This is a genomic window from Acidocella sp. (assembly GCF_035535915.1).
Lineage (GTDB): Bacteria > Pseudomonadota > Alphaproteobacteria > Acetobacterales > Acetobacteraceae > Acidocella.
Genome location: NZ_DATLPB010000080.1, coordinates 1 through 55,549 on the forward strand (window position 1 = coordinate 1; position 55,549 = coordinate 55,549).

General features: G+C 62.2%; 57 protein-coding genes and 1 pseudogene (1 of these 58 cut by a window edge). 23 read left to right on the forward strand and 35 right to left on the reverse strand.

The genetic code is table 11. The features are described 5' to 3' along the window. Positions 1 to 165: 165 nt before the first annotated feature. The 12 genes from VNC39_RS09420 to VNC39_RS09470 all read right to left on the reverse strand — a co-directional run bounded on the left by VNC39_RS09420 (position 166) and on the right by VNC39_RS09470 (position 11,301). Positions 166 to 486 carry a hypothetical protein gene (locus VNC39_RS09420; RefSeq protein ID WP_325398503.1) on the reverse strand — a complete coding sequence of 107 codons (321 nt, stop codon included), beginning with the start codon at positions 484 to 486 and terminating at the stop codon, positions 166 to 168. Positions 487 to 976: 490 nt separating this feature from the next. Continuing rightward, the gene (locus tag VNC39_RS17450) at positions 977 to 1,168 is read right to left on the reverse strand and encodes a ribbon-helix-helix protein, CopG family (protein WP_408840475.1); all 192 of its coding nucleotides are present in this window, start codon (positions 1,166 to 1,168) and stop codon (positions 977 to 979) included. A gap of 211 nt (positions 1,169 to 1,379) precedes the next feature. Next, a complete protein-coding gene (locus tag VNC39_RS09425) occupies positions 1,380 to 3,335 on the reverse strand; it encodes a hypothetical protein (protein ID WP_325398505.1) in 1,956 nt (651 codons plus the stop codon). Further along, positions 3,335 to 3,622 (reverse strand): hypothetical protein, encoded by a 288-nt coding sequence (locus tag VNC39_RS09430; protein ID WP_325398507.1) that lies wholly within the window; start codon positions 3,620 to 3,622, stop codon positions 3,335 to 3,337. Before VNC39_RS09430 ends, VNC39_RS09425 begins: the two co-directional genes overlap by 1 nt. A 407-nt stretch (positions 3,623 to 4,029) precedes the next feature. Next, entirely contained in the window at positions 4,030 to 5,550 is a 1,521-nt protein-coding gene (locus tag VNC39_RS09435; protein WP_325398509.1) for a phage/plasmid primase, P4 family, read from the reverse strand. Beyond that, on the reverse strand, positions 5,550 to 6,488 hold the full coding sequence (locus tag VNC39_RS09440) for a hypothetical protein (protein ID WP_325398511.1): 939 nt from the start codon (positions 6,486 to 6,488) through the stop codon (positions 5,550 to 5,552). Before VNC39_RS09440 ends, VNC39_RS09435 begins: the two co-directional genes overlap by 1 nt. A gap of 56 nt (positions 6,489 to 6,544) precedes the next feature. Continuing rightward, on the reverse strand, positions 6,545 to 7,024 hold the full coding sequence (locus tag VNC39_RS09445; RefSeq protein ID WP_325398513.1) for a hypothetical protein: 480 nt from the start codon (positions 7,022 to 7,024) through the stop codon (positions 6,545 to 6,547). A gap of 125 nt (positions 7,025 to 7,149) precedes the next feature. After that, on the reverse strand, positions 7,150 to 7,404 hold the full coding sequence (locus VNC39_RS09450; protein WP_325398515.1) for a hypothetical protein: 255 nt from the start codon (positions 7,402 to 7,404) through the stop codon (positions 7,150 to 7,152). A gap of 78 nt (positions 7,405 to 7,482) precedes the next feature. Further along, the gene (locus tag VNC39_RS09455; RefSeq protein ID WP_325398517.1) at positions 7,483 to 8,172 is read right to left on the reverse strand and encodes a hypothetical protein; all 690 of its coding nucleotides are present in this window, start codon (positions 8,170 to 8,172) and stop codon (positions 7,483 to 7,485) included. Continuing rightward, positions 8,169 to 9,398, reverse strand: a complete 1,230-nt coding sequence (locus VNC39_RS09460) for a tyrosine-type recombinase/integrase (protein WP_325398519.1) — start codon at positions 9,396 to 9,398, stop codon at positions 8,169 to 8,171. The genes VNC39_RS09455 and VNC39_RS09460 overlap by 4 nt, the downstream gene beginning before the upstream one ends. Before the next feature lie 262 nt (positions 9,399 to 9,660). Next, the gene (locus tag VNC39_RS09465; protein WP_325398521.1) at positions 9,661 to 9,996 is read right to left on the reverse strand and encodes a tyrosine-type recombinase/integrase; all 336 of its coding nucleotides are present in this window, start codon (positions 9,994 to 9,996) and stop codon (positions 9,661 to 9,663) included. Between the two features lie 117 nt (positions 9,997 to 10,113). Beyond that, complete coding sequence (locus VNC39_RS09470) at positions 10,114 to 11,301, reverse strand: acyltransferase family protein (RefSeq protein WP_325398523.1); 1,188 nt, start codon at positions 11,299 to 11,301, stop codon at positions 10,114 to 10,116. 218 nt (positions 11,302 to 11,519) lie between these two features. Between VNC39_RS09470 and VNC39_RS09475 the strand changes: the two genes are divergently transcribed. Further along, a complete protein-coding gene (locus VNC39_RS09475; protein ID WP_325398525.1) occupies positions 11,520 to 11,726 on the forward strand; it encodes a hypothetical protein in 207 nt (68 codons plus the stop codon). A gap of 43 nt (positions 11,727 to 11,769) precedes the next feature. On the opposite strand, the gene VNC39_RS09480 is transcribed toward VNC39_RS09475, so the two are convergent. The 3 genes from VNC39_RS09480 to VNC39_RS09490 all read right to left on the reverse strand — a co-directional run bounded on the left by VNC39_RS09480 (position 11,770) and on the right by VNC39_RS09490 (position 12,716). Further along, on the reverse strand, positions 11,770 to 11,982 hold the full coding sequence (locus tag VNC39_RS09480) for a hypothetical protein (protein WP_325398527.1): 213 nt from the start codon (positions 11,980 to 11,982) through the stop codon (positions 11,770 to 11,772). Positions 11,983 to 12,058: 76 nt separating this feature from the next. Continuing rightward, positions 12,059 to 12,217: a hypothetical protein gene (locus tag VNC39_RS09485; protein ID WP_325398529.1), complete on the reverse strand. Its 159-nt coding sequence runs from the start codon at positions 12,215 to 12,217 to the stop codon at positions 12,059 to 12,061. Between the two features lie 112 nt (positions 12,218 to 12,329). Further along, positions 12,330 to 12,716, reverse strand: a complete 387-nt coding sequence (locus tag VNC39_RS09490) for a hypothetical protein (RefSeq protein ID WP_325398531.1) — start codon at positions 12,714 to 12,716, stop codon at positions 12,330 to 12,332. A 39-nt stretch (positions 12,717 to 12,755) separates the two neighbouring features. Here VNC39_RS09490 and VNC39_RS09495 point away from each other — a divergent pair, with 39 nt between their 5' ends. Further along, positions 12,756 to 13,475, forward strand: coding sequence for an SDR family NAD(P)-dependent oxidoreductase (locus tag VNC39_RS09495; protein ID WP_325398532.1), 720 nt, complete (start codon positions 12,756 to 12,758; stop codon positions 13,473 to 13,475). Here the strand turns inward: VNC39_RS09495 and VNC39_RS09500 are convergent. Beyond that, entirely contained in the window at positions 13,450 to 14,556 is a 1,107-nt protein-coding gene (locus VNC39_RS09500; RefSeq protein WP_325398534.1) for a glycosyltransferase family 87 protein, read from the reverse strand. The genes VNC39_RS09495 and VNC39_RS09500 overlap by 26 nt on opposite strands. 203 nt (positions 14,557 to 14,759) lie before the next feature. After that, the gene (locus VNC39_RS09505; RefSeq protein ID WP_325398536.1) at positions 14,760 to 15,269 is read right to left on the reverse strand and encodes a MarR family winged helix-turn-helix transcriptional regulator; all 510 of its coding nucleotides are present in this window, start codon (positions 15,267 to 15,269) and stop codon (positions 14,760 to 14,762) included. A 235-nt stretch (positions 15,270 to 15,504) separates the two neighbouring features. Between VNC39_RS09505 and VNC39_RS09510 the strand changes: the two genes are divergently transcribed. From VNC39_RS09510 to VNC39_RS09525, 4 genes are all read left to right on the forward strand, one after another. After that, positions 15,505 to 16,332 (forward strand): alpha/beta fold hydrolase, encoded by an 828-nt coding sequence (locus VNC39_RS09510; RefSeq protein ID WP_349255472.1) that lies wholly within the window; start codon positions 15,505 to 15,507, stop codon positions 16,330 to 16,332. A 106-nt stretch (positions 16,333 to 16,438) separates the two neighbouring features. After that, on the forward strand, positions 16,439 to 16,864 hold the full coding sequence (locus VNC39_RS09515; protein ID WP_325398540.1) for an organic hydroperoxide resistance protein: 426 nt from the start codon (positions 16,439 to 16,441) through the stop codon (positions 16,862 to 16,864). A gap of 261 nt (positions 16,865 to 17,125) precedes the next feature. Continuing rightward, positions 17,126 to 17,800 carry an RraA family protein gene (locus tag VNC39_RS09520; protein WP_325398542.1) on the forward strand — a complete coding sequence of 225 codons (675 nt, stop codon included), beginning with the start codon at positions 17,126 to 17,128 and terminating at the stop codon, positions 17,798 to 17,800. After that, positions 17,797 to 19,125 carry an MFS transporter gene (locus VNC39_RS09525; protein WP_325398544.1) on the forward strand — a complete coding sequence of 443 codons (1,329 nt, stop codon included), beginning with the start codon at positions 17,797 to 17,799 and terminating at the stop codon, positions 19,123 to 19,125. The genes VNC39_RS09520 and VNC39_RS09525 overlap by 4 nt, the downstream gene beginning before the upstream one ends. Here VNC39_RS09525 and VNC39_RS09530 read toward each other — a convergent pair whose 3' ends face one another. Together VNC39_RS09530 and VNC39_RS09535 are read right to left on the reverse strand one after the other, a co-directional pair. After that, positions 19,126 to 20,889 carry an MOSC and FAD-binding oxidoreductase domain-containing protein gene (locus VNC39_RS09530; protein WP_325398546.1) on the reverse strand — a complete coding sequence of 588 codons (1,764 nt, stop codon included), beginning with the start codon at positions 20,887 to 20,889 and terminating at the stop codon, positions 19,126 to 19,128. It abuts the gene before it with no gap. 203 nt (positions 20,890 to 21,092) lie between these two features. After that, the gene (locus tag VNC39_RS09535) at positions 21,093 to 21,707 is read right to left on the reverse strand and encodes a TetR/AcrR family transcriptional regulator (RefSeq protein WP_325398548.1); all 615 of its coding nucleotides are present in this window, start codon (positions 21,705 to 21,707) and stop codon (positions 21,093 to 21,095) included. Between the two features lie 147 nt (positions 21,708 to 21,854). Between VNC39_RS09535 and VNC39_RS09540 the strand changes: the two genes are divergently transcribed. Genes VNC39_RS09540 through VNC39_RS09550 form a run of 3 tightly spaced genes read left to right on the forward strand, consistent with a single transcriptional unit; the run spans position 21,855 to position 24,263 of the window. Next, entirely contained in the window at positions 21,855 to 22,805 is a 951-nt protein-coding gene (locus VNC39_RS09540) for an alpha/beta hydrolase (RefSeq protein ID WP_325398550.1), read from the forward strand. A 14-nt stretch (positions 22,806 to 22,819) separates the two neighbouring features. Continuing rightward, the gene (locus VNC39_RS09545; RefSeq protein WP_325398552.1) at positions 22,820 to 23,686 is read left to right on the forward strand and encodes an MBL fold metallo-hydrolase; all 867 of its coding nucleotides are present in this window, start codon (positions 22,820 to 22,822) and stop codon (positions 23,684 to 23,686) included. 46 nt (positions 23,687 to 23,732) lie between these two features. After that, positions 23,733 to 24,263: a hypothetical protein gene (locus VNC39_RS09550; RefSeq protein ID WP_325398554.1), complete on the forward strand. Its 531-nt coding sequence runs from the start codon at positions 23,733 to 23,735 to the stop codon at positions 24,261 to 24,263. A 91-nt stretch (positions 24,264 to 24,354) separates the two neighbouring features. Here VNC39_RS09550 and VNC39_RS09555 read toward each other — a convergent pair whose 3' ends face one another. The 4 genes from VNC39_RS09555 to VNC39_RS09570 form a co-directional block, all read right to left on the reverse strand. Continuing rightward, on the reverse strand, positions 24,355 to 25,974 hold the full coding sequence (locus VNC39_RS09555; protein WP_325398556.1) for a DHA2 family efflux MFS transporter permease subunit: 1,620 nt from the start codon (positions 25,972 to 25,974) through the stop codon (positions 24,355 to 24,357). Then, complete coding sequence (locus tag VNC39_RS09560) at positions 25,971 to 27,482, reverse strand: HlyD family secretion protein (RefSeq protein WP_325398557.1); 1,512 nt, start codon at positions 27,480 to 27,482, stop codon at positions 25,971 to 25,973. The genes VNC39_RS09555 and VNC39_RS09560 overlap by 4 nt, the downstream gene beginning before the upstream one ends. Positions 27,483 to 27,560: 78 nt before the next feature. Continuing rightward, entirely contained in the window at positions 27,561 to 28,022 is a 462-nt protein-coding gene (locus tag VNC39_RS09565) for a DUF5996 family protein (RefSeq protein WP_325398559.1), read from the reverse strand. Beyond that, the gene (locus VNC39_RS09570) at positions 27,979 to 28,515 is read right to left on the reverse strand and encodes a DUF5996 family protein (protein ID WP_325398561.1); all 537 of its coding nucleotides are present in this window, start codon (positions 28,513 to 28,515) and stop codon (positions 27,979 to 27,981) included. The genes VNC39_RS09565 and VNC39_RS09570 overlap by 44 nt, the downstream gene beginning before the upstream one ends. Before the next feature lie 439 nt (positions 28,516 to 28,954). On the opposite strand from VNC39_RS09570, the gene VNC39_RS09575 reads away from it, so the two are divergent. The 5 genes from VNC39_RS09575 (at position 28,955) to VNC39_RS09595 (ending at position 34,195) form a co-directional block, all read left to right on the forward strand. After that, the gene (locus tag VNC39_RS09575) at positions 28,955 to 30,337 is read left to right on the forward strand and encodes an FAD-containing oxidoreductase (RefSeq protein ID WP_325398563.1); all 1,383 of its coding nucleotides are present in this window, start codon (positions 28,955 to 28,957) and stop codon (positions 30,335 to 30,337) included. Positions 30,338 to 30,497: 160 nt separating this feature from the next. Further along, positions 30,498 to 31,772 (forward strand): MFS transporter, encoded by a 1,275-nt coding sequence (locus VNC39_RS09580; RefSeq protein WP_325398565.1) that lies wholly within the window; start codon positions 30,498 to 30,500, stop codon positions 31,770 to 31,772. A 618-nt stretch (positions 31,773 to 32,390) separates the two neighbouring features. Further along, on the forward strand, positions 32,391 to 32,846 hold the full coding sequence (locus VNC39_RS09585; RefSeq protein WP_325398567.1) for a cupin domain-containing protein: 456 nt from the start codon (positions 32,391 to 32,393) through the stop codon (positions 32,844 to 32,846). 83 nt (positions 32,847 to 32,929) lie between these two features. Further along, positions 32,930 to 33,616: a type 1 glutamine amidotransferase domain-containing protein gene (locus VNC39_RS09590; protein ID WP_325398569.1), complete on the forward strand. Its 687-nt coding sequence runs from the start codon at positions 32,930 to 32,932 to the stop codon at positions 33,614 to 33,616. 36 nt (positions 33,617 to 33,652) lie between these two features. Beyond that, positions 33,653 to 34,195 carry a cytochrome P460 family protein gene (locus tag VNC39_RS09595; RefSeq protein ID WP_325398571.1) on the forward strand — a complete coding sequence of 181 codons (543 nt, stop codon included), beginning with the start codon at positions 33,653 to 33,655 and terminating at the stop codon, positions 34,193 to 34,195. A 352-nt stretch (positions 34,196 to 34,547) separates the two neighbouring features. Here VNC39_RS09595 and VNC39_RS09600 read toward each other — a convergent pair whose 3' ends face one another. Then, complete coding sequence (locus tag VNC39_RS09600) at positions 34,548 to 34,730, reverse strand: hypothetical protein (protein ID WP_325398573.1); 183 nt, start codon at positions 34,728 to 34,730, stop codon at positions 34,548 to 34,550. 25 nt (positions 34,731 to 34,755) lie between these two features. Here VNC39_RS09600 and VNC39_RS09605 point away from each other — a divergent pair, with 25 nt between their 5' ends. Beyond that, entirely contained in the window at positions 34,756 to 35,253 is a 498-nt protein-coding gene (locus VNC39_RS09605; protein WP_325398575.1) for a hypothetical protein, read from the forward strand. 139 nt (positions 35,254 to 35,392) lie between these two features. On the opposite strand, the gene VNC39_RS09610 is transcribed toward VNC39_RS09605, so the two are convergent. Further along, entirely contained in the window at positions 35,393 to 36,310 is a 918-nt protein-coding gene (locus tag VNC39_RS09610) for a LysR family transcriptional regulator (RefSeq protein WP_325398577.1), read from the reverse strand. Between the two features lie 93 nt (positions 36,311 to 36,403). Between VNC39_RS09610 and VNC39_RS09615 the strand changes: the two genes are divergently transcribed. Continuing rightward, positions 36,404 to 37,273 carry an aldo/keto reductase family oxidoreductase gene (locus VNC39_RS09615; RefSeq protein ID WP_325398579.1) on the forward strand — a complete coding sequence of 290 codons (870 nt, stop codon included), beginning with the start codon at positions 36,404 to 36,406 and terminating at the stop codon, positions 37,271 to 37,273. A 76-nt stretch (positions 37,274 to 37,349) separates the two neighbouring features. Here VNC39_RS09615 and VNC39_RS09620 read toward each other — a convergent pair whose 3' ends face one another. Next, a complete protein-coding gene (locus tag VNC39_RS09620) occupies positions 37,350 to 37,721 on the reverse strand; it encodes a DUF4260 domain-containing protein (protein ID WP_325398581.1) in 372 nt (123 codons plus the stop codon). Between the two features lie 235 nt (positions 37,722 to 37,956). On the opposite strand from VNC39_RS09620, the gene VNC39_RS09625 reads away from it, so the two are divergent. Further along, the gene (locus VNC39_RS09625; RefSeq protein WP_325398583.1) at positions 37,957 to 38,097 is read left to right on the forward strand and encodes a hypothetical protein; all 141 of its coding nucleotides are present in this window, start codon (positions 37,957 to 37,959) and stop codon (positions 38,095 to 38,097) included. A gap of 1 nt (position 38,098) precedes the next feature. Further along, a complete protein-coding gene (locus VNC39_RS09630; protein ID WP_325398585.1) occupies positions 38,099 to 38,692 on the forward strand; it encodes a DUF2867 domain-containing protein in 594 nt (197 codons plus the stop codon). A gap of 55 nt (positions 38,693 to 38,747) precedes the next feature. Here VNC39_RS09630 and VNC39_RS09635 read toward each other — a convergent pair whose 3' ends face one another. After that, positions 38,748 to 39,407 (reverse strand): DUF1345 domain-containing protein, encoded by a 660-nt coding sequence (locus tag VNC39_RS09635; protein ID WP_325398587.1) that lies wholly within the window; start codon positions 39,405 to 39,407, stop codon positions 38,748 to 38,750. A gap of 369 nt (positions 39,408 to 39,776) precedes the next feature. Between VNC39_RS09635 and VNC39_RS09640 the strand changes: the two genes are divergently transcribed. From VNC39_RS09640 to VNC39_RS09660, 5 genes are all read left to right on the forward strand, one after another. Next, the gene (locus tag VNC39_RS09640; protein WP_325398589.1) at positions 39,777 to 40,244 is read left to right on the forward strand and encodes an MEKHLA domain-containing protein; all 468 of its coding nucleotides are present in this window, start codon (positions 39,777 to 39,779) and stop codon (positions 40,242 to 40,244) included. Positions 40,245 to 40,570: 326 nt separating this feature from the next. Next, complete coding sequence (locus VNC39_RS09645; protein WP_325398591.1) at positions 40,571 to 42,298, forward strand: thiamine pyrophosphate-dependent enzyme; 1,728 nt, start codon at positions 40,571 to 40,573, stop codon at positions 42,296 to 42,298. Between the two features lie 44 nt (positions 42,299 to 42,342). After that, complete coding sequence (locus VNC39_RS09650; protein WP_325398593.1) at positions 42,343 to 43,029, forward strand: acyl-homoserine-lactone synthase; 687 nt, start codon at positions 42,343 to 42,345, stop codon at positions 43,027 to 43,029. Positions 43,030 to 43,359: 330 nt separating this feature from the next. Next, a complete protein-coding gene (locus VNC39_RS09655) occupies positions 43,360 to 44,430 on the forward strand; it encodes an acetamidase/formamidase family protein (protein WP_325398595.1) in 1,071 nt (356 codons plus the stop codon). Positions 44,431 to 44,496: 66 nt separating this feature from the next. After that, on the forward strand, positions 44,497 to 46,779 hold the full coding sequence (locus tag VNC39_RS09660; protein ID WP_325398597.1) for an acetamidase/formamidase family protein: 2,283 nt from the start codon (positions 44,497 to 44,499) through the stop codon (positions 46,777 to 46,779). 10 nt (positions 46,780 to 46,789) lie between these two features. On the opposite strand, the gene VNC39_RS09665 is transcribed toward VNC39_RS09660, so the two are convergent. The 8 genes and pseudogenes from VNC39_RS09665 to VNC39_RS09695 form a co-directional block, all read right to left on the reverse strand. After that, on the reverse strand, positions 46,790 to 47,197 hold the full coding sequence (locus VNC39_RS09665; protein WP_325398599.1) for a RidA family protein: 408 nt from the start codon (positions 47,195 to 47,197) through the stop codon (positions 46,790 to 46,792). Further along, positions 47,194 to 47,991: an amino acid ABC transporter ATP-binding protein gene (locus VNC39_RS17515; protein WP_413788787.1), complete on the reverse strand. Its 798-nt coding sequence runs from the start codon at positions 47,989 to 47,991 to the stop codon at positions 47,194 to 47,196. The genes VNC39_RS09665 and VNC39_RS17515 overlap by 4 nt, the downstream gene beginning before the upstream one ends. Positions 47,992 to 48,216: 225 nt before the next feature. After that, positions 48,217 to 48,867 (reverse strand): annotated as a pseudogene (locus VNC39_RS17520) (amino acid ABC transporter permease); the annotation flags it as partial. Then, positions 48,816 to 49,760 (reverse strand): ABC transporter substrate-binding protein, encoded by a 945-nt coding sequence (locus VNC39_RS09675; protein WP_325398602.1) that lies wholly within the window; start codon positions 49,758 to 49,760, stop codon positions 48,816 to 48,818. The pseudogene VNC39_RS17520 and the gene VNC39_RS09675, both read right to left, overlap by 52 nt. Positions 49,761 to 50,338: 578 nt before the next feature. Next, positions 50,339 to 51,145, reverse strand: coding sequence for an ethanolamine ammonia-lyase subunit EutC (eutC, locus tag VNC39_RS09680; RefSeq protein WP_325398603.1), 807 nt, complete (start codon positions 51,143 to 51,145; stop codon positions 50,339 to 50,341). Between the two features lie 10 nt (positions 51,146 to 51,155). Further along, positions 51,156 to 52,544 (reverse strand): ethanolamine ammonia-lyase subunit EutB, encoded by a 1,389-nt coding sequence (locus VNC39_RS09685; protein ID WP_325398605.1) that lies wholly within the window; start codon positions 52,542 to 52,544, stop codon positions 51,156 to 51,158. Positions 52,545 to 52,556: 12 nt separating this feature from the next. Then, positions 52,557 to 54,020, reverse strand: coding sequence for an ethanolamine permease (eat, locus tag VNC39_RS09690; protein WP_325398607.1), 1,464 nt, complete (start codon positions 54,018 to 54,020; stop codon positions 52,557 to 52,559). Positions 54,021 to 54,463: 443 nt separating this feature from the next. Then, positions 54,464 to 55,549, reverse strand: the 3' portion of a protein-coding gene (locus VNC39_RS09695) for a UxaA family hydrolase (protein ID WP_325398608.1). The gene runs 468 nt beyond the window's last position; the window shows 1,086 of its 1,554 coding nt (coding positions 469–1,554); the start codon falls outside the window, past its right edge; the stop codon is at positions 54,464 to 54,466.

Below are 55,549 nucleotides of genomic sequence, written 5' to 3' on the forward strand. Positions count from 1 at the left end.
CGTCGCACCCGCATGATCGAAACGGTGCTGAATGTCGCGCAATTCATCGGCCTCCTGGCCGGTGATCTGGCGGGTGGAGCGGGCCATCTGTTGTTCGAGATCTCGGATCTGGGCGCGGAGGCGTTCGGCCTCTTGATATGCGGCTAGGCTCATGTGTCTGTTTCCTTAGTTATAGCTGATTTGTACGGTCGGGGAGGTGACGCCAGAGGCGACTGCAACAAGGCCGGCGATAAAGCTCTGATTCGGGCATCCGACGCGGCCGGCGATGCCGCCCGTAAATGTCGCGATCAGTTGGCCAGAAGCTGCGCCGTCAACAACGGTGCCGTCGTAAAGCTGTACGATGCTGGTTGCATCGCCCGCGGTCAGCACGACGGGGCTGCCGTTCAAGCAGCCGCCGCCGGTCTTGATTGCGAATGTGCCCAGCTCGGTGAGCGTGTAAGGCGGGGAGGGGTTTTGCGCCGTTGCGCCGTCGAAGTATTGAGGCATTGGGTTTCTTTCAAAATGGGTTGGTTATGCGAAGCAGACAGAGATTGTCGCGCCGGTCGGAACTGAAAAACACAGGCTGGCGGACTGAAACACCAGCCCGCGCCCGCAGGAATCAGCCCACCGGCAAAAGCGGCTGAACCTGCGCCGCGGCGTGTCGGGTGACGACACTGCCCCGCGATGGGCAATAGCAACGGGGGAAACACAAGGAACAAGGAAGCCCCCGCGCCCGAGACAGATCGACCTAGGGGAAAGGACTAAAGACCCAGGGATCACGCCTCGCCGCGGCGCTCTGGATCGGCAGAGCGGCCCCGCGTTTGGGCAAACTTTGGAAAGTGCGCGCCGCGGGGATACGGAAATAGCTCCCCCGCGCGCTGTCGTCGTTTTTCTATCCGGCACACTGTACGACTTGCGCCGACGCCCCAGAGAAGGGGGCATGGCGGGAGAAACTGCTAACCCGCCGATCTGGTGAATTGGGTGCCCGTCTCTAAAACTAGTCATACAGCGCGGCCCCAAGACTTGAGAAACGTTCCGCCGCCCGCCTCTGCAATTCGCCACGATCTGCAAGCGCGTCCTGCAGGATACGACGCACCACCGCGGATCTTGAGCGGTCGTCAGCAGCGGCGACCGCGTCCAATCGGGAGACCAAATCGTCAGGAAGATGAAGGCAGACAGGCGAGTTCATGTCGTGAATATACACGGATAGGCGTGTATATAACAGGAGAAATAAATTTTGTTGTTTAAAAGTATCCTGTATAATTCAGTATCTATTGAAAACTATACTCGACAATATGGTGTTTGTTTGGCGCTTTCTAGTTCAATCGATTGCGTTTGGTAGCGGTGCATAATTTGATGGAAACAGTCCCGTGTGATCACAAGTTTGTTATTCCGCGCGATCATGCAGCCGACCGATTTCTCTCGTTTCCAAGCGTCATCTCGATTGCCAGCAACACGGCCAATCGGAGCGGATCTCTATCCATCTTCTCGCCTGCTCGGAAGTTCAGCGCGCCACCCAGGGGATGAGTCTTGGCCTTTTCCATTGCCACGTCACATATCTTCACTTGTCCGCTGGCCACGCTTCCAGCCGAGGACAATGCAAGGCCGGGGGTATCGCGCAACAGATGGTCCGGGAAAGCATCAGCCGGCACACCGCCCATGCGCGCCTGATACACAAGTTCCGGAGGAAGAAATATCATGGGGACTGGGAAGTTACATCTGATTTCTCGGCGAAGGGCGTCGAGACGATCGGATACCCCCCTGATGGTCGTGCCCGTAAGAGGGGCGGCATCAAAGTCGAGGATGTTCGTAGGGGGGAGGCCACATGCAAACAGCCATGAAGCGTATGAGAAGTACACAACGGCCGCCATGCCATCGTCCGACACGCATAGCACCGCGCCAACAACTTCTGCCGCCTTGGGGTAGGGAACTGCCTCGCTGCCGTTACGCAAGTCATCCGCACGGATCAGCGACGGGCGACGGTCGCCGAGGATGTTGACCAGAACGCCGCAGACGGCATTCGCCACGTCATCATTGGACCCCGGGGCGTGATCAATACTGTCTCGGCCTCCTCGGGCCACTCGGCGCTCAAGGCCCACAAGCTGACCAGCAAGCCGGGGAATATCAAGCAGGCGCACACGCTTGCCGTTCAAGGCGGGCAGGAACTCGGCGTAGATGGTCGACTTGTTTTTGTCCGATACATCGTAGGTTATGCCGTTCATGGCGAAGCGCTCTCGGGGCCAATGTCCGGCGTAAGCATCTCCGGTGACACGTGAGATGCCGTATGACTTCAAAAGCTCGGAGAACTCAGCCACGGCGGCATCCGGTGAAAATGGCGGCTTCACCTCACGCACCACGTCAAGGACCGCCAGACCGTCGCCCTCGATGTGCCCGATTGCAAGCGTCATCGAGTCAGCACTGCCGCCGCTGGGGTCTACAAAGGCCGCATACGAGATGCCGGAGCTCGACGGCAATTCGCGGATGCCGCGGGCGGTGACATCTTCGACCGCCTCGCGTGTGATGAACGCCACGATATCCGATCTGAATTGGGCGCCAAACTCCGCTGATGCGCGCTCCGGATCTTCCTCGTACATCTCGTCAATCAGCGGGTCGTCGATCAGAGATGAATTCATCTCCCTGGTCGTTCCTTGCCAAACCAGCACGGGCGCGTTGTCCTTGCCGAAATACTTGCTGTAGTTCTGGTACAAAACGCCGCGCTTCGCGTATGGCGATGAGGCAATTAGCAGCAGGGAATAGGGGATCGTACTGAGGCCAGGGCGGATTGCGTTGACCACTTCGATATCGGGATTCGCCCCATCGCCCGTTTGCCAAAACGCCACCTCATCGAGCAAGCAGGCCAGGAACGTGCGACCACGTGGGGCGCCGATGGAGGCGGTGTGAACTTCGATCGTGACGCCATTGGTCAGCCTGACCGATTCCGCCAGTTCGTCCGCGATCATATCGGCGAACAGCGGGATCTCGCGTAGGAAGCCGGCGATGTAGTTGAGGATCACCTTTGCCTGGCGCCGATCGGCCGCGATGACAGCGATAACGGGCGTTTCTCCTGGCACGATGAACGGCCCATGGTCAGGCACACAGGCGAGGTAAGAGGCGATGAGAGCGAGGCAGCGCGACTTACCACCACGGCGACCGACAACCAGCTCAGCATACCGCGCCGGCTTGTCAGGAAGGGCTGTGCGGCCCGTGTGGCGGCATGCCGTCGCTATCTGGTCCTCATCCATGGGGAGAGCGAACAGGGTGCCCAGAAAGGCTCTCCAGGGCTTCCAGGATGGTGCATCGAACATGCCGCCGAAGAGGTTCTGGTCGTCCAGTGCGTCGAGGATATTGGCGGCCATTACTTCGCTGCCTCCTTGGAGTTGAGATATTCTCGCAGGGTCACCTTTTGGGGCACCTCAGCGGGGGCAGGGACGGGCAGGGGGACAGGGGGCGACTTCATGCCCAGGCTTCCCAGCATTCGGGTAAATGCCGTCTGCAGCCCTGCGTGCGTTCTGGCGTCGAGGTCCGTCCATGTGCCGCCGTCGAGCTTCTCCTCAAGCAGCATGATCCGGAGCGAGGTCCTGGCGAGGCGGCTGATCAGCAGTTTCTCGGTTGCGCTCGGTGTCCCGCCGACGTGATCGATCATGTCGCGCTCAAAGGCGCGCAAGTATCGGCCCTCCGTGCTGCGACCGTCGATTGATCGGGCGATGGCGCCGCGTCGGAGTACACGTGAGTACGGACCGAGTTTCGGGAGCGTTTTAGGCTTTGATTGCGGACACTGGGCGGACATGGTGTTTGTGTGGCTCCATTAAGTCATTGAAAAAAAGATATAAAAAGCTGATACGGAGGGTGATTACTAATCAGGAGGTCTAGTTTGCGGAGGGAAAATCCGGGTAGACGCTGGCCGGATTGAGGGGCTGGCGCGGCATGCCGCTTCACCGTCAGCAAACGTCTGAGGGATCTGATGGGACTTCCGGTTAACACCGTCACGCGCGTGTTAGCTCTATAACGGGTGATAATAGGCGAATGCTTCGGAACCTTCAGATACATCATTCAGAGATCCGAGTTTGCATGCGGCGGAGGCTGGACAACGGCCTTGATTCCATCGAATGCTGCCTTCCCATCGTTCGCGCGTGTTGGTTCCAAACCACGGGTTATGAGCTTCTGGGAGAAGCTCTTTTGCGAGCCGATCGTTTCGCCAGCCTTGGCCGCCCATTCACTCCACGATCTGAACAAGTCAGAGCTGAGCGACTTACCGACGTTTGGCCCTCTGACGCATCGCTCTGCCATCCACTGCCCCACGGCATCTTCAGCGTCGAAATATTCATTCGTGGCTGCCGTGACGCACTTGGGCGGATTGAGACCGTTCTCCTGCCAATCGAGGCACCCCGCGATGGCCCATTTCAGAATCCCCGGCCATTCTTCCTTGAGTTTTTCCGGCAGTTCGGGGTCACGCTCGGCCGGTGCGATCTTGGCAGCGAAGGGAATGAGATTGAACCGCCTGCGGATGGCGTCATCAACATTGCGGAGGCCGGGCTTGTGGTTACCGGCGATAAAGAGCTTGAACGCGGGCTGGAACGTGAAGAAGTCCTGGCGCATGAAGCGGGCTGTGATCGGGTCGCCGCCGGTCATCGCCTTGATCCGTGACTCTGCCCATTTGCGGCCTTCCTCGGTCTCCTGTGCCGTCACCAGCCGCGCGCCGCGGAGCATGGCGAGATCGGTAGGATGCCTATCCGTATTGCTGGCCGTGAAGGTATCTATCGAGGCGACAGTGGCGTAGCCGGCCATGATGCCGGTTATGGTGTTGAGATAGACACCCTTGCCATTGCCCCCAGTGCCATAGCCGAAGAAGAGCGCGTGTTCCCGCGTGCTTCCGGTCAGGCTGTAGCCTGCCACCCGCTGCAGGAACCTCTGGAGCTCATGGTCATCGTTGGTGATCTTTTTGAGGAATGCTTCCCACAAGGGGCACACGCCGCCAGGCGTAACGGCTGTGATCTTCGTCATATGATCGTCGGGCCGGTGTGCCCGCATCTTTCCGACATGAAGGTCCACCACGCCGCCCGGTGTGTTCAGAAGCCAAGGGTCTGCATCCCATTGTTCGACTGTGGCGGCGTGCCGGCGGTCGGCGCGCGCCAGGCGCTCGACAGCTGCCACCGTTTGGGCTTTGGCGATGCCGATCGCAACGTTGGTGTCGTTGCATATCGCGCTGGCCTCGCGGCAGATAGCGCGCGCCCGGTCATACGTCTGGATTGTCTGGTCTGCTTCCCAAACCTTGCCAGTCCACTGATACCATTTACCCCATGCCGCCACATAGCGGAGCGTGTGCGCATACTGTTCGGAAAACTGCAGCGCCAACGCTTCGTCGGTGAATGCGGGCGGTTGGTGATCCTCGGGGTTGGTGAGTACCGCCGTGGCTTTCTTCACTTCTGCATCGAGGGTTGAGACGCGGATACCCAAACGAGCGGCGGTTGCATCCCGCACGCGGTCATATTCAATCTTGGATAAGCCCGCGAGCTCAGCGATTGCCAAAGCATCGGGCACACTACTTTCACCCGGCATAATCGATCCATCCATCAACGCACGCCCTCCGGCAGTGGGGAGGTTGACGGATGAGACAAGGCATACACGGCGATTGCCTCGCCTTCCTCCCTGGTTTTACCAGCCGCAAAAATTGCGTCGCTCATTGCGTCTTTCATGTCTTTTTCGGAAAGCAATCCAGCGTTTACGAACCGCGCCAGGTTCCTGGACTGCGTCAAGCATTCGGGGTGACGGGAATTGATTGGGGCGTTCCGTACTTTCACCACAGCATTGCGTAAGGCAGCCCATGCGTATGCGGACGCCCTCGGGCTGTCGGGAGCTGGCAGGGGCTTAGGATCTTGCCGTGGCGGGGGTGCTAAGGCCGCAGCAGATGGAACCATGACGCTCTCTGAGCCGGCGAGGCGCACGATCCGAACCGGTAGGTGATCCTCGCATCCTTCGAAGACAGGCGCGGCCGTGTAGATGATCTGCGCCGGGCGGAAGATCGAGGCATCTGCAGGCGCGCCACGTAACCAGCGGTTCAGTTCGGCGCCAGTGGTAAGGCGGGACAACCAGAACCACACCCTAAGCCGCAGGTCCGGTTTGATACCATGCCCGGCCGTTGCCTGGACCAAGCAAGCTGCGTCGCGGAAGGCCACAGGAAGGCGTTGTAAGGCGTGGCGGGCGCAAGCAATTAGGTCGGTGGCGTCGATGCCTTCAGGGCGGCTGATCCCCTCGATATCCAGCGCTACCCACCGATGCGGCACCTGTCGCAAGGTAGCAGCATCGCCGGTTTTAGGGTCGGCATGAACCAGACGGCGGATCTTTGTCGCCTTCGGGCCGTTGATCAGCGCACCGCGGACGATGCAGAATCTTGGCCGATCTATGAGCCTCGAGATGATCCCGCACAGATCGTCGAACGTGGCGACTTTGACTTCCCAGGCATCGAACGTCCGGGTGCTGTCGTAATCAACCATGCCGGTTGAACGAATCATTTTAGCTAGGCGCAAGCCCCGGGCGCAGCGGAGGACCGTTATACTGTCTCCATGCATCAGTTCATCTCCGACGCGGCCAGGCGCTTCGGATGCGGCAAACCTTCACGGGATAAGATCCCGAGCACCGGCATGTGCGGGCTCAGGAGCTGAGACCATGCGGATTCGTGGGCAGTGTTGGTCGCAATCATCAGGAACCGTTGCGTGAGCAAGGCGCCTCTGACTGCTTCACTGTAGTGCTGTTCCTCGCCAGCAGCCGCGTGGACAATCGCACCGCGAGCCCAGTAGCGAAGACGGCGAGCACAGGCCCAACCATCCGGGCCGGTCGATTTGTAGTCGTCGTCACCGATCTGAACGACAATCGGCCTGTGCGTGTTTTCCAGGTAGCGCTTAGGAATTATCCCGTCGCGCTCCGGTACTATCAGGCCGATCACTCCGTCCCGCGCCGCGCGATATAACGGGAGTTGGTAAGGCACGTGGGCCGCGATTACGTTGGTGATGTTTTCCAGCTGTGCGCGCTGGCCGATAGCTTCGGTCATTGAAATTTCCATCCAATGCCGCCGAAGATCTTGCAGTCCGCCGAGCCGCGCGCTAAATCAGTTTTGCCCAACTTGATTTACACGCCTCTCGAACCGCTGCCTGATCGCTTGGGCGGCGGTTTCCTTTAGGCGGCTTGCGACGTAGCTTTTTTCGGTCGGCCCCGCGTGCGTGGTGCGGTGCTTGTGGCGGAACGCTCCAGAGCGGCGCGGAAATCTTCCGGCCGGATATGCATCACGCGATCGATCACCACAAACGGAACGGCGTGATTCAGGATGAAACTACGGATGGGGCGCGGGTCCGCATAGCCTAGGACCTGGGCGAACTCAGGAAGGGGAAGCCGGCCGCCTAGCAACTCGCTTCGGCTAATTGTCTCAGACATCGTTAGGTCTCCGTTCAATTCGGTACGGAGCTTTTAACAGGCGGCTTTTTTAGTCTGTGGGGTGCAAAAACGCCCTTTTCATACCCCCTTCCGGTACTTGAAGGAATTTTCTAGGTGCGCGCCAATCGCTTCATGAATGGTTTCTCTCTTGGGCGCTTTCTGGTCGGGCGAAATGAGGCGTAGGCATATTGCGACAAATTTAACGACGGGGCCGTTCGGGTTGCCGATGCCTGCCCGGGGGTCGCCACAATCACGTAAGGTTCGAATCAATTCGTCGGCAATCGCTGCAGCAGTAAGTCGCCAAGGCGCGGGGGGCTTACCCTTTGGGCCGGTGCTCAAATGGATCGCGAGTCCTGGGTGATCTAAATCCCCTCGGGGTTCTTCGAGCAATGCAATCGCGTTTTTTATGTCTATCGCACGTCGTTCGAGGTAGTCCGTTGTTATTGATCTAAGCTCGTATTGCTGAGCTTCCACTGTCAGAGCCTCAAGATCGCGACGCAAAAGGGTTGCGGCCGCGCGCAGCATCTCTCCCTCCATTCGAGCGACTTTAGCTTGTGCGTGGAGCTTAGCGACTGCCTCAACAGACCAGGGCGTCTGGATGTAGCGGTTGATAGTCTGTGTTAGATGATTGACCCGCCCCTCGTCGGGGGAAATGTAGTTTGGTCGGCCGGCCAGGCAACTCGCAAGCATGTCGGCCACATGTTCGTTGGTAATGCGAGGCCGTGTCTTTGCCTTAGCAGGGGGAGGGGGCGCGTTTTCGACGTTCACGCTCTCCGCCCCTTCATGTCCACAACTTCAGCAGTGGGCTTAGCGCCGATAATCGCTCCGGCGGTCTCGGTTGCCTTGCGCAGCGGGTCGTCGAGCAGGTGTGCGTAGCGCTGTGTGGTGGCGGCCTGCGTATGCCCCAATAAGGCGCCAATAATTGGGAGACTTAGACCGCTTGAGGCCAGCACCGAGGCAAATGTGTGTCGAAGATCATGGATGCGAACCCCCTTCAAGTCGGCCTTGCGACAGAGGGTAGCCCACGAGTTCTTAATATCCTTGAGCGAGGTGATATTTCCAGCAGCGTCCTGGCTAGGGAACACGAAATCGATTGGGGGCAGCTTCTCCCGCTTCCGGCGGTCGTTGTCCTGGTCGGCGGCTTGCTTCATCTCACCGAGCAGGGCGAGGGCAGGGGCGCTCAGTGGAATATGGTGATCTGTGGCGGTTTTGGTGGTTGCGCCTGGCTTCGTCCACGTCCCGGCTTCAAGGTCAAAATCAGACCACTTGGCGGCCAGGGTTTCCCCTTTGCGGGCGCCGGTCAGGAGCAGCAGTCGCACGACATTAGCACTCATGCGTTCGTCGGCCTGATTGAGAGCCTCCGACAGCCTGGCGATTTCTGCGGGCGTCAAATAGCGTTTCCGTTTGTGCTCTGGCGCTTTCTCGATGCCGATCGCGGGGTTATTTTCACGCATCTCCCACTTAATAGAGAGGGAGAACATCTTGCTCACCACGGCAACCGCCCGGTTTGCGGAATAAGGGGCGTCTTTGCGGATGCGGCGGTGCATGTCCTCGACATCTGCATGTCGGATGTCGGCGACTTTTTTGCTGCCCATTGCCGGGAGGATGTAGGCTTTCAGGAGGCGGCTGTATTCGTCTTGGGTCCCCGGCCGCTTTTTGGGTAAGTGCTCAGCGGTGAACCGCTTGGCGAGGTCATTTACCGTAGGGGCGCTCCGTTCGGCGTGCAGATCGGCCATAGGGTCCCCGCCGGCATCCACCGCGCGCTTAAGCTCTTCGGCTCTTTTGCGAGCGTCGCGGGCCTTCCAATTTTCTAGACTGCCGATGGTCATCCGGCGCTCAATTCCGCGGGACCTATAATTAAGAACCCATGAGCGCGCGCCTGCGCTGGTTACCCGGCATCCGAACCCAGGAAGGTCTGGGTCGTAGTAGACCCTATTGCCTTTGCTAGGCGCCGCGAGTTCTTTTGCAATCGCGTCAGTCAACCGTTCCAGCATAGCACTAAACCTCGTGTCCGTACTGTGTCCGCAAATAGAATGCAGCAATACGCGTCGAAATGCAACAAATATTCTTTGGGGCGCTTCTGTATGTGGCGAATTTCCTTGGTTTTTCTGGCGTCGCTCATCGGACACGCTGTTTTGTGTCCGCGCCAGATCAAACTTCTAATCTTGAGGCCGATGGTTCGACTCCATCAGGGCGCGCCAATGAAATCAATGGGTTCCGGGTGCGTTAAGGTCTAAACCGGACCTAGTTTTACACTCACGAGTTTTTCGGTTTTACACTCGTCTTCTTCTTGTTGTGTTCCGCCAGCTTTGTAATCGCGGCGCGGGCCAGGATCTCTTGGGCGGCCTGGGCCGTATAAAGAGAGACCATCGCGAGCGTTTTATGGCCGAGAATCGCCGCACTCTCCTGGGGCGTGCATCCCGCTTCGGCCAGGCGCTTGCCGGCGCTGTGGCGCAGCCCATGAAAGTGCAGATCGCCGGGCAGGCCGAGTTCATCCCGAACCTTAGCAAAGGCGTGCTTGAAGTGATCATCCTTCCAGGCATGGCCATCCTCGCGCATGCAGATCACTGTCGCGTGGCGCTCTCGGCCCATTCGCTGGGCCGCTATCGCAATCCTGGGGGAGCAGCTCGTTCGGTAGAGTCAATGCTTCGGGAGGGGCAGGAGGAGGGATCGCACGCCCGACGTCGCCGCCATATGGATTGGGAGGTCTTAGCGAGGGCTCGCTTCGGCTTCTTCGGGCGTCTGTACCGCTCTCTTTTCTTGGTCTTGAGCTTTCCTCTTTCGCAACAGAAAGCGCCTCGCCGGGCGCTCAACTCCCACATGAAGCGCAGTGGCGATAGACAAACTAATGCCCCAAAAGCACAGATAGCCAACGGATGAATGAACAATGGCTGGATGCTTCGTCAGCCACAGCAATACCGTGGCATGTACCAGGTAGAAGGCGAAGCTCACTTCTCCGAGAAAGACCAAGGCACGGCACGCTAAAAATCGTGATATAAAACCGGCGCCGACACCGCACGCAACGATGAGTGCCGCAAAAACCGGTGCTGATCCGCTATTGTCCAAATAATATTGAATCACCGGGGCCGCGTGAGAAGGAAAAATGATCCGCAGAGGAAGCCTTGGGATCCAGTGCATCGAAGCCACCGATGCCAACACAAGGACCGCTTCGGCAACGGTCCAGAATATGCGGTTTGTGGGGAGGCCGGGGCGGATATAGAAATACGCACGACAAGCCGCCATGCCGAGAACAAACTCGAACAGCCGCGCAAGCGGATTCACGTAAAGTGTGCCCATAGCGCTGAAAGGGAGCGAGGAGTCAATTGGGATTTTCCAATAGATTGTCGCGCAGATAAAGAAGGCAGTCAGAGCTGCTGAGATGGCCATGGGCAGCCCGATATTACGTTTCATTAAAACGGTGGCGATTGGGAAAAAAAGATAGAATGCCGCCTCAGTCGAGATGCTCCACGCGACCCCATTAAAAGTTAGATAGGAATCCCGGAGTGGCACCCAGGACTGGATGAGAAGTAAGTTGCCGATGCCGACGTAGATTTTGCCCATCGGACTGAGGCCGCCTGGGTTCCAGGTCCGTACAAGCAGCGGCAATAGAAGAATGGCGACCACGTGGAGTGGCCAGATGCGCGCGAAACGGGCCTTGTAAAATGAGGCTACGTCTCGCTCTACATCGGGATAATTGTAGGCGAGAATGAAGCCGGACAGGACGAAAAAGAACGAGACGCCTTGGTCTAGAGAGAGGGCATAAGCTAAGCCGAGAGACCCAAATAGCGGGTGTGCGTGCCCGATGCCAATCATCGCCGCGGCAAAAAAGCGCAGCGAAGTGAGCGCATCCAGGCGCGGGCGCCTGAACTGAATGGCCGCTGCATCGGTTGGTTTCATAATTTCCTCGTATCTCCAGACACAACCTGCTGACGCCCTGCGCCGGTCAAGCCGGCTCTGCCTGGTCACGGAATAGCCTGACGCCTCCTCAGCCGAAACCCCTACGTGCCAACCTCCGCGCGACCAGCTTCTGGTTCGTTGGGCATCGCGCGCCTGGGCTGATCTTACACCGCGCCGCGGTTCCGGTGGCGGCCGGCCCGCTGGCCAACGCAGTCGCGTTGGTCCGCAAGCTCGCGCCAGCGGCTGGGGTGGCTCTCGGCGTCACGCCGGCCGGCGTCGTGGCCATGCTGCTGGCGCGCATCGGCGTGCCGGCGCAGCGTCGCCTTTTGTCGCGATCACGCCGTGATGAAGCTGAGCTCATCGCCCGGCTGGCCAGCCGGGCGATGAGCTCTTTCAAGAATGGCAGTTGGCAAACCTTCAGATAGGTTTTGCCTGGATGGCAAGGCCGCCGTGGTGATCGCGCGGCGCTCAGCCGCCGGTGGAGGCGGCGGTGGTGTTGCCGCTATAGATGGTCATCGGGTTATCGATGGTGGCGGAACTCGCGGTCACCGGGTCCTGGCGCGACGCGGCCAGTTCGATCTGTGCCCGGTTGGGCTGATGGTTGCTGCGCGCCTGAGCGGCCAGCGGGGTGAGGGCGATGGCCAGGGCGAGGGCCGGCAGGATTTTCGAGGAAATCGACATTTGGGGAACCTTTCTGAATTGTGGCCGCACGCGGGCCGGAGAGTGTGGGGGGTAATGTTTAGAAATGGGCCTTGGGTTAACCGCCGGTGGAGGCGGGATAGGCGGGGGTGACGCTGCCGCTCTGGACGATGACCTGGCCGTTGAACTGGGTCTGCTGCGGCGCGGCCTGAGCGGCCAGCGGGGAGAGGGCGATGGCCAGGGCGAGGGCGGGGAGAATTTTCAGGGAGATGGTCATTTTAGCTTGTCCTTTCGGGTGGTGATTATCAGTGCGCATTACATCGCACACGAATTAATTGTGCGCGATACACACGAGCGCATGGCTGTCCTGCAATTGCATCGCAAGCGATCTAATCGAGCGCGATTTTAACCTGGCGTCCATTAATCGGCGCCGTAGATCCACCAGGGGACGGTGCGGCCGAGGTGATCGAGAAATTCCAAGCCAGGCTTTTCCCGCTTCGAAAGAAGACGTTCACCAGATTGGGGACGCGTTCTGCGAGACCGAGGCGTGCATGTGGTCCGCCGAGGCGGTGCGGACAGAACCTGGGGCCATCAGGACCATCGGGCGCGATGATCCGGCATGGCGGGCGCGCATGAACATGTTCAGGGCCGCCTTTGCCGTGATAGGATTTTTCTTGCTTGGTGTCGTTGTTGCTGACGCCGCGCCGCCCGGACTCAGATCCGGCCCAATCGGTCTGCTGACGATCGGGGGAGCGGATGTTCGGGGCGGGCTGCAAAGCGTCTCTTTTCAGAGCGAGGAGCGAGGATACGGCCACATGAAACAGATTGTCCTCATCACCGGCGGCACGGCCGGTATTGGCCTGGGCCTGGCCGAAGCCTTCCTAAGTCAGGGCGCGGCCGTCGCGGTTTGCGGTCGATCCACGGCCGCTCTGGAGCGCTTCTCCCGCGCGCACCCGGATGCCTTGGCCATCCAGGCCGACGTGACCAAAAGCGAGGCGCGGGCCGCCATGCTGGACGCAGTTGCCGAGCGGTTCGGCCGGCTTGACGTTCTGGTCAACAATGCCGGCACCTTCGTCGAACGAGATTTCGCAAGCGGCGCCGATGCCACGCAAGACCTCGAACAGGAAGTTGCTCTTAATCTGACAGCTCCCATCCAGCTGACCGGCGAGGCGCTGCGCCGCTGGCCTGCCATGGCCGCGATTGTGTTTGTCACATCAGGCTACGCCCTGGTGTCTCCCACGCGCGCGCCGACCTACGGCGCCGTGAAGGCGGGGCTGCACGGGTTCGCCGAAGGGCTGCGCCGGCAGCTTGCTCCCCAGGGAACGCATGTTCTCGAGCTGCTGCCGCCCCTCGTCGATACGCCCATGACAGCGAACACCGCGGGAAAAAAACTGTCGCCCGCCGAGGTGGCGGTGGCCACGCTCAGGGCATTGGCGCTGCGCCGGCCCATGGCGCTGCCAGGCAAGACCAGGCTGCTCCCGATGATGCTGCGGATCGCGCCGGACACCATCAAGCGCATGGTCGCCGGGACCTGACGAGTGCCGCCTCGGAGCGGGCGGAGGATTCGTGTGATAGACCGCCAGTCCGCGAGGGTCTCGCCGCCTGTCGTCGCCAGAGCATCCACAGCAACAGGGCAAGGCCGGGCGCGCCCGGAGACACGGAAAACACCGAAACGAACAAATACAGGCCCGAGAAAATCCAGAACCAAGCAAGTGCCGCACCGCCCTCTGCCGCCAGGGCTAGGGCAAGAGCCGACAGGTCGTAGAGACAGGCAAAGGGTGTGGCGAGCGCCGCCAGACACAAAGTCATCGACAGCCGCGACGGGACGGGCGGCCCGCGCCATAGTTTCCACACCGCCACGGCTGCGAGCAGGGTAACCATAAGCTGCGCAGCATTCGCCAAGCCGAATCCGGCGCCCAGGGAGTGCACAAAGATGTAAGGCGTGACCATGATATGCTGGTCCCGCTGCGGCCAGGGTGCGGCCAGCGTCGCGTGCGTTGCAGCGATGCCCTCGTGCAAGTAATGCACCCAGGCGCCCTGGCCGAACATAATCTCCGCCAGCACGCATAAAGATCCGGCAGTAACCGCCGCCGCCAAAAACGCACGCCCGTTGCGTGAAGCCACATAGCAAACCGGCAGCAATAGTCCGAGCTGCGGCTTCACGATCATCGCTCCTGCCGCGATCCCGGCCATCACCGGTGCCGTCTCAGCGCAGCCCAGCGCCACGAGCAACAAACCGGAGACGATCATCCCACTCTCCCCGATGCTCAGGCACAGCAGGGTGGGTGGCGCTAGACTCCCCAATAACACGGCCCGCCGTGGCATCCCCAGCGCCCGTGCCGCCAAAATGAGAACCGTGACGGAGACTGCACTCCACACGATAAAATCCTGCTCAGGGGTAAGCCATGACAACGGCGTGGCCAGAAACAGGAATGGGGGAGGATATTTGTATGTGCAGGCTTGCGCCGCACTTTGCGCTGCCGCCTCCAAATGCCGACCGAGCCAGGCGCCATTGTCGCGGAAACAGGCCAAATCCGACGCCAGCCGGAAGCCGGAGGCTGGGAAATAACCACGAATGAGCGGCGCGTCGATCCCCAGCGCCGCCAGCCAGGACACACCACACGCAAACCATGCCAGCGCTTGTCCCCCGTGATCCCACCGGGACATCCCAACTCCGCTCATCCCGAATGACTCTTTAATGAATCACGTTATCTCGTCAGCCTAACAATGCGAATCGGGTGCGTAAACCTCACCCATTCGATAAATCGAGCCACGCCGCGATTGCGTACACCCCACCCGGCTTCCGACAGTCCGGCGGGTTAGCCTGGTTCGCGGGTCCGGGCCGGAACCCGCTTCTCCGTGCTCTCTCGTAGCCGTTTCTCCACGAGCGTGAGCCTGTGCCGCAGATCCACAAGCTCTTCCAGGGGCATGCCGAGGGCATCAGCGACGCAGAAGGGGATGCATTCCGCGCGCGCCTCCAATTCCCGTCCCTTCTGGGTCAGGCGCACGCGCACCTGGCGTTCGTCCTGAGCATCGCGCGCACGTGAGACGAGGTCCAAGGCTTCCAGGCGCTTCACGAGGGGCGTCAGCGTGTTCGATTCGAGCGACAGCGCCTCACCGATCTCCTTGATGGTCCGATCGTCGCGTGACCAGAGGCTCACCATGGCCAAATATTGGGGATAGGTCAGGCCGATCTCATCCAAGAGGGGCCGGTAGAATTGGGTGAAGGCGTGTTCGGTCGAATAGACGGTGAAGCAGAGAAAATGGTCGAGTTGCAGGGGGCCCGGCATGGCGCAAGCCTTTCGTGACGAAGTTTGATGCCCGCCCAATTTAAATCGTACGCGTGCTAATCGCAAGCGCTTGACACCGGGCGAACGCTCTGGCAGTTAGATCGTGTGCGCTGTAATCGTGCACGATTGAAAGGAGCCGATCGTGAGTCCTCCGAGCCTTGACCTCAGCCGCCGCGACGCACTCGCCTTTGGCGTCGGCGCCGCAACGTTCTTTCTCACCATGTCGCCGCTCAGCGCGGCAACCCAAACCCTCCACGCGAAAAGAGACCTGATCATGAGCACCATCACCACCAAAGACGGCACCCATCTCTTCTACAAGGACTGGGGGCCGCGTAACGGCCAGCCGATCGTCTTCTCCCATGGCTGGCCGTTGGCCTCGGATGCCTGGGACGCACAGATGCTGTTTTTCGGCATGCAGGGCTACCGCGTCATTGCCGCTGACCGGCGCAGCCATGGCCGTTCCGACCAGACCTGGGACGGCAACAATATGGACCAGTATGCCGATGATTTGGCCGAACTCATCGAGACACTGAACCTGAAGAACGTTGTTCTGGTCGGCCATTCGACCGGCGGTGGCGAAGTCGTCCATTATATCGGCCGGCATGGTTCGCACCGCGTGGCCAAGACCGTTCTCGTCGGTGCGGTGCCGCCGCTGATGCTGAAGACCCCCACCAACCCCGAGGGCACGCCGATCGAAATCTTCGACGGCATCCGCGCCGGCGTGGCGACGAACCGCTCGCAGTTCTATTACGACCTGTCGATGCCTTTCTACGGCTTCAACCGGCCGGGGGCGCAGGTGAATGACGGCTTCCGCGAGAGCTTCCGCCTGATGGGGCTCGCCGGCGGCATCAAGGGCCAATATGATTGCGTCCACGAGTTCTCGGAAGTCGATTTCACCCCTGATCTCAAGAAGATCGACAAGCCGCTGCTGATCATCCAGGGCGATGACGACCAGATCGTGCCGCTCAAGGATTCCGGCGAGAAGACGGTGAAGATCGTCAAGGGCGCGATCCTTAAAATCTACCCGGGCGCGCCGCACGGCCTCGCCCAGACCGAGCCTGAGCGCTTCAACGCGGACGTGCTCAGCTTCATCAAGGCGTGACCCTGGCCGGCGCGTCCCGGCAGGAGCCGCGCGCCGCCCCTCCCAAATTCCGTTTGTTCCAAACCGTCCGTTGTGGATGGTCCTCACCTGAAGAAAGGAAGTTCTTATGTCTGTAAATGTTCTCTATCGCACCTCGGCCCGTGCCACCGGCGGCCGCGACGGCCATTCGGCGACGCTTGACGGCGCCCTCGATGTGAAACTCTCGACGCCGAAGGAACTTGGCGGCGCCGGCGGTACCGGCGTTAATCCCGAGCAGCTCTTCGCGACCGGCTATGCCGCCTGCTTCCTCGGCGCCATGAAATTCGTGGCCTCCCAGGGCGGCCCGAAGGTTCCGGCCGATGCGACCGTGACCTCGACGGTCGGCATCGGTCCGCGCGCGGCGGGCGGCTTCGGGCTCGAGATCGGCCTGGAGATTTCGCTTCCGGGGGTCGCGCGCGCCGATGCCGAAGCGCTTGTCGCCAAAGCGCACCAGGTGTGCCCGTACTCCAACGCCACCCGCAACAACATCGACGTCAAGCTCAGCATCGTCTGATCCCGCACCTCCCCCGGAGAGAGCCTCCGGGGGAGGCGCCATCGCCGCTCACGTCCCGGCACAATAACTGGCCAAAAGTTAGCGTCATTCGCCTCGGAAAGCAGGTGTTATGGTCATCGTATAACCAACAACAGAGCGATAATTCAGCGCTCAAATCCGCAACCGCGCATCATGCCGATAAAATAATCGGCAAATCATTTGGCACGGACATTGCTGCTTTGCCCTCGGTGACACTGTCTCGCCGAAACTGAAGAGGTGCCGATGTCCATATATGCGCTGAACAAGCTACCCGCGCCGATCGACGCCAGCGCGCTCGATCTGCTCCGCAAGGCGGAGCCCGCCACCATCGGCCATTTCCGCCATGTCGGCTTCATGGATCCCGGCATCCGTGCGTGGTTCCCGGATATCCGCATCGCCGGCACCGCAATTACCGTGCAGGCGCCCGGACCGGACGCCACGATCATTCATTATGCGATCGGCCAGGCCCGCCCGGGCGATATCCTGGTTATCGACCGCTGCGGCGACATGAAGCATGCGAGCCTGGGTGGCGCCGTCGCCTATGCCGCCCGCAGCGCCGGTGTCGCCGGCATCGTCGTCGACGGCATGGTCACCGATATCGGCGAGTTGCGCCAATATGGCGTGCCTGTGTGGGCGCGCGGACTCTCGCCGGTCACGGTGAAGCTCCTCGGCTTCGGCGGCGGCTTCTGCGTGCCGGTTTCCTGCGGCGGTGTCGCCGTCTCCCCGGGCGATGCGGTGTTCGCCGACGAAAACGGCATTCTCGTCCTGCCGCCCGCCGAGATCGAAGCCGCGGCGACGCGCGCCATCGGCATGCAGACCGCCGAGAAACAGACGCTCGCCCGCATCGATGCCGGCGAGAAATATCCCGACATCATCGGCTCCACCGCCATCATCGAAAAACTCATGGCCGCGCCATGACGAGCATTCCCCTGTCCGTCACTGCAGACGCCGTCTATCCGAAGATCGCGCGCCGCATCGTGCCGTTGCTCACGCTGCTTTTCGTCACCGCGTGGCTCGACCGCGTGAATATCGGCTTCGCGAAACTGCAAATGCAGCATGATTTGGCGCTGAGCAACGCCGCCTTCGGCTTTGGCGCCGGCATCTTCTTCGTCGGCTATCTTATCTTCGAGGTGCCGAGCAATCTTTTCCTGGAGCGGATCGGCGCGCGCAAAACGATGGCCCGCATCGCCATCCTCTGGGGCATCACCACGATCGCGACGATGTTCGTGAAATCGCCGCTCTCTTTCTACATCCTGCGCTTCCTGCTCGGCGCGTTCGAGGCCGGTCTCTATCCCGGCGTTATCCTCTTTCTCACCTACTGGTTCCCGCCGCGCCGGCGCGCCCAGATGGTCGGTTTCTTCATGACCTCCGTGCCGATCGCGGGCATTCTCGGCGGTCCGGTCGGCGGCTGGATCATGGGGCGCATGGGCGGCGTGGCCGGCTATGCCAACTGGCAATGGCTGTTCATTCTCGAAGGCCTGCCCGCGATCTTTCTCGGCATCTTCACGCTGTTCTACCTCGACGATAAGCCCGAACAGGCAAGCTGGCTGACGGCGGAGGAAAAGCGCGTGGTCATCGCCGACCTGCAAAAAGACATCCACCCGGCCACCGAGCGCAAGCACGATTTCCGCGACGCGGTGAAAATGCCGCAGGTCTGGCTTCTGGCGTTGATCTATTTCTGCCTGGTCAGCGCGAACCCGACGCTCGGCTTCTGGTCGCCGACCATCATCAAGGGCATGGGCGTGCGCAGCGACGTCACCATCGGTCTGCTCGCGGCGCTGCCCTACATCGTCGGCGTCGCCGTCACGATCCTGGTGGGGCGCCACTCAGACCGCCACCTCGAACGCCGCTATCATTGCGGCCTTGCCACGCTCGCCGCTGCCGCCGGCCTGGTGCTGATCGGCGTTCTGGCGGCCTATCCGGTGCTCTCGTTCCTGGCGCTGATCCTCGCGGTCTCGGGCGTGCTCAGCGCCTTCGCGCCATTCTGGCAGATGCCGACCGCGATGCTCGCGGGCAGCGCCGCCGCCGGCGGCATCGCGCTGATTAACTCTTTCGGCAATCTCTCCGGTTTCGTCGGCCCCTATCTGGTCGGCTGGTTGAAGGACGTCACCGGCACCACGGCGACGGGGCTTTACGCCGTGGCCGGTTTCGAGATCTTCTGCACAATGCTGATCCTGCTCTTCATCCCCCGCGCGCGGCCACGCCAGGCGCCACAGGCGGGCGCTGAAAAGATCGTTTCCTGATCACAGATCGAGGACGATGTCGCCCCGGGGCTGGCCGCAACAGATCAGTGTGTTTCCTGAGGCCGGCGGGTCGAGCGGTTCCGGCCGGTAGCCGACGGCGCCGGAGATGAGCCCGGTCTCGCAACTATGGCAGACGCCGGTCCGGCATGACCACCGCACCGGCACGTCGCACGCCTCGGCAAGTTCGAGGAGGTTCTGGAACGAAGGCGCCCAGCGGATCGTGAGGCCGCTCCGCGCGAAGGACACCAGGGGGCCGTCGCCGGCCGGCCCGGCGGGGGCGTGCGGCGGCCGGCACGCTGCCATGGCGATGCCCGGCGTTTTCGACGGGCTCGAACCGAAACGCTCGGTGTGGATGCGGTTGGCGACGACCCCCCACGCTTCCAGCCCGCCGGCAAGCCCGTCCATGAAGGCGGCCGGCCCGCAGAGATAAAAATCCCCTTCGCGCGGCACGCCGAGTGCCGCGATCGCCCGCATGTCGACATGCCCGGGCGCGTCGAACTCGACGCCTGGCCGGTCCTCCGGGGCAGGGGCGCTGTAGCGAATATGGCTATGGCTGCGTTGCAGGGCCTTGAGGAGGGTGCGCGTCTCGGCCGCGAACGGATGCTCGTCGCCGTTGCGTGCGCCGTAGAGCCACCAGACCTCCCTTGGTGAGTTCCCGGCGGCCAGGGCATGAAGCATGGCCAGCACCGGGGTCAGGCCGATGCCGGCGCTCAGCAGGATGACGGGCCCGCTGCCTGGCCGCAATGTGAAGCCGCCGCGCGGCGCGCTCACGTCGAGCACATCGCCGACCCGGACCTGGGCATCGATATAGGTCCCGGCCGCTCCATGAAGCTCCCGCTTGATGCCGAGACGATAACGATCGTCGCGCAGCGTGCCGGAGAGCGAATAGCTGCGGAACAGAGCGGGCGCATCCTGCGTCGGCCTCAGCCGCAATACGACGAACTGTCCGGGCAGGGCGGTCGCCAGAGCGTGCCCATCGGTCGGCTCGAGGGTCAGCGAAATCACGCTGGCGCTCTCGCGGTCCTTGCGCGACACCGCCAAGGGGCGGAACCCGGCCCATGCGGGAGGCGGGCCTGCCGCCGCCGTGAGCCCGGGGTTGCCCGCTACCGCGCCTTCGCTCTGCGCCTGGTCCAGCAGCGCTTGAAAGGAGGTGCGCCAGCCCGCGCTGAGCGCCTTGATGCGCAATGCCCGCTCGATCTCGCTTATCGGGTGACCGGGCTTGTACAACAGCGCATTGACCTCGGAGACGGTCATACGCTCCGGCCCCGCCGCGATCCGCTCGATGTCGTCGCCGGCGCCGATGTCTCCCTCCTGCAGAACACGGAAATAAAAGCCGGGCCTATTGTGCGCGACGAGCAGGGCGGCCATTTGCGGCTCGTTCATGCGGATGCCGACCCGGTAGCAGGTGACGCGCGGCTGCGTCACCTCGAGCATCGCATCCCCGATCCGGTACCGGTCGCCGATGCACACCTCGTCGTCGGGCAGCCCGTCGACGGTAAAATTCTCGCCGAACTGCCCGTAGACGAAGTCGCTGCGGCCGAGGAAATGTTGCCAATAGCGATAGGCGTCGATCTGATACACGAAGACGGCCCGGTGCTCGCCGCCATGGCCCGCCAGATCCCCTTGGCCATCACCATCGATATTGAGCCGCCGCACCATGCGCCTTCCTTGCACTTGCGTCTTCCATACTGCGGTGTGGACAATCTTGCCCTGCCACGCGATGTCTTGCGGCAGGCCTACATTTACCGAAAGCAGGCGGGGCATCGTTTCCTCCTCCGATGCTGGCGATAAGGCCACGTCGTCGCCTTCTCTTCACGTTGACAAATGAGGGCTCCGACGATGGTTCGACGAGGTCATGAGGGCCGAATCCTAGGCGTCAAATGTGGCGATGACGAGTCTATTTGTCGTGCCGGCCGCCGAGCCGCAGGGCAACGACGCATGACGCTCCCTGCCCAAGGTTCACGGCACTATCGGAGCATTTTTCCGAAGATCATCGTTTTGAACGTGATGAGAGGTGCGTCGCTTTTTTCCGCGCGCATGCGCAGGAGCGCCCCCTCCCAGCTGTTGAGGATGAAGTCGGCCAACGACGTTGCGGAAATTTCACGGCCGATCGCTCCCTGATCGCGCGCTTCCAAAAGGCAATTCTCGATGATGCGGCTCCAGGCTTTGAAATGCCCGGCAAGAGAGTCGCGTATCATCGTGCTGTGGTCAGCGGCATCCGCGCTGAAATTGCCGAGGAGACACCCCCGGACATAGTTGGAGCTTCTGAATGCCGCGATCCGGTCATCGAAATACGCCTCCAGCCGGGCGAGCGGCGCGATCGCGCGATCGCAAAGGAAATCCCGCAGCTTGATCTGGCCCCGCTCGGAATAGAGATCGATCACCTCAGCCCCGAACGCCTCCTTGCTGGCGAAGTAGGTGTAGAATGACCCCTTGGGAACGTCCGCCCGGTCGACAATGCCCTGGATTCCGCTGGCAGAATAACCCTCCGCATGAATCATCTGCAGGCCCGCCTGGAGCAGATTGTCGCGGGTGTCCGGCTTCGGCTTTGGGCCTCTTCGGGTCGCTGGGCGCGGTTCCATGGAAAATCCTCTTGACTAATTACAGACGACCGGTCATACGTTATTTTAACCGGTGAACGCCGTTTGTCAAGCCATCGCGGCGATGGCCAGGATTTCCACGGGGGCGGTGCCCGCGACGACAGCGTTCCTTTTGCCAGGAGATCGAGCATGGCTGAGAAAATCGATGTCACGGTGCCCGCGGAGGGCGGCGTTGAACTTGGGGCATGGTTATTCCTGCCCGAAGCGCCGGGGAGCCATCCCGCGATCACCATGGCGCACGGGTTTGCGGGGACCAAAGAACACGGCATCGAGCGTTTCGCACGAGGCTTTGCCGCAGCGGGTTTTGTCGTTCTCGTTCACGACCATCGTAATTTCGGGACAAGCGGTGGCGAATTGCGCGGGGACATCGATCCGTGGCGGCAGGTCGCCGACTGGCGTCGTGTGATCTCCTGGCTTGAGGCGCGACCCGAGGTCGATGCTGCGCGCATTGGCCTGTGGGGCACGAGCTATGCGGGTGGACATGCGCTCGTGCTCGGCGCGACCGATCGGCGCCTGCGTTGCGTCGTTGCCCAGGTGCCGACGATCAGCGGCTATGAGCAAGGATTGCGGCGGGTGTCGCCGGACGCCTTGCCGGCGCTGGAGAGTGCTTTTGCCGAGGATGAGCGCGGTCAGTTACGTGGCGACCCGCCGCGCCGCCAGGCCGTTGTCAGCAATGATCCTGGCACCCTTGCCGCCTATCGCTCGCAGGACGCCATCGTCTTCTACCTTCAGCCGGTTCCTGCTGGTCTTTGGGACAATGAGATTACTCTGCGCTCGACACGTGCCGCGCGCATGTACGAGCCCGGCGCCTGGGTCTCGCGTGTCTCTCCCACGCCGTTGCTGATGGTTGTCGCACGCGACGACCGGACGACCGTCACGGATCTGGCGCTTGCCGCCTACGAGCGCGCGCTAGAGCCTAAGCGGCTCGCTTTGATCCCGGGTGGTCATTTCGATCCCTATCTCGATCAATTCCCACTGGCTGAAGCGGCCGCCACCGCCTGGTTTCAAGAGCATCTGAACAATCCCGCGCGCAACATGCTGACGCGTGCCGAAGCCGCCCCCGCAACCGAGTGCCCATAATCGAGGAGATGATGATGACCGCGACAACATCGGCCGGCAAAACCCTTAAGTGGGATATTCTGACCATCAAGCGCCCCGGCCTCAGCCGGGATCTGCCACCGGGCAACGAAAAGCTGATGTGGGTCGCGAATTCGGCGACCCTCATCTCCGGTGAGCGCGACGCCGTTCTCGTGGATACGTTCCTGACGTCCGCACAATCGCAAACCCTGGTGGAGTGGGTGGTTGCCAGCGGCAAAAATCTCACGGCGATCTACGTTACCCACGGGCACGGCGACCATTTCTTCGGCCTCGCATCGCTACTGGAACGTTTTCCGTACGCCAAGGCCGTCGCGACCGCCGATGTCGTCGAGGCCATGCGCCATCAGCTATCGCCGGCGTGGATGGACAATTTCTGGCTCCGGCTATTCCCCGGGGAGATTCCTGACCGGCTGTCCGTTGCCGAAGCGCTCGAAAACAACGAATTGGAGTTGGAGGGGCATAAACTGGTCGTGGTCAACACCGGGCGGACCGATACGGCCCACTCGACGTGTCTGCATGTCCCATCGATCGGGCTGATTGTCGGCGGGGACGCCGTGTATAACGGCATCCACCCTTATCTCGGCGAGACCGATACCCAGAGCCGGCTGGAGTGGATTTCGGCGCTCGATACGCTGGAGGCCTTACGCCCGCGAGCCGTGATCGCCGGGCACAAAGTACCGGAAAACGCTGACGATCCCCGCATCATTGCCGAGACGCGGCAATATCTTCGCGACTTCAATCGTTTGAACACGGAGACGACGACCGCACGCGAACTCTATGACGCAATGCTCGCGCTCTATCCGGACCGCATCAATCCCGGCTCGCTTTGGGGTTCTGCAAACACCGCGAAGAAGAAGAGCTAGCCTCTAATCAGTAAAATATCAACACAATACCTAAGGGTTTCAGAACATGCGTAAGCCTCTGATTGCCGCTGTCCTCGCCTTGTCCTGCGTTTCTGCCGGATCTGCCGCGGCGGCTCCGGCCGACCACCGTGACCCGCTCGACGCCGAAACCTTGACAACCATCAGATCGGAGTTTGGGAAGCTCATGGTGTTGGCAAATCGACACGATCTCGAAGCGATCCATCAGATGTTCTGGCAATCGCCGTCTGCCCTGCTGGTGGCGAAAAGCGCGATCCCTGCCAACGGCAATTGGGCCGGCTTCTGGGGTAACGCAGCCATTGACCGGAAGCTGCACGATATCGCGGCCTCCGGGCCGGTCGTACTCCAGCCGGATTTTTCAAAGCTCAAAGTGGTCGGCCTGACACGCGACGTCGCGGAATCCTACGCGCCGATGACGATTACGGTATCCTATGCGGGTCAGGACGGAACACCCAAGCCGTTCCTGATGATTATCGACTGGATCAGGACCGGCAAGGACTGGAAGGTCGCCTCTGAAATCATCCTGCCGGTTCCGCCGCCGCCTGCCGCCAAGGGGTGATCTCCTTGAGGTCAACCAGGCCATGTCCAGCCCGTTGGCGTGCGGGGTAAAGCGGCAACGATCGTTTAAAGCAGATTGGCATCCATCGTATTTACTCGGACCCGATGCGCGTACCTTTCTCCGCGACGGAGCGCTTCATCAGCAGCACGACGAACACAAGCGCGACGGTAACGACGGCCAGAACCCAGAACACGTCGAGATAGGCGAAGGAAGCGGCCTGTTGCTGGCGCAGATTGGCGAGCGCCTGCAAGGCCAATTGCCGCGCCGCGACCGGATCGCCGGTTTGCTGCAGGAACCGCCCGGCAGCCTGATGAAGGAAGGAGCCGGTCGCCGCGTTGAAGGGATCGAGCCATTCATCCAGACGCAGGCTATGGAACTGGTCGCGGCGCTCTTGCACCGTCTGCGCCAGTGAGGTCCCGACGCTGCCGCCTTCGTTGCGCAGGAGACTCAGCAGGCCGACCGCCGCGCCGCGCAGCGCGACGGGCGTATAGAGGTACGCCGCCACGTTGGCCGGGGCGAAGCACATCGCCAGCCCGATGATCAGCACCACCCGCGGCCACACGACCTGCTCCGGGCTGATATCCAGGGTCATCTGCGACATCCAGTAATTCCCCGCGGCCATGGTCAATAGGCCCGCGGCAATCAACCAGCGCGCATCGATGCCGCGACCGAGCGCGCGTCCCACGAACGGCATGGCGACGACGGCAAAGAAGCCGGCCGGCGACATGACCAGCCCGGCGCTCAGCGCATCATAGCCGAACAGCGACTGGAGCAGGGCCGGGAGCGAGGTGCTGGCGGCATACAGCACCGCATAGGCGCAAAAAATGATGATGCAGCAGGCGGCGAAATTCCGCTCGCGCAGTGGCCGGAAATTGACCACCGGGCTCGGATGGCGCATCTCCCAGAAGATCAGCGCAACGAGGCCCACGGCGAACAGAATTGCCAGCGTCTGCACCCGCCAGAACGGGTCGCCCAGCCAGTCCCATTCCTGGCCCTTGCTCAACATCACCTCCCAGCAGACCATGACGATGACCAGCAGCGACAGGCCAACGCCGTCAAAGCTGAACGGCTGTTTTCGCAACGCCAGGCGTTCGGCCGTGAGATAAGCGGGGTCGCGGAGGGTGAGGGCGCACGCAACCAGGGCCAGGAGGCCGATGGGGACGTTGATCCAGAACACCCATCGCCAGGAATAGCTGTCGGTGATCCAACCGCCGAGCGTCGGGCCCACGACAGGCGCGATCAGCGCGGCCAGGCCGAACAAAGTCATGGCCATGCCCTGCCGTTCGACCGGAAAGGCGTCCAGCAACACGCCCTGGCTCGAGGGTTGCAGGCCGCCCCCGGCAAGGCCCTGGATCACGCGGAACAGGATCAACTGCCCGAGCCCCGTGGCCATGCCGCACAACCCCGAGCCGAGGGTGAACACGGCGATGGAAAACAGGAAATAATTGCGGTGCCCGAAATGCGCGATCAGCCAGCCGGTGATGGGCAGGATGATCGCGTTGGCGGCCAAATAGCTGGTGATGACCCATTCGCCGTCATCGACCGTGGCCGACAGCCCGCCCGCGATATAGCGCAGCGCCACGACCGCGATCGTGGTGTCGAGCACCTCCATGAAGGTCGGCACCACGACGACAGCGGCGACGACCCAGGGGTTGATCGCCGCATGGGACCGGGCCTCCGGAGGCGTTGACGACAGCGCCGCGCCGGTCATGGCCCGCGCCCCGGGGATTGCGGCGTGGAGGCCTGGAGAAACTTCCCGGCATCGGGGCCGGTCGGCGGCTTATGGATATACACATAGGGAACGACCGAGGTGCCGACGAACAGAGGCGTTTGATCGGCGTTGTAGCCGATCAGATCGATCCGGACCGGCAAGCGCTGAACCACCTTGACGAAATTGCCCGTGGCGTTCTCGGGCGGCAGCAATGCCAGGGTCGACCCGGTGCCCATGGTGAAGCCGGCGATGCGGCCCTTGAAGACATGCGTGCCGCCATACATGTCGACATACAGATCGACCTTCTGTCCGATGCGCAGGTTGCGCAGCTGGGTTTCCTTGAAGTTGGCGTCGACCCAGATTTCGTCGAGCGAGCGGATTGCCATCAGGTTCTGGCCGACCTGGACATAGTCGCCCGGATTGATGTTGCGCCGCGTGACGACGCCATCGATCTTTGCCCTGATGTCGCAGTACCGAAGATTCAGCTCGGCCTGCGCGAGATCGCGCTTGGCGGCCTCAAGCCTGGCTTCAGCCTGCTTGACGGCGGGGGCCCGGGCCGTGATCTCGGCGAATGTGGCATTGATGTCGCCCAGTTTTTCGAACTGCTCGAGCATCGCCTTCGGGCTCTGGTTGAACGAGTGCACCACGCCGAGCTGTGCGGCGCTTTGAATGAGTTCCGCCTGCGCCTCGAGGACGGAGGAAAATGTCTCATCGAGATCGGGCGGCACTTCGCCAAGACTGCGGCCCCCCTCAGGTTGGGCCGGCAACCCCAGCGAGACGCGGATCTGGTAGACTTCGGCCAAAGCCTGGGTGAGTGCCGCGGCAGCCGTCGTCAGCTCCGCTTGCCGCTCGTCATATTCCTCGCGCGACACTGCGGCCGTGCTGACAAGCTGCCGCGCGCGGTCGAATTCAACCTGCGCCAGCGCCAAGGCGGCCTTGCTCTTGTCGACAGCGGCAACCCGCGCATGCAGGAGCGCAACCTGGCTGTCCACGCTTTGCACGGCGCGTTGCAGGTCCCAGCGCCTGGCCCTGGCCTGCGCTTCGGTCGCGTGCACCGAAGCCGCGGCGGCCTGCAGGTCTGCCGTCGCGATATCGACCGCAGCCTGTTGTTCGGAGACCGCAACCCGGTACGGTTCCTTGTCCAATGCGGCAAGGAGATCTCCCTTGCGCACGCGGTTATTGTCATCCACCAGAACGCGGGAAATCTGTCCCGCCACGCGGGGTGCGACAAACGTGACGTGCCCATTGACGTAGGCATCGTCTGTGGAGATTGTGCTGAGCAGCTCCTCGACCCACGGGACGCCGAACATAAGCAGAGCCGCCAGGACGGCGACAGCGAGCACGCCGATCAGCAGCTTTTGCTTGGCCGCCGCCTTGCGCGCCACTTGCGGCGCGGGGGCGGTCTTCGGCAGCGTCTGCGTGGATGCCGCGCCGGGAGCGACCGAAGCATCTCCCTTCGCAATCGGTTGCGCGTCGGGTGGACCTGGCTTGTTGCTTTGCTCGGTCATGTCGGACCCATGTTTCATGGGGACGAAACGGATGGCGTCCGGATGCTATCACGGCCCGCTCATGGGAGACAGCCTGGATCAGTCGACAGGCGGCGTGTCCAGGGGGCGCGCGCGCGCGGGAACGCCGATCGGGCATTCCAGGGCCGGGCGGTTCCAGGCTCCGGTATCGGCCGCCGCTTCATAAGTGGTTGAGAGGAAGTCGAGCAGCAAGGCCTCGGGATCTGGCGCCGTGCGCACCGCATCGTAGGGCAGGATGAACTCCCCGAGCGACGCGTCGAAATAAGCCCCCGGCGTCACGGTGCGCGCGCGGTAGCCCGGCGGTTCCGGATAGGCGTAAGAATAAAAGGCAGAATGAGGGAAAGTCTCGTTGCCGGGCCAGAACCCGGCGCTGCTCTCCTCGTGCGTGTAAGTTTCGCGGACCACCGCATCGGGCAGGCCCGGCACGCCGCCCGGATGCATCGGGGCCGGCCGCCCGGAAAACCGCGTGGTGGCCAGATCAAAGCTGCCCCAGAAGAAATGGATGGGACTGGCCTTGCCCACGAAGCCGCTGCGGAAAAGCATTGAAAATGCGGTCGATCTGGATGAGGGCCCGCCAGAAGCGATGGGCGGCGGCCGCATCATAGGCCGCATGGGTCCGGTCTTGCGAGAACCGGATGGGGTTGGCGACCTCGTTCGGCATGTCATTGATTTCGATGTTCACCCCCATGCTTTTCAAAAGATCCATGGCCGCGCGATAGAAGTCGGCGACGCTCCGGGGCGCGAGCGGGAGGACGCCTTCATTGCCGTCACTCATGCGGGCGACGAGGCGGTGGCTTATGAAGTCGAACTCAACCTCCAGGATTTCGTAGCCGACGGGAATCGGCGATGTGCCGAGCCCGCGCGCGGTGACGTAAAACGGCACCTGCCAGCTATGGTTGACCCACGGGGTCAGGGTCAATCGCACCTTACCGATGATTTGCGACCAAAGCTGCAAGGTGGCGGCGGTGTCGCTCCAGGTGGGGTACGCAAGTTCCGGCCAAATACCTGTGCCCATGACATATTCCTTTCGAGATTCGATTGGAAAGTCCTGCGTCTTGCGAGATTAGGCTCTGCCTGTCGATATTGATTTTTCCTGCGAAATTTTTAATTTTCGTAAGAAACGTCTGGAGATCGGCATTTTTTCGATCATTGCATTTTCGGCGTATTTTCTCTGTTCCGTCAAGGGGTTTACCCGGCTTCGCCGGCGCTTCGCGCCCTTGACGGAACAGAGAAAATACGCGGACGCTCGGGATCGGAATAATGACTGCGTGGATGCCAGTCGCACTGGGACTCTTTGTGCGAATGAACCAGCCATTATGACAGCGTTCCGTCCGGGCCGGGCAGTGCATGGCAAGAACATTTTGACATTGCGTTCCGTGCATGAGATGGTCAGGCCCCACCGATTTCCCGGAGACTGCCGTGATCATATTGGCACCTCTTATCGGCGCAGAAGCATGACCCGGAAGTTTGACGCGATCATTGTCGGCGCCGGCCAGGCCGGCCCGTCGCTGACCGGGAGATTGACGGCAGCCGGCATGGTGGTCGCGCTGATCGAACGAAAATTCGTCGGTGGCACCTGCGTCAATACCGGTTGCATGCCGACCAAAGCGCTCGTCGCCAGCGCCTATGCCGCGCATCTGGCGCGCCGCGCGGCGGATTTCGGCGTCAGGGCAGGGGATATTGCCATCGACATGAAAATGGTCGCCGCCCGGGCGCACAAGGTCACGCTCGACGCGCGCACCAATAATGAACGCTGGCTGGAAGGCATGGAGCGGTTGACCTTCATACGCGGCCATGCGCGCTTCGTCGGCCCGGACTCTCTCTCGGTGAATGGCGAGACGCTGACGGCACCGCGCATTTTCCTGAATGTCGGCTGTCGCGCGACGGTGCCGGACATGCCCGGCCTCAAAGACGTGCCCTATCTCGACAATACCGACATGGTCGTCCTCGACACCATGCCGGAGCATCTCGTCATCATCGGCGGAAGTTATATCGGGCTTGAGTTCGCCCAAATGTATCGCCGCTTCGGCGCGACGGTGACGGTCATTGAACGCGACGAACGCTTGATCGCGCGCGAGGATCCGGATGTAACCAGCGCCGTGCAGAAGATTCTTGAAGACGAGGGAATCACGGTGCGGACGGGCGTCAATTGCGTCGGCTTCGCCCGGCATGATCGCGGGGTGTCGGTCGCGGTCGATTGCCGTGCCGGCGACCCGGAAATTATCGGCAGCCATGTGCTGCTGGCGGTCGGCCGCCGCCCCAACACGGACGATCTGGGGCTGCACGAAGCCGGCGTCGCCACAAATGCACGAGGCTATATCGAGGTCGATGATGTCCTGCAGACCAGCGTGCCCGGCATCTGGGCGCTCGGCGACTGCAACGGCCGCGGCGCGTTCACCCACACCGCGTATAATGATTTCGAGATCGTCGCCGCCAACCTGCTCGACGGCGAAGCGCGCAAGCTCAGCGAACGCATCCTGGGCTACGCGCTCTATATCGATCCGCCGCTCGGCCGTGTCGGGATGACTGAGACCCAGGCCGCCGCCACCGGCCGCCCCATCCTGGTGTCGACCCGGCCGATGACCCGCGTTGGGCGGGCCGTGGAAAAAAGCGAGACCAAGGGTTTCATGAAAATCATCGCCGACGCGCAGACCCACCGCATCTTGGGCGCCGCCATCCTCGGCACCGGGGGCGACGAGGCGATCCATGGCATTCTCGACATGATGAATGCGGACCAGCCGACGAACCGGCTGCGCTGGGCCGTGCCGATCCATCCGACCGTCTCGGAGTTGATCCCCACATTGTTGGGCGGCCTGGCACCGCCGCGAGAGGCCTGAGCTCCGGCCTAGGTCCAGGCCAGGCCATCCTTGGCTCGCGTCATCGCGACATAAACCGCCATCCAGGCCCGGCCCCCCCGTCCGCCAAATTCTTATGGGGGATGCCAAGCCGCTCGTTTCCACCTATGTAAATGCCTTCGCGTCGTTTTGGGAGCAAAGAATGCCGGATCGTGACGTCAGCCCCGCCACGCGCCGGCAGCGCAACCGGGCGGTCGCGCTCCTGGTCATCGCCGGCTGTGTGAATTACCTCGATCGCTCAGCGCTCGCGGTTGGCACACCGGAAATCCGTGCGGATCTGCATCTCTCTTTCGAGCAGATGGGCCTGCTACTTTCCGCATTCGCCTGGGCTTACGGGCTGGCACAAATCCCGGCGGGTGCTGCGATCGACCGTTACGGGCCACGCCGCGCGCTTGGGGTCGGGCTGGTGCTGTGGTCCGCGGCACAGATCTCCGCAGGCTTCGTCGGCTCGCTCACACAGTTCATGACTGCGCGCGTTGCGCTGGGGCTCGGCGAATCGCCGATGTATCTCGGCGGTACGCGCGTCTGCGCCGACTGGTTCGCGTTGAGAGCCCGTGCGCTGCCGATCGCGATTTTCAATTCCTCCTCCGCGCTCGCCCCGGCTCTTGCTCCGCCCGTGCTCACCGTGCTGATGCTCGCCTTCGGCTGGCGCGCGATGTTCGTGCTCGCCGGATTGGCGGGGCTCGGCGTTGCCCTCGCCTGGGTCAGGCTGTACCGCCCGCCGCATGAAGCCGGTATCCCGAGACAAGACATCGAGACAATCCACAGCGAGGACACGCTGCATGTCGTGCATCTGGGTCTCGCCCAGGTAGCGTGGCTGCTGCAATTCCGCACCGCCTGGGGCATGTTTTTCGGCTTTTTCGGCGTCGTCTATTTGTCCTGGATGTATGCGACCTGGCTGCCGGGCTATCTTGAGACGCAGCTCCATCTCTCGGTCGCCAGCACGGGGTTCTGGTCCGCCGTGCCGCTGGCGGCGGGCTTTGTGGGGGCCATGGCTGGGGGCTTTATCACCGATTTTCTTGGCCGAAGCGGCATGGAGGCCGTGCTCGCCTGCCGCCTTCCGGTCATTCTCGGCTTGCTGGTGGCGGCAGGCTGCACCGCAGCGGGCGCGCTTGCCGGGAGCGCCGGTGCCGCCATTGCCTGGCTGGCGGTGGGGCTGTTCGCGGCGAACGCGGCATCGAGCTGTGGCTGGGCGTTGGCGGCTGTGGTGGCGCCCAGCAACGCGGTCGCCAGCCTGGAGGCCGTGCAGAATATCGGCGGCTCGCTCGGCGGCACGCTGGCGCCGTTTCTCACCGGCGTGGTGGTGCGGCTCACCGGCTCGTTTACGCCTGCTTTCCTGCTGGCCGGCGCCATCGCGCTCACCTGCGCCGCGGTCTACGCGCTGATGGCGCGCCGCCGGATCATCGCGCCGGCCTGAACTGGCGGCGCGGCGCGGTCGGTCGGGCACGGATGACACGGCCGCGCGAGCATCTTCACCGTCACGGTCGTCGTGACCTACACAAAATCGAGGAAAATAAAATGGCCCAGCAAATTGGCGTGATGCTGGAAATCTCATTTAACGGAGACAGATTGCTCGACGAAGAATGTTGAGAACAAATACGAAATGTCTCCGACAGGCAGAGAACGCAGATAAAATCTTCCGGGATGAAGAGCACGGTCCACCGCATGCCCGTCTCAAACTCGGATTGTATGTGTCGTCCATAAGGTCTAATGCATGAACGCTCGGTTTTTATGATGGGTGCGTAAGGGTGAGTCTACGACCGTAATCCGTCGGACGTGTCGACCTAGGTGGGCAATCAAACGTTTCTATTTTCGATCGTCTTGACGATCTCTGGAGGAAAGACGTTCGTAAAGCCGCGTCGGCCTCCGATTTTCCGCAGGTCATGCGGGCAAGTTTCGATGCTTGTGCCGGCGGGCATGGGTCGCCACTGACGCCGCCGCCTTGTTCGGCGCCGCGCCTCGCACCCCATGGCCAGAGACGTCGCCGAGCTCCGGGGCGTTCTCATAAGCGTCAGATCCCAGCAGGAGGATCAGCATGAATCGATCACTTAAGACCCATCAGCCCGGCGACCAATCAGGCGCACACCAGCCGGACCAGGACCGATTCCACGCCATCCTGTCGGAGGACGTGCGATGGGCGCCATTCCCCGCCTTTCCGCCGGAAGCGCGGCTCGCGGTGCTTGTGGGGGACCCGACAAAGCCCGGCCCCTATGTCACAAGGGTCAAGCTGCCGCGCGGCACTAAAATGATGCCGCACAAACATCCCGAGGATCGTATCTACACCGTGCTCTCGGGTATCTTCTATATCGGGCTTGGCGAGCAGTTCGACGAGGCCAAGCTGATGCCTTTTGCGCCGGGCAGCGTCATCGTGTTGCCCGGAGGGCAGGCGCATTTCCATTGGGCCAAGTCTGGCGAATATATCACGCAAATCACCGCCATCGGCCCGCTGGGACTCGACTACGCTGATCCTGCGGACGATCCGCGCCACTAGGCCGCCTGCGAAAGCTTTCGGAATCCAGGGCATTGTTTCCGCCGGCGCGCGAAACGTCACAACGATAAGCAAGGAGACCGCACATGAAACTATTGATGGTGCTGACATCCCATGATCAATTGGGCAGCACGGGCCGCAAAACCGGTTTCTGGCTGGAGGAATTCGCCGCCCCTTATTTTGTGTTCAGAGACGCCGGTGTGGATCTGACACTTGCCTCTCCGAAAGGCGGCCAACCGCCGGTCGATCCCAAGAGCGACATGCCGGAAAATCAAACCGACTCGATGGCGCGGTTCAAACAGGACGCGGTGGCGCAAAAGGCTCAGGCCCACACCGCCAAGCTGGCCGATATGAAGGCGGCGGATTTCGACACGGTGTTCTATGTCGGCGGACACGGCCCGATGTGGGATCTCGCCGAGAATGCCAATTCCATCGCTTTGATCGAGTCTTTCTACAATTCCGGAAAACCGGTGGCCCTGGTCTGCCACTCGCCTGGCGTACTCCGTCACGTCACTCATCATGGCGCGCCGCTCGTGAAAGGCAAACGGGTTACCGGATTTACCAATGGCGAAGAGGAAGACGTGCATCTTACGAAAGTTGTGCCCTTCCTCGTCGAGGATGAGTTGCTGCGGCTGGGTGCCATTTTTGAGAAAGTAGCGAATTGGCACCCATTTTCCGTTGTGGATGGCCGCCTCGTCACCGGGCAAAATCCGGCATCTTCGACCTCTGCCGCGTATGCGCTGCTCAGCGTCCTCGCGCAGAGAGTGGATTGACAATCACAAAGGAGGTACTGGCCAATGCAGAGCAGAATGATCCCGGCGATGGCGGCCATGATCGGCGTGTTCGCCATCGCAGGGGCCTGGGCCGTGTCCACGCAGGACAGATACAGTTTGAAAGTGCCGAATGGGCTCGCATTCTCGGAGTTCAGAGGATACGAGACCTGGCAGGTTGTTTCCATCAGTCAGGATGGAAACCTCATGTCTGTGATCCTCGCCAACCCTGTGATGATTAACGCTTATCTGGCGGGCATTCCCGCGAACGGCAAGCCTGTCCCCGACGGCGCCAAGTTGGCGAAGATTCATTGGAACCCGCAAAAGATGACGAGTTTCCCGGCGGCGACGGTGCCGGGCACCGAGCATGACGTCGACTTCATGGTCAAGGACAGCAAGAGATTCACGGACAGCGGCGGATGGGGCTGGGCCGTGTTCGAATATAACGCGGGATCCGATACGTTCAGGCCCGGCACCTTGGCCGACATGCCGCCGCAGGGGAACGACGCCAAATGCGGGTTCGCCTGCCACACGATCGTGAAGACCAGAGATTACGTTTTCACCGATTACGCGCACAAGTGAAGGCGGTGGTGGTATCGGCCCAGGTGTCGCCTAGAGACCACCACCAACATGCCGCCGGCCGCCCGCTGATCAGGCGCCCGGCGGAGCTGATTTAGGTCGGTCTTGGCTCCGCGGGCCACCTCTCGGAACATCTTTGTCGGTCGATACCCTGGCATAGCCGTAATCATGCCATGATGACGCACCGGACTTCTGCACCAAAAACCCCTGCTTTTCTCCTAGGGTCAGGATTGGTGCAAAATTCTTAAGTTTCGGAACATCCGCCAAATGGTGGCTTATGGAACGTATTTCCCGCCATTCAAGATCGGAAGATTTAGTCGTTTGAGGGGCACCCAGCGACCAGGAAACGGTCTGTCTAGCCCTTCTGACCGTAGCTGCGGCCCCACTTGCGGCGACGGACGCCGACGCCGTTGGCACTGACAGACATGCGGCTCGCCACCGCTTCATCGGTAAGGCCCAGTTTGAGCAACGCCAACATCACGCGCTCGCCCTGGTCGGACAGCGGCCCGTTCGCCACGCGGTGCTGGCGATAAGCCAATTTTTGTGAATTAAAGGAAAATGTTATGTCGCTCCGGAAAATGCTTTTGGTTCAGACGCCAGATCGGGTTAAAGCCAATGTTTTGTCGTATCCAAAAGCTCTACAAGAAAGTCCTGATCTGCAAGAAAGACTCGCATATGCCCGGGCATGGTATGCGGTCCGCGATTCTGATGGGTGGGTTTTTGCCCCGTCGAAATGGGCAGGCTATTCCAACATGACCGCGGTTGCTTATCTTGGAAACGCACAGGCATCTATGGATGGTCGTAAAACCGAGAAACACCTCAAACAGTGGTTCAACCCGCTGGACGAGCAATCGCCCGAGTATGCCGAATTACACAAAGAACTGGCAGAATTTGCAGCGGAATACGGTAAGCAACCGAGCGCAATGGCGCGCATCTCTGTGATCTCAGACGGTTCTTCATCAGCAAACCAAAGTGACGATCTCGTTGAGCTGATTGTTCGCGTTGTGAAAGGGCTTGAGATTCATCAACAAGCAAAGGTCAGATCGGCTCTCCGTATTTAGGAGGCTTTTCACACTGATAATTGGGTGAATTCCAAATATCTTGACTTATGCATCACGTCATCTGCAACGGGTGGCGAGCAGACCTCCTGCCACCGAGGCTGAAGTGATGGGTCTGCGGCGAGAGCGGTCATGTGCGGAGCTACTGGTCGAAGCTCGGGAATCTATCGGTCTTGATGAAATCCACGAAGGCGCGCAGCGGCGGAGGCATCAGCCGCCGGCTCGGGAAGTAGAGGAATGGTCCCGAGAAGCTCTGCCACCACGGTTCCAACACAGGAACGAGGGCGCCCTCGTCGAACATGGCGCGCAACCCGTCCTCGAAGTAGGCGACGACGCCAAGCCCGGCCACGGCCGAATTGATTAAGAGGTCCACGCTCCCCCCCGGCCGCACGACCAGCGTCCCGGGCGGATCGATGCGGACAACCTCGCCGTCGCGCTCGAACTCCCAGATCGGCATGGCTCCGCCGGCGAACTGCACGCGAAGGCACCGGTGTTGCAGGAGGTCCCGCGGATGCTCCGGCCAGCCGTGCTCGGCCAGATAGCTCGGCGCCGCCGCCGTCGCGTAACGCTGGACCCTCCGGCCGATCGGCACGGCGATCATGTCCTGCTCCAGCCGTTCGTCGTAGCGGATCCCTGCGTCGCAGCCCGCGGCGAGCACGTCCACGAAGCTGTCTTCGGCGACGACCTCCAGGCGTATGTCTGGATAGGCCTTCAGGAAAGGCGTGATGATCGACGGCAGGACGTCCCGGGCGATGTTGGCGGGGACGTTGAGCCTGAGCGTTCCGGCCGGCCGGCCGCGGAAGGCGTTGACGACGTCGAGCGCCGCCTCGACCTCGGCCAGCGCCGGCGTCAGCCGTTCGAGCACGCGGGCGCCGGCTTCCGTCGGCGCGACGCTGCGCGTCGTGCGGTTGAGCAGCCGCACGCCGAGCTTCGCCTCGAGCCGTCGGACAGCCTCGCTCAGGCTCGACGCGGACACGCCGCTCGCGCGAGCGGCGTCGCGGAAGCCCCCCGCGTGGGCCACCGCCAGAAAGGCCGAGAGATCGCTCAGGTTCGCCGCCATTGTTCTTTATTTCGCACAAGCCGTACAGATTGTACCGATTTATCGCGTGCGGCGACAGGTCCATACAGCGAGGGCTTCCAAAGGAGATCCGTCATGACCCACATCGCATCCGCTGGTTCGTTCCGCCTCGGCGACCGCACCGTTCATCGCATTGGCTACGGCGCCATGCAGCTCGCCGGTCCCCACGTCTTCGGCCCGCCCAAGGATCGCGCGGCCTCAATCGCCGTCCTGCGCGAGGCCGTCGAGAGCGGGGTCAACCACATCGATACGAGCGACTTCTACGGCCCCCACGTCACGAACCAGATCATCGCCGAGGCGCTCCGCCCCTATCCGGACGACCTGACGATCGTCACCAAGGTCGGCGCCCGGCGCGGCGACGACGCCTCCTGGATGCCCGCGTTCGCGCCGGCAGACCTGGAGCGCGCGGTCCACGACAATCTCGGGAACCTCGGCGTCGAGGCGCTGGACGTCGTCAACCTGCGCTGGATGGGCGACGTGCACCGGCCGACGGAAGGATCGATCGCGCGCGAGTTCACCGTCCTGGCGAACCTGCAGCGGCAGGGCCTGATCCGCCACCTCGGCCTGAGCAACGTCACCTCGGCCCAGGTGAAGGAGGCGCGCGGCATCGCCGAGGTCGTCTGCGTGCAGAACCACTACAACCTCGTCCACCACGAGGACGACGCCCTGGTCGACGAGCTGGCGGCGGAAGGAATCGCTTACGTGCCCTTCTTCCCGCTGGGCGGCTTCGCACCGCTGCAGTCCTCAGCGCTGTCAGCTGTGGCGGCACAGCTTAACGCCACGCCGATGCAGACGGCCCTGGCTTGGCTGCTGCGCCGTGCGCCGAACATCGTGCTGATCCCGGGCACGTCGTCGGTGGCCCACCTGCGCGAGAACCTCGCCGCCGCGGAGCTGGTGTTGACGGACGAGGCGATCAATCGACTGGACGCTATCGGAAGCGAATGACGCACCTAGAGGTGTAGGTCGCTTTAGCCCCAACGAGACACTCGAGTGATGGTGTCCGGTTGCGTGACGGCCGGCTTTAGGGATGCTTTCCGATCCGACCAAGGTGCGTAAAGGAAAAGCCTTCTGGCAATTTCAGACCATAGCCAAGCATGCGGTCGAAACCTGAATGTGCCAGCCATAGTGCACCGAGCAATACAAAAAGTGGCAGCGGCATCACCAAGCCAATTGCGAGCGCAACGGCACCAAAAGCATAGACATGGACCATGTTATAGAAAGACGCTCCCGTTCTTTGACCTAGGAGATAACCAAATAAGCTGAGATCTGGCGCAAAAAAAACCAGAAGTGCGCCCCACCACGACATAGTGTTATTCCAGTGCCAGAAAAGTAAGAGGCCGACCGCAAAGATAATTAACCCCTCAACGCGCTGCCACAGGACTGCTCGGACCATAGTTCGCTCCCGATTGGATGTGCTTGCTATACTGGAAGGCGTTGGATTGTATAATTCCTGAATTTGGCACAAACGCGAGCGCACTCGCTTCTGTTGCCGGCCGGACCGCCAATACGACACCGCTTGGGATCGCGTCCGCGAGTTCGAGACCACCGCGATCATCGCCGGGGAAAACCGGGCGGCCATCGTCCTGCGCATCCGTGCCGGAGACGCTGAGGTCACGGGGGTCGACGACATGATCGTCGGCGCGGACGGCCGCATCATCAGCATGACGGTGCAGTGGCGTCCGCTCGCCGGCATTGTCGCGATCCAGCAAAAGCTGGCGCCGCTGGTCGGCGTGCCCGCGCTGGAACTGGTCGAGAAGGGAAGCGCCTGATATGATCGTTGCCCGCAGCATTCGTGAGGAAATTTCCTTGCCGCCTTCATCGCGCACGTCTTCCGCGTCCGGCTCGCGTCGAACGCCGGGCTCAAAGGCACATCTCGTGATGCCGCCCGCCGAGAGTGCCGTTGTGGACTGGTTTGTCGATGCCGATTTGGTCGACGCCTATGCCGTCACGCTTCCCGATGGGGCTCCCCGCAACATTATCGACCTAGCGCGCGAGGCACTGGAACGCCCGCCGGCCTGGTTTCGGGCGCTACTCCGCTTCCGCGACGCGCTCGTGTCGGTGGCCGGTGTGAAGTCCTCCCGTCGGATACGGAAGGAAGCCGAGTCCGGAGGTGTCGCGACCGTGGCGTTCTTTCCGGTCCTGGCGCGTTCGGAGCGGGAGCTTGTGCTGGGGGAGGACGACCGGCACCTCGACTTCCGGGCCTCCGTCCTGGTACGGGCCGCACCGGACGGGGTACGGCGCGACCTCATCCTGACCACGGCCGTGCGCTGCCACAATATGCCGGGTCGTCTGTACCTCATGACGATCACTCCGTTCCACCGTCTTATCGTTCGCAGCAACCTTGACCGTCTCTTGGCGCGCTGACCCTTCAGGGCCAACTTTCTCGGATTTCATTCCAATAGCCTCAGAAACTGACTCCTCAGAGCAACGAGGCGGCGATGTTGACCGAGAGCGCTAGTATCACGGTGCTGAACAGAAAGCCGATCAGCCCTTGCAGCGTGGCGAGGCGGCGCATCTTTTTTGCGGTGATGTTACAGTCGGAGACCTGGAAGGTCATGCCGAGCACGAACGAGAAATAGATGAAGTCCAGGTAGTCCGGCTTGTCGTCATGCGGAAACTCGATGCCGCGGTCGATCTCCTCGCGGCCAAGATCGAACGAGTAATATTCGTGCGCATAACGATAGGCGAAGGAGACGTGGATGGTCAGCCAGGAGAGCGCAAGCGTAGCGACGACGATGGCGATGTAGAACCCTTCAAGGGGCTTATGGCCGGAATGGTGGGAGAACAAGATGATCGCAGCGAAGCTCATGATCGCGCCGGTCACGGTGAGGGAGAACACCGTCCATTCGCCCTCCTGATTGCGCTTGGCATCGAACGCGATGTCGCGGTGCTTAACGCGGAACATCGAGATGATGGAGAGTAACAGAAAGATTGCGCTGCCGATGTCCCAAGCGAGCACGGCGCGCGTAGCCGTCGAGGACACGGAGACGAGCAGGAAATAGCTGATAAGGCCGAGCGCATAGCCGGTCGAGAAATACGGGCGAGCGAGGAGAATGCGGAGCGGTCGCCATGTCGTCATGGCAAAACATTAGGTGCCCCGGACGCGTCCCTGCAATGGGGTGGCTTAGGGTTTCGTCGAATTTGGCATGGGCGTCCACCCCCTTCAAACGCTCCTGCTGTCCTCCGCCGCGCGCTCAAGCTGACCGTCCGCTCTCGGCCCTCCTACCGGTACAAAATTCTTAAATTTTGCGCCAATCCTGACCCTAAGCGCGCCTGGGCGCGGGGTGAGGATGGGGCAGTGCCGACGCTGACCGCCCATCAAAACCGGGAATTCTACAGCGGCGTTGCACCAGAGCTGACAGGAGGCCTGGATTTTCGGCGATGGTCTCGGTAGGGAGCTTGATAGGTGACGCTTCCTGTCGTCATCGCGATCGTTAGGAGTCGATTGATGAATAATGTGCCCCCCGCGGTGCCGCTGGCAGAACTCCCCCTCCTGATCCTGGCCAGCTACCAGCGGCTGACCGGTCGAGCCCTGCTACCGCAGAGCGTTGCTCAAGAGGAGCGCGTGCGGTGGATGTATGAAGACGCGCCATTTTGCGTCCTCGCTCACAACACGCAAGCCGATCCGCTGTTCATCTACGCAAATCAAGCAGCGCAGCGTTGTTTCGAATATAGCTGGGACGAGTTCCTCCGCGTCCCGTCGCGCCTCTCAGCGGAGACGGCGGACAGGTTTGAACGACAACAGCTACTGGATGCCGTGACCCGTGATGGCTTCGCCGTCGGCTATAGAGGCTTGCGTGTCGCGAAGTCCGGTCGACGCTTCTGGATTGAGGACGGAATTGTATGGCAGCTTCGCGACACGAGCGGCCGGGTGCATGGGCAGGCTGCGACCTTTCCGAGATGGCGCGACGAATAGCTCCTTTAGGGTGCTGGGTTCGCGCGCGGCGGTGCGATTTGCAGATCAAGGTTCCTGGTCCGGGATGCATAACGCCGGGTGAAGGCGCCGGTAGGTTACAATATCGAGACCATGCGTTATCAGCGTTGACAACCTCTGATTGAGTTATATTCTACCTTGAGAAGCAGCGCCAAGGTACTTGTAACGATCTGCGTGTCTGTATGGGCGCAGGCTTCGGTGAGAAAACTACCCAAAGTCCGGAGGCGTTTCTCGAGTCAAGCCTTATGACAACTATACGTTAGCAAAAAAGACATAATCGGAGAGTGTATCGGAGAAGGAGCGGTTCGATGCATGTTGATAGATTGTATCATGCGGATGGTTATCTTCATCTCATAGAGACGTTGCGCAACTGGGAGATTTCTTTGTTCGCCGGCGTGACCGGTGGCGGCATCATCCACTTTACCAAACATCTATCGCCGTACCATGATAATTCGTTCGAAGAAGCCGAACATCTCAATCGGTTTTTCAATGTCGGTGAATATGTCGCCGGCTTCGCGCCGTTAGGCTATTACCTCGCTTCAGGAAAATTTGCGGCTGCCGCCGCCACCACCGGTGCCGCAACAAAGCTACTCGGATGTGGTCTCACAGACGCGAAGCTTCACAATATCCCGGCGGTTTACATTGTCCCGATCTCGGCGAAACCGGCGGTAGGATTTGCGCCGCTTCAAGATAGCTCGATTTTCGGCTTGAATATCCTTCAGCAGTTGGAAGCGGAATGCGCTGAGAGCATTTTCGTCCTCACCGGAGATATGCATGACGCGGAGAAGCTGCAGAAAGCGTATGCAGTGCTCATGCGTCATCAGCCGGTCGTTCTGGTTCTTGATCCTGAAGGTTTAAGCAGAACATTTCATCATAATCCAGTTATGACGGTTCCTCTCGAAGTGCAGCGTATGGAGCCTGTATACAGGCCGTGGCCGCTGCATAAACTGCGAGACAGGAAAGTCGTCATACTCGTTGGCTCTGGCATGCCGGCGACCGTCGAAGGCCGCCGTCTGACGACGGAACTGGCTCAGGCACTTCGGGCACCGGTGTTATACAGCATAAACGGGGCCAATTCGGTAGAGCGAGATAATCCCTTCTTATACGGATATATCGGTTTTGGGGGCAACGACGCGGCGCAATCCGTTTGGAAAAGCATCGATGAGAATACGCTACTGATAGCACTTGGTGCTGATTTCGACGAATATACGACTGGCGTAAAGCCGGTTCTCTGCGACGAGGCATGGATCCTGGGAGACGATTGTTCGCGCTACGGGATGGTCGACGGCTCGTGGCGGCACTGGATCCATGGAACATGTTTGGAAATTTTCGGTCCGCTTGAGTCGTTGGTCGCGAACCTGGTCGATGCCATCAGGTCAGATCCGCCGGCGGTTATATCGATGTTGCCGGCGCCTAACTCTCTCAATGGGCGCCCATTGGCCTCCGCTCGTGCAGGCTTCGTGGATCTCGGACGTTTCTACGACACCATCGACCGCCTTTGGCGAAGCAACAGCATCGGCTTCGATGACGTCTGCATGGCCTATAAGGATCGCCAATATGTCACGCAACGTCCCAACATGCATTGTCCGTTTTTTAGTTTGTATCGAGGGTCCGCCATGGGGAGCGCCCTGGGTCTTGGAATTGGCGCGCGCCTAGGAGCGCCGGAAAAAACGGTTTTTGTCTTTACCGGCGACGGTTGCTTCCGCCTTGTCGCAGGCACACTGGCCGAAGCTCGCTCTCTCGGAATCAATTTATTTGTCTTGAACAATGGCATTTACGGCATCGTCCGTAACGGACTCTCAAAAATACTGCCGAATGAGCCGGTTGAACGGTATCACGACAATCTCGACATGCTCAATTATGCCGCGATAGCCGCCGGTTACGGGTGGGACTATCTAAGCGTTGACGCAGATTTGCGTAACCTTCCGGGCATTATAGAGCGTTGCTACCAAACCGGTAAGCCATCCCTGCTCATTGAACTGAGAGTTGACCCCGAACAGGATCTCGGCCCGAACCCGCGTGTGGAGAATCTGTGATGGCGGTTTTTACGAGCAGGCTTCTGTCAGACTGAGGAATGAGCTTGCCGCACAATGTCGCTTCGTTCGTCAAGAAGGTCGAGGAGCATTTTAATGAACACTCCGGCGGAACCAAGATGATCATAAATTTGACCCATGACGACCGGGCCGAGCAAACTGCTTTATTTGACCAGATGTTTCAATCCCGCGCGGCGGTCTTTTATGAACGCCTCGGTTGGGATGTGACGGTCAAAAACGGCCGCGAGATCGACAGGTACGACGAGGAGGCTGCCCCGCTCTATCTCCTGGCGGTCGATGACGATCAGCGCGTGCTGGGTTCTTTGCGGCTACTCGCAACCACCGGGCCGACAATGCTGCGAAACGAGTTCGCGCATTTTTTTGATGATGCGGTGGATGTGGCGGCGCCGACGATTTGGGAGTGCACACGGTTTTGCGTGCCGCCCGTGTTGGATAGGGGCGTCCAGGATGTGGGAACGATATCTGCTGCGTTGCTGATTGGCACGTGCGAGCTTTGTCTGGCTTCGGGGATCGATTATGTCGTCGGTGTTTATGAGGCACCGATGGCCCGCATCTATGCGCGGATCGGCTGGAGCCCGAAACTTCTGGCGCGGGCGCGCCCGGAGATCGGCAAGATAAACGTGGGAATTTGGGAAGCTTCCCCGGCGGTACTTTCCGTCATGCGCCAGCGCCGATCAGCCCGGATCAATGGGCGGCAAGTCCTGGTGACATAGATGTTCGGCTGACTGGTTATTCTCGCCTCCCTTTGTGGATCATTGGCCGTGCCAACGACGGTGGCGTTTGTCGCGGCCTTGGGGCACATTTCGTACCCTCCGCCGTCCGTCATGTGAAAACGGCACGCGCCAAGTTTATTGCCGCGTAGCGGGCAAGTTTCTGCCTGCTCTATGTGCATATGCGCTAACAAGTTGATTACCGCTATGGCATTTCCGGAACGGCCTGTGCGATTTGGCAAATAGTGGCGTGGGGCATCCTAAGCGCCATGCGCCCCGCGTCGTTAGGATACGGCTTGAACCACGCCCAGCGCGCAGCAGCGGAACATCGACATGACCTTGATCCGAGACGAGTATCTATCAGAGCGGGATAAGTTGCGGCCGGTGCTGCATGAGCTGCCGGCCACGCCGAAGACAATCCATTGGGGCTATTTCGATGCCGCGCTCGCCCCTGCGCTGAAGGTCGCAAGCGGTGACATCATCCGTGCCGAGGCCGTCACCCAGCATGCGGGCGACGCGCCGGAACTCATGATGGACGAAGGGATCACGGCGATCTTCAAGGGCGTGCCGGAAGCCGACCGAAATCCGGGCGTGCACATCATGACCGGGCCGATCTATGTCGAGGGCGCCAAGCCCGGCGACGTGCTTGAGGTGCGCTATCTCGAGATGCGGCCGAGGCTTCATTATGGGTCGAATGTGGCGGCGCATTGGGGGCATCTGTACAAGGAGATGGGTGATAAGGAGCGGGTGACGATCTACCGCATCGATCCGGCATCCGCGACCGCCCATGCCGTGTTCGCCTATGACTTCCCGGGCAAATATCTGGTTCCCGGCCAGATCACCGAGGCGCGGGATTGCTGCCGGCAGCCGGCGCTGCGTGGGATTCGCGTCCCGGTCCGTCCGCATCTGGGCACCGCCGGCGTCGCACCGGACGCCAAGGGCCGCGTCAGCACCGTGCCGCCGGGCAGCCATGGCGGGAACATCGACAATTGGCGCATCGGTGCCGGCGCCACGATGTTTTACCCGGTGCAGGTCGATGGCGCGCTGTTCTCGATCGGCGATCCGCATATATCGCAGGGGGACGGCGAGATCAGCGGCACCGCGATCGAGGCGTCGCTCGACGTCACATTCCAAATCTTCATCCGCCGCGATTTCAGCTTTCCCTCGCCACTGCTGCGCACGCCGGACTCCTTTATCACCCATGGGTTCGACGAGGATCTCGACCAGGCCATGCGCAACGCGAGCCTGGAGATGCTGCGCTTGTTGACGGAGCATCGCGGCCTTTCGCGCGATGATGCCTATTCGCTGATGAGCGTTGCGGCCGATTTCTCGGTCACGCAGGTGGTGGATGGTCGGCAGGGCGTGCATGCGCGAATTTGCCACGCAGTGTTCCCGCCGGAATAAGCGGCTTTTGTTGGCGGCGCCTTCCAGGCACGGCGCTTGCACGGCGCAGCCGTGAGGAGCCTGGCCATGAATGTCGAACGGTTCAGCACTGAACCTTATCCGCTGGACCGGCGCCGTGCCGCCTGGGATGCGGCGCTGCGCCGCGTCGGGCTCGGGGTCGAGCCGGAGGCGGAGCCGCCATCCGGCAGGCTCGTGCGCCGGACCACGCCACACGGCACGGACCTTGTCCTGATCGCAGGTGCGCCGCAGCGCCTCGTGCGAACGTTAGAGCCGGACGCCGACCGCCTCTGGCTTGGCGTCTGCCTCGAAGGCGCGCTCGGGCTTTCGGCCGGCGAGACCGCGCGCGAGCGGGAATTGCTCTACTGGCCCGCCGCCTCCGGCCCGCTCTGCGCGGCGCCCGGTTTGTTCCGGTTGGTGCTCGTCGGCGTCTCGCGGGCGGACACGCGCTGGGCCGGGCTGCCGGATGTGGAAGACGATTCGCGGAGCGTGGTCGTGCGCCCCGGGCCGCAGCCGGTGCTGTCAGGCCTGCTGGCGACGATGGCGGAGGCCATGGAAGCGGCCGATGACAGCGTGCTCAACACGCTTGAAAGTACGCTTGCTGAAATCATGTCGCCTTTGCTGGGGGGCGGCGTGGCGGCAAGGGCGGCGCTGCGCCGGCGCATCCTGCGGGCGGTCGAGCGCCGGCTCGACACCCCGCATCTCAACCTCGCGCGTTTCGCCGCGGCGGAAGGCGTCTCGGCGCGCGCCGTGCAGAAATTGCTGGAGGATGAGGGCCGAACTTTCAGCCAGCATCTGCGCAGCCGCCGCCTGGAGCGGGCGGCTGAGGCGCTGGTGGACCCGGCGCAGGCCGCCCTCGCGGTCGGCGAGGTTGGCTTCCGTTGGGGGTTTCCAGATCCGGCGCATTTCAGCCGTGCCTTTCGCCAGCATTACGGCATGACCCCGAGCACCTACCGGGCGCAGGCCCAAGGGGCGGCTCATGGCGTGCCGCAGGACGGGCGAAACCGCGGCTACGCGCCGCCCCGGCTCGACGGTGAGGCCGTGCCGGCCGCGCCGGCGCCGCGCCCTTCGCCCGCGCGCGCAGCCGGGCCGGTGCATCACCATTTGCGGGCAACGCCGGAGACCGTGCATTGGGGCTATTTCAGCCGCGCGCTGCCGCCGGCGTTGACCGTGCGGTCCGGCGACACCGTGACCGTGGAGACGCTGACACAGCACGCCTCGGATGACCCCGTGCGCATGATCGCGGGCGACCCCGATGCCGAGGCGGTCTTTCGCTGGACCGCGCAGGACAAGGCGATCGACCGGCGCGGCGCGGGTCCCCTGGACGCCACGATCCATGGGCGCGGCGCGGGCGAGGGGTTCGGCGTGCATATTCTGACCGGGCCGATCGCGATCGAGGAGGCAGCACCCGGCGATGTGCTCGAGGTCGAAATTCTCGACATCGCGCCCCGGCCGAGCCAGGGACCGGGCTTTGCCGGGCGCAGTTTCGGCAGCAACGCCGCGACCTGGTGGGGCCGGCACTATCATGACCTGATCACCGGCGTGAAACCGCGCGAGGTGGTGACGATCTACGAGATCTGCACCTGCGGCAACGCGCTGTGCGCGCACGCCGCCTACAGTTTCCGCTGGACGCCGCAGCGCGATCCGTTCGGCGTGCTGCACCCGACGATGGATTACCCGGGGGTGCCCGTCGACCACGCCACGATCGAAAAACAGGACGGCGTGATGCGCGATCTGCACATTCCCGTGCGCCCGCATTTCGGGACCATCGGCGTGGCGTCGGACCATCCGGGGCTGCTCGATTCCGTGCCCCCCTCGGCGTTCGGCGGCAATATCGACAATTGGCGGCTGGCCGCGGGAACAAGGCTTTTCTTGCCGGTCTCCGTCGCCGGCGCGTTGCTGTCGATCGGCGATCCGCATGCGGCGCAGGGCGATGGCGAGGTGAACGGCACGGCGATCGAATGTTCGCTCACCGGCACGTTCAGGCTGCGCGTTCATGCGCGGGAGCACGCGGATGCCCGGCTGCGCGATCTCACCTATCCGTTGATCGAGACGACGGAGAGCTGGATCGTGCAGGGTTTCAGCCAGCCGGATTATTTTGCCGGGATCGGCGGCGGCACCCAAAGCGAGGCCGACCGGCGCGCCTTGCTGGACAATGCGATGGCCGATGCCTTCCACAAGGCGCGCCGCCTGCTGATGACCGCGCACGGGCTGAGCGAGGATGAAGCCATCTCGCTGCTGTCGGTTGCGGTGGATTTCGGCGTCACCCAGGTGGTGGATGGCAACTGGGGGGTCCACGCGATCATTCCGAAATCGATTTTCGCGCGCCCTGAGGGAACCGGCGCGGCGTGACGCCGCGGCTTCAGGCCTTTTCGGGGATGCCGGCGATCAGATCGATTTCGACCAGGGCGCCGACGGCGAGACCCGTCACGCCGACACAGGTGCGGCTCGGTAACGGGCCGTGAAACCAGCTTTCATAGGCGGCGTTGAACGCGGCATAGTCGTCGAACGAGGTGAGGTACACCCGCACCATCAGCGCGTCGTCGAGGGTGAGAGAAAACTGCGCGAGCACGGCCTCGAGGTTGCGTCGCACCTGCTCGGCCTGGGCGACGACACCGCCGGCGACGAGCTTCGCCGTTACCGGATCGGTCGGCATCTGGCCGGTGACGAACAGCAGGTTGCCGAACCGCGTGGCGTGGGAGAACGGGGCCACGTGCGGCGGCACGCCTTGCGCCGGGGTGAAGGAGAAAGATTGCTTGAGGTTTGTCATGCGGGAATTTCCGTTGCGAGTTTCGCGCCCATCACCTTGAGGAAGCGCGCGGTGAGCGGGTGACGCGGGCGGGTGAACATATCCTGGGCGGGGCCTTCCTCGACCACCGCGCCGCCGGCCAGGAACACCACGCGGTCGGCGACATCGCGCGCGAAACGCAACTGATGCGTCGAGATGATCATGGTGAGGCCGTCCTCAAGCGCCAGGCGGCGGATCACGTCGAGCACTTCGCTAACAAGCTCGGGATCCAGCGCCGAGGTCGGCTCGTCGAGCATGAGAACGGTCGGGTTCGGCGCCAGCGCGCGGGCGATGGCGACGCGCTGCTGCTGGCCGCCCGAGAGATGCCTTGGCAGCGCATCCGCACGATGCGAGAGCCCGACGCGCGCGAGCAACTCCAGCGCCCGGCGATCGGCTTCCGGCGCGGCAACGCCATGCACCCAGCGCAGCGGCCCCGCGATATTCTCGCGCGCGGAGAGATGGCTGAACAGGTTGAATTGCTGGAAGACCATGCCGACGCCGACACCCGCCCGCTCTTGGGCGAGCGCGCGGGCGGCCAGCTTCCGGCCGTCCTCGCGATAGCCGATGCGCCGGCCGCCGATGCGGATCTCCCCGCCGTCCCAGTCTTCCAGGTGGTTGATGCAGCGCAGCAGCGTGCTTTTGCCCGAACCGCTGGGGCCGAGCAAAGCGACGACCTCGCCGGCGCGCACCGACAGATCGATGCCGCCGAGCACGGCGTTGGCGCCGTATTGCTTGTGCAGGCCGCGCACCTCGACGGCGACGGGGTTGCCGGCCAGCGCGTGCTCACGGGCGGCGCGTTGCGCGGCGCTGATGCCCAGGTCCGGGGCGCTCTCCTCGGCATCGAGATCCGCTTCAGGAGGCGTGCCGTGGAGCGCGGCGGGCCGGACGGGCGCATCGGGCACAGGGGCACGGCGCCCCGGCAGCAGCCGGCGCAGGCGTTCGCGCGGCGAGGGCCGGTCGAGGTCCAGCATCACCTCGGCGAAAATCTGCAGCGCGGTAACGGCGCCGGTAAGCAACAGATACATCACGCCGGAGGCGAAGAAGATCGAAAAGAAGTCGAAGGTCGCGGAGGCGAGCTGGGTGCTGCGCAGGGTCAGCTCCTGCACGGCGATGACCGAGGCGAGCGATGAATTCTTGAGCGCGGTCACGGCCTCGTTGCCGAGCGCCGGCACCATCATGCGAATTGCCTGCGGCGCGATCACGCGGCACATCAGCACGAACGGCGTCATGCCGAGCGCCTGGCCGGCCGTCACTTGCCCGGCATCCACCCCGCGTACGCCGGCGCGAAGGATTTCGGCGATGAACGGCGCTTCGTTGGCAGCGAGCGCCAGGCCCGCGGCGGCCATCGGGCTCAAACGCAGCCCGATATGGGGCAGCGCGTCATAGGCGAAGACGAGTTGCAGGATCAGCGGCGTGCCGCGGAAAATCACAGTGTATGTGCGGGCCAGGCCGGAGAGCAGGTGAAAACGCGAGAGTTGCATGCTGGCAAGGACGAACCCTGCCAGCAAGCCGCCTGCCAGCCCAAGGCATGTCACTTCGAGGGTGACGGAAATGCCTTGGAGCAGATAAGACAGGCCGAGATAGTGCAGAAACAGCGTCATCAGCCGGTGATGAGCTTCGGCGCGGCGAGCGTGCCGGCATCGAGGGACCATTTCTTGAGCAGGACGCTCTCGACGCCGGCCTTCTGCAGATCGGAAAGCGCGGCCATCACGGCGCCGCGCATCTCCATGTTGCCTTTCGGCACGGCGATGCCGATCGAGTAGGGCAGGGTGACTGCGGTCGCCTTGCTGAGCTGGCTGGGATACGCCTTCACCGCCTGGTCAACCGTGTTGACGTCATTGATGTAGGTGTCCGCGCGGCCCGCCAGGATCGCCTGAATGCAGTCGGCATTGTTGTCGTAGAGCTGCAGCTGTGGCACGGGCTGGCCTTTTGCCTTGCAGGCGCCGGCGAGATTCTGGATGAGCGGCACCTCGACGAAGCCGGTGTTCTCGGCCGCGGTCGTGCCGCAGAGCGAGGTGTTGATGCCGGTGATCTTCTTGGGATTGCCGTTGGCGACCAGCACGCCGTCGAACACCTTGGAATAGGTGATGAAATCGGCGGCCTTGGCGCGCTCGGCGGTCGCGTAGATGTCGGAGATGACGATATCGGCCTGGCCGCTCTGCAACGTGGGCAGCAGCGCCGCGAAGCTGACCGAATTATAGGTCACATTGAAGCCGAGGCAGGCGCCAAGTTCCTTCGCCAGGTCGATGTCGAAGCCGACATATTGGCTCGGGTCGTTCGGGTCGAGCGCCTCGTAACCCGGCGTGTGCGGGTTGATCGCGTCGACCAGCGTCTTGCCCTTGAGGGCGGGATATTTTGCCTGCAGCGCCTGGCAGGAGGCGGGGGCAGCCGGCAGATCGGCGCTCGCGGCCGAGGCCATGGGCGCTGCGGCCGCCATCAGGCAGACGGCGCCAAAAATGGCCAGCAGCCAACGCGAAGGATGCAGCCTTCTTGTCGCGTGCTTCGCCGGATGTTGAAGACGCGCCGCTTCTTGTACCACGCTCATTCGTATCGCTCCTGTTGAACTGTGCGTTCGTCAAGGTAGCGTCTGGCGGGCACCATACTTTAGGACGTGTCGGGAGGACGCTGGCCAAATTGCCGGTAGTGTGCGGGATACGGCGCTCTCGTAATCATTCGGCGAAGCGCGCTGCCCGAAATATGCGCAATAATGGTGCCGCGCTTTCACCCGATGCCGCGCGTAACATTACGGCACAAGATGACACGCAATGATCGCGGTGATGCGGTAAACAGGAGGCCGGCCCTTCGGACAGTCCCCCTGTTCCTCCTCCCTGAAGGGCTGAAAAGGCGTGCCAGTGAGGCGGGCGGTTGTTGGGAACCGCCCGCCTTTGCCTAGGATCTGCATACGCGCAGCCATTGTTCCGATCCCGAGCGTCCGCGTATTTTCCCTGTTCCGTCAAGGGGTTTACCGGCTTCGCCGGCGCTTCGCGCCCTTGACGGAACAGGGAAAAGACGCCGAAAATGCAATGATCGAAAAAATGCCGATCTCTCAAGGCGCGGGCTAAATGGCGACCGCAATCCCGGGATCGTCCCCTATGTTTTTGCAGGTCGCAACCGGCCCTGCCGTCAATCGCCGATCAGAAAATTCCGCGGCGTTGGCGAACGGTCTGCCGGCAGCGCTTCCATACTGGTTTCGTCCTTGAGATCGACGCCGGAGAGCTTGCGCCGGCGCGCCTCGGTCAGCAGATAATGCAGCCGTCCCGCCGCGGCGGCGAAGCTCTGGCCTTCCGGCCGGACATTGGAGATGCAGTTGCGCGCCTCATCGGTCAGGCCGGCGCGCGGGGCGAAGGTGAGATAGAGGCCGAGGCTGTCGGGCGCGCTGAGGCCGGGGCGCTCACCGATCAACACTACGACGATCTCGGCCCCCAAAGCTTCGCCGATTTCGTCACCGATCGCGACGCGGCCTTGTTCCACGAGGGTGACCGGCGCCACGCGCAAAGCGGCCTTGGCCAGCAGCGGGCTCACGGCCTCCAGCATCGGCAGCGCGTGTTCGTTGACAGCCAAAGCGGAGAGGCCGTCGGCGATGACGAAGGCGATGTCAAAGCCGCGCGCGCCCGCCGCCGTGAAGCCGGCGAGCTTATCGCGCGAGGCATCGTCGAGGCGGCGGCCAAGGTCGGGGCGCCGCAGATAGGTCTCGCGGTCGGCGGCGGCGCTGTGCAGCTCGATCACGGGATAACCCGCAGCTTCGAGCCGCGCGAAGAGTCCGGCGCGGTCCATCGGCAGATGCACGGCGTCGCGCGCCCGCGCATGCGCGTACTGGAAGGCGAGCAAAGGCTGGGTCGGGATGCTCACGCCGGCGCGGCCGAGCGCGATGCGCGCCTGGGTAAAGCGGCGCAGACTTTCCCAGGGGTTGGAGACGACGAGTTTGGTCATCCCTGCATCCTCAGCCCATGCGGGCCAAAGCGGGGCCGAAGGCCGCCGGCAGTTGCGCGCGCAGACGGAGCCGGTCGGCGTCTTCGAAAATGCCGGCGCGCACCAGCCAGGCCTCGAACTCGGGCGCCATGCGCAGCCCCAGCACCTCGCGCACATAGAGCGCGTCATGGAAGGAGGTCGTCTGATAATTCAGCATCACATCGTCCGAGCCCGGAATGCCCATGATGAAATTGCAGCCTGCCGCCGGGAGCAGCGTCAGCAGCATGTCCATGTCGTCCTGATCGGCCTCGGCATGGTTGGTGTAGCAGATGTCACAGCCCATCGGCAGGCCGAGCAGCTTGCCGCAGAAATGATCCTCGAGCCCGGCGCGGATGATCTGCTTGCCGTTGAAGAGATATTCCGGCCCGATGAACCCGACCACGGTGTTGACCAGCAGCGGCTTGAATTTGCGCGCCACCGCGTAGGCGCGCGCCTCGCAGGTCTGCTGGTCGACGCCGTGATGCGCGTTGGCGGACAGCGCCGAGCCTTGCCCGGTCTCGAAATACATCACGTTGTCGCCGACCGTGCCGCGCTTGAGCGCAAGCGCCGCCGCGCGCCCTTCGGCGAGAACCGCGAGGTCGATGCCGAAGCTGCGATTGGCCGCCTCCGTGCCGGCGATCGACTGGAACACGAGATCGACCGGCACGCCGCGATTCATCGCCTCGAGCGAGGTGGTGACATGGGTCAGTACGCAGGATTGCGTGGGAATCTCATAAGCGTGGATCACGCCGTCGAGCATCTTGAGCAGTTCGCTCACCGCCGGCACGCTGTCGGTCGCGGGATTGATGCCGATCACCGCGTCGCCGCTGCCATAGAGCAGGCCGTCGAGAATGCTGGCGGCGATGCCGGAGGGATCGTCGGTCGGATGGTTGGGCTGCAGCCGCGTCGACATCCGCCCCGCAAGGCCGATGGTGTTGCGGAAGCGCGTCACCACGCGACATTTGCGGGCGACGAGGATGAGGTCCTGCACGCGCATCAATTTGGAAACCGCGGCGACCATTTCGGGCGTCAGCCCGGGCGCGAGGCGCGTCAACGCCGTTTCATCGGCTTCAGGCCCCAGCAGCCAGTTACGAAAATCGCCGACGGTGAAACTGCTGACCGGCGCAAAGGCGGCGGAATCATGCCCGTCGATGATCAGCCGCGTCACCTCGTCCTGCTCGTAGGGCACCAGGGCTTCGTTGAGGAACGCCTTCAGCGGCGTCTCGGCGAGCGCCATCTGCGCCGCCACGCGTTCCGAGGCGTCTTCGGCAATCAGCCCGGCGAGCGCATCGCCGGAACGCGCGCTGCTCGCCTTGGCGAGCAGCGTCTTCAAATCCGCGAAGCGGTAGGTCCGACCCCCGATGTTGTGCGTATATGCCACGTACTTACCCCATTAAGCGATTTCGGCTTGTTCGGCCTTCAGCGCCCCGGCCGTTTCGATGGCATCGCCATGAGCGGCCGTTGCGCGCCGCTTTTCGGTCAGGAGGAAGTAGACATAACCGATCGCAAGCATCACGGCAAAGATCACGAAGATCAGGAAATTGTAGTAGATCATTGCGATCAGCGCGACCATCGCCGACAACAGCGCAAAGGCCGGGAAGACCGGGTAGAACGGCGCGCGGAACGGCCGGTTCATGTCGGGCTGGGAGCGGCGCAGCTTGAACAGGCTGGCCATGCTGATGATGTACATCAGCAGCGCGCCGAACACCGACATAGTGACGATGTTGGCGGTCAAGGACTGGCCGGCGATCACGATCAGCTGGTCGCTGAAAATGGCGGCGATGCCGAGCACGCCGCCGGCGATGATCGCGATATGCGGCGTCTGGAAGCGGGGATGCACCTTGGCCAGCACGGGCGGCAGATACCCGGCCCGCGCCAGCGCGAAGATCTGGCGGGAGTAGCCGATGATGATGCCGTGGAACGAGGCGATCAGCCCGAACAGGCCGAGAAACACCAGCATGTGCAGCCAGCCGCTGTTCGCGCCGACGATGAATTTCATCGCTTCCGGCAGCGGATCGTTGATGTTCGAAAGCTTCGTCCAGTCGCCCGCAGCACCAGCGAACAACATCACGCCGATGGCCAGGGCGACCAGCGTGAGAATGCCGGCGATATAGGCGATGGGGATCGAGCGCCGCGGCATCTTGGTTTCCTCCGCCGCCATGGCGACGCCCTCGATGGCGAGGAAGAACCAGATGGCGAAGGGGATCGCCGCGAACATGCCGCCGAACGCCGCCAGGGTGAAATGGTCGTGCCCGGCCCAGCCGCCTTTGACGAAATTCGCCATCGAGAAGCCCGGGCTGACGACGCCCATGAAGACCAGCAGTTCGAAAATTGCCAGCACCGTGATGATGAGCTCAAAGGTCGCGGCGATTTCGACGCCGACGATGTTCAACCCCATGAAGATGATGTAGGCGCCCAAGGCGGCGATTTTCGGGTCGAGCGCGGGAAACTGCACATTGAGATAGGCGCCGATGGCCAGTGCGATGGCCGGGGGCGCGAAGACGAATTCGACCAGGGTCGCGACGCCGGCGAAATAGCCGCCTTTCGGCCCGAAGGCCTGGCGGGCATAGGCGAACGGGCCGCCGGCGCGCGGAATGGACGTCGTCAGCTCCGTGAAGCTGAAAATGAAGGTCGTATACATCGCGGCGATGAACAAAGCGGTGACCGTAAAGCCCAGCGTGCCGGCACTGGCCCACCCATAGCTCCACCCGAAATATTCGCCGGAGATGACGAGGCCGACGGCGATCGCCCATAATTGCAGCGTCGTGATGCTCTTCTTCAGCTCGGGGTGGGTACCGGCGCCGACGTGACGCCCGGGTCCCTCTTTGGCGCTGATGTGACCACCTTGCTCCGGCATATTATTTTCCTTCTAAAATAAACGGCGCCGTCCCCAGGGATTCACTTCGCCTCCCGAAGCTTCCGCCGAGCAGAGGTATTGCAGCAAATCCTGTGCCAAGAACCGGCATGACGTAGAGCCGTGTATCGGCATGTATCCGCCATCGAAGGGGGCGTTCGATTGGCGCGCCGCTATTCAGCGTGTGATCGTAATATCATCGATACGTTATTTTTTGGGCAGGTTTCGATTGTCCAGCGGAAAACGCTGAGAAAAATATAAAGACTCCATAAATAACGCATAAAGAACCTATAAAAACGAGGCGTAAGCGGCGGCAGAAAAATGTCTTCTGCGGCGCCGCGGGTCGGATGCGGTATCGAGATGAAACTATGGCGGTATTGCAATATTTTGGCGCGAGTTGAAATTTATGAGGGAGCCGGCGCTGATTCAGCGCCGGCTCTGCCTGTTCAGCTCATCACGCCGATTTGCCAGGGCACGAACTCATAGCGCCCCACGCCGAGCAGCTCGCTCTTTGACTTCTCGCCTGATGCGGTGCGGAGCAGCAGATCGAAAATCAACTGGCCCATCTCGGGCAGGCTCGCGGTGCCATCCAGGATCTCGCCGCAATTGAGGTCCATGTCCTCTTCCAGCCGGCGGAACATTGGCGAATTGGTGGCGAGCTTTACCGAGGGGGTCGGCTTGCAGCCGAACATCGAGCCGCGGCCGGTGGTGAAGGCAATGAGATTCGCCCCGCCAGCCACCTGGCCGGTGGCGGAAACCGGGTCGAAGCCAGGCGTATCCATGAAGACCAACCCCTTCGCCTTCACCTGTTCCGCATATTTGTAAACGTCCATCAGGGGCCCGGTGCCGCCCTTCATCGAGGAGCCGAGCGATTTTTCGAAGATATTGGCCAGCCCGCCCATCTGGTTGCCGGGGCTCACCACGCCGTTGATCTGCGTGTCGCGGCCTTTGTTGTAATCATCCTTCCACCAGCGGATGCGCTCGATCAGTTTCTCGCCGACCTCGCGGCTCACGGCGCGGCGGGTCAGCGTGTGCTCCACGCCATAGATTTCCGGCGTTTCGGAGAGAATGGCCGTGCCGCCATGGCGCACCAGCAGATCCATCGCCGCGCCCAGGGCCGGGTTGGCGGTGATGGAGGAAAACCCGTCCGAGCCGCCGCATTGCAGGCCGACGACCAGATGGCTGGCGGGGACGGTCTGGCGCCGCACCTGGTTCGCCTCCGGCAGCAGCGCCTTCACCGCCTCGATCGCCGCCGCGATGGTTTTGCGGGTGCCGCCGCTCTCCTGCATGGTGAAGGTTTTTAAGTAAGGCCCCACCGCCATGCCCTGCTCGGCCATCAGCCCGGCGATCTGGTGCCGTTCGCAACCGAGCCCGATGATCAAGGCGGCGGCCAGGTTCGGGTGGCGGACATAGCCCGCCGTGGTGCGGCGGAGCAGAGACATCGGCTCGCCGGTCATTTCCATGCCGCAGCCGATGCCGTGGCTGAACGCCACCACGCCATCCACGTTCGGATAATCGGCAAGCCGTTCAGG

Excerpts from the sequence above, each read along its gene's own strand:
- VNC39_RS09420 (WP_325398503.1), bottom strand. The coding sequence starts at position 486 with ATGCCTCAATACTTCGACGGCGCAACGGCGCAAAACCCCTCCCCGCCT.
- VNC39_RS17450 (WP_408840475.1), bottom strand. The coding sequence starts at position 1,168 with ATGAACTCGCCTGTCTGCCTTCATCTTCCTGACGATTTGGTCTCCCGA.
- VNC39_RS09425 (WP_325398505.1), bottom strand. The coding sequence starts at position 3,335 with ATGGCCGCCAATATCCTCGACGCACTGGACGACCAGAACCTCTTCGGC.
- VNC39_RS09430 (WP_325398507.1), bottom strand. The coding sequence starts at position 3,622 with ATGATCGATCACGTCGGCGGGACACCGAGCGCAACCGAGAAACTGCTG.
- VNC39_RS09435 (WP_325398509.1), bottom strand. The coding sequence starts at position 5,550 with ATGGATGGATCGATTATGCCGGGTGAAAGTAGTGTGCCCGATGCTTTG.
- VNC39_RS09440 (WP_325398511.1), bottom strand. The coding sequence starts at position 6,488 with ATGATTCGTTCAACCGGCATGGTTGATTACGACAGCACCCGGACGTTC.
- VNC39_RS09445 (WP_325398513.1), bottom strand. The coding sequence starts at position 7,024 with ATGACCGAAGCTATCGGCCAGCGCGCACAGCTGGAAAACATCACCAAC.
- VNC39_RS09450 (WP_325398515.1), bottom strand. The coding sequence starts at position 7,404 with ATGTCTGAGACAATTAGCCGAAGCGAGTTGCTAGGCGGCCGGCTTCCC.
- VNC39_RS09460 (WP_325398519.1), bottom strand. The coding sequence starts at position 9,398 with ATGCTGGAACGGTTGACTGACGCGATTGCAAAAGAACTCGCGGCGCCT.
- VNC39_RS09465 (WP_325398521.1), bottom strand. The coding sequence starts at position 9,996 with ATGGGCCGAGAGCGCCACGCGACAGTGATCTGCATGCGCGAGGATGGC.
- VNC39_RS09470 (WP_325398523.1), bottom strand. The coding sequence starts at position 11,301 with ATGAAACCAACCGATGCAGCGGCCATTCAGTTCAGGCGCCCGCGCCTG.
- VNC39_RS09480 (WP_325398527.1), bottom strand. The coding sequence starts at position 11,982 with ATGTCGATTTCCTCGAAAATCCTGCCGGCCCTCGCCCTGGCCATCGCC.
- VNC39_RS09485 (WP_325398529.1), bottom strand. The coding sequence starts at position 12,217 with ATGACCATCTCCCTGAAAATTCTCCCCGCCCTCGCCCTGGCCATCGCC.
- VNC39_RS09495 (WP_325398532.1), top strand. The coding sequence starts at position 12,756 with ATGAAACAGATTGTCCTCATCACCGGCGGCACGGCCGGTATTGGCCTG.
- VNC39_RS09510 (WP_349255472.1), top strand. The coding sequence starts at position 15,505 with ATGAGCACCATCACCACCAAAGACGGCACCCATCTCTTCTACAAGGAC.
- VNC39_RS09515 (WP_325398540.1), top strand. The coding sequence starts at position 16,439 with ATGTCTGTAAATGTTCTCTATCGCACCTCGGCCCGTGCCACCGGCGGC.
- VNC39_RS09520 (WP_325398542.1), top strand. The coding sequence starts at position 17,126 with ATGTCCATATATGCGCTGAACAAGCTACCCGCGCCGATCGACGCCAGC.
- VNC39_RS09525 (WP_325398544.1), top strand. The coding sequence starts at position 17,797 with ATGACGAGCATTCCCCTGTCCGTCACTGCAGACGCCGTCTATCCGAAG.
- VNC39_RS09530 (WP_325398546.1), bottom strand. The coding sequence starts at position 20,889 with ATGCCCCGCCTGCTTTCGGTAAATGTAGGCCTGCCGCAAGACATCGCG.
- VNC39_RS09535 (WP_325398548.1), bottom strand. The coding sequence starts at position 21,707 with ATGGAACCGCGCCCAGCGACCCGAAGAGGCCCAAAGCCGAAGCCGGAC.
- VNC39_RS09540 (WP_325398550.1), top strand. The coding sequence starts at position 21,855 with ATGGCTGAGAAAATCGATGTCACGGTGCCCGCGGAGGGCGGCGTTGAA.
- VNC39_RS09545 (WP_325398552.1), top strand. The coding sequence starts at position 22,820 with ATGACCGCGACAACATCGGCCGGCAAAACCCTTAAGTGGGATATTCTG.
- VNC39_RS09550 (WP_325398554.1), top strand. The coding sequence starts at position 23,733 with ATGCGTAAGCCTCTGATTGCCGCTGTCCTCGCCTTGTCCTGCGTTTCT.
- VNC39_RS09555 (WP_325398556.1), bottom strand. The coding sequence starts at position 25,974 with ATGACCGGCGCGGCGCTGTCGTCAACGCCTCCGGAGGCCCGGTCCCAT.
- VNC39_RS09560 (WP_325398557.1), bottom strand. The coding sequence starts at position 27,482 with ATGACCGAGCAAAGCAACAAGCCAGGTCCACCCGACGCGCAACCGATT.
- VNC39_RS09570 (WP_325398561.1), bottom strand. The coding sequence starts at position 28,515 with ATGGGCACAGGTATTTGGCCGGAACTTGCGTACCCCACCTGGAGCGAC.
- VNC39_RS09575 (WP_325398563.1), top strand. The coding sequence starts at position 28,955 with ATGACCCGGAAGTTTGACGCGATCATTGTCGGCGCCGGCCAGGCCGGC.
- VNC39_RS09580 (WP_325398565.1), top strand. The coding sequence starts at position 30,498 with ATGCCGGATCGTGACGTCAGCCCCGCCACGCGCCGGCAGCGCAACCGG.
- VNC39_RS09585 (WP_325398567.1), top strand. The coding sequence starts at position 32,391 with ATGAATCGATCACTTAAGACCCATCAGCCCGGCGACCAATCAGGCGCA.
- VNC39_RS09590 (WP_325398569.1), top strand. The coding sequence starts at position 32,930 with ATGAAACTATTGATGGTGCTGACATCCCATGATCAATTGGGCAGCACG.
- VNC39_RS09595 (WP_325398571.1), top strand. The coding sequence starts at position 33,653 with ATGATCCCGGCGATGGCGGCCATGATCGGCGTGTTCGCCATCGCAGGG.
- VNC39_RS09605 (WP_325398575.1), top strand. The coding sequence starts at position 34,756 with ATGTCGCTCCGGAAAATGCTTTTGGTTCAGACGCCAGATCGGGTTAAA.
- VNC39_RS09610 (WP_325398577.1), bottom strand. The coding sequence starts at position 36,310 with ATGGCGGCGAACCTGAGCGATCTCTCGGCCTTTCTGGCGGTGGCCCAC.
- VNC39_RS09615 (WP_325398579.1), top strand. The coding sequence starts at position 36,404 with ATGACCCACATCGCATCCGCTGGTTCGTTCCGCCTCGGCGACCGCACC.
- VNC39_RS09620 (WP_325398581.1), bottom strand. The coding sequence starts at position 37,721 with ATGGTCCGAGCAGTCCTGTGGCAGCGCGTTGAGGGGTTAATTATCTTT.
- VNC39_RS09625 (WP_325398583.1), top strand. The coding sequence starts at position 37,957 with ATGATCGTCGGCGCGGACGGCCGCATCATCAGCATGACGGTGCAGTGG.
- VNC39_RS09630 (WP_325398585.1), top strand. The coding sequence starts at position 38,099 with ATGATCGTTGCCCGCAGCATTCGTGAGGAAATTTCCTTGCCGCCTTCA.
- VNC39_RS09635 (WP_325398587.1), bottom strand. The coding sequence starts at position 39,407 with ATGACGACATGGCGACCGCTCCGCATTCTCCTCGCTCGCCCGTATTTC.
- VNC39_RS09640 (WP_325398589.1), top strand. The coding sequence starts at position 39,777 with ATGAATAATGTGCCCCCCGCGGTGCCGCTGGCAGAACTCCCCCTCCTG.
- VNC39_RS09645 (WP_325398591.1), top strand. The coding sequence starts at position 40,571 with ATGCATGTTGATAGATTGTATCATGCGGATGGTTATCTTCATCTCATA.
- VNC39_RS09655 (WP_325398595.1), top strand. The coding sequence starts at position 43,360 with ATGACCTTGATCCGAGACGAGTATCTATCAGAGCGGGATAAGTTGCGG.
- VNC39_RS09660 (WP_325398597.1), top strand. The coding sequence starts at position 44,497 with ATGAATGTCGAACGGTTCAGCACTGAACCTTATCCGCTGGACCGGCGC.
- VNC39_RS09665 (WP_325398599.1), bottom strand. The coding sequence starts at position 47,197 with ATGACAAACCTCAAGCAATCTTTCTCCTTCACCCCGGCGCAAGGCGTG.
- VNC39_RS09675 (WP_325398602.1), bottom strand. The coding sequence starts at position 49,760 with ATGAGCGTGGTACAAGAAGCGGCGCGTCTTCAACATCCGGCGAAGCAC.
- eutC (WP_325398603.1), bottom strand. The coding sequence starts at position 51,145 with ATGACCAAACTCGTCGTCTCCAACCCCTGGGAAAGTCTGCGCCGCTTT.
- eat (WP_325398607.1), bottom strand. The coding sequence starts at position 54,020 with ATGCCGGAGCAAGGTGGTCACATCAGCGCCAAAGAGGGACCCGGGCGT.